A 55888-nucleotide genomic window follows, 5' to 3' on the forward strand; every position below is an offset into this window, starting at 1 on the left:
CCAGACGCCGGTCGGCACCTCGTCTCCCCCCATGTGCACCTGGGGCCCCGGGAAGAGCGCGCACACCTCGTCCATCACCGTCTCCAGGAACTCATAGGTGCCTGGCAGCGCCGGGTTGAGCACGTTGTCATCGAAATATTGCACCGAGAGGTAGCACGAGCGGTCGGCCTCTTCCCGCAGCAGTTCGGGCAGCGCCTTGATGGCGGCGTGGCAGTGCCCCGGGATGTCTATCTCCGGGATGATGGTGATGCCGAGCCCGGCGGCATAGGCTACCAGCTCGCGCACCTCGCTCTGGGTGTAGTAGCCGCCATAGGGGTCGGGGCCGCCGCTCAGCTGGGGATCGATCGCCAGCCCATGGCCGCGCCAGGCCGCCACCTCGGTGAGGCGGGGGAAGGCCTTGATCTCCAGGCGCCACCCCTCGTCATCGGTCAGGTGCCAGTGGAAGCGGTTGAACTTGTAGAGGCTCATCTGCTTGAGCAGGCGCTTGAGGGTGGCGATGGAGTGGAAGTGACGGGCGCAGTCGAGAAAGATGCCGCGAAAACCGAAGCGCGGCGCATCCCTGACCTCGAGGCAGGGCAGGCTCTCGCCGTGCTGCAGATACCACTGGGCCAGGGTCACCAGACCGTGGCGCCAGCCCGTCTCGCCGGCGGCCCGGATGCGGATCTCCTCCGTGGTGATGGAGAGTTCATACCCTTCCTGAGGGAGCGGCGCCTCGACGAGGTGGATCTCCGCATCGTGATCCTGGGTCAGGGCCAGGCCCGTCAGCTCGTTGAAATGGGCGAGCAGGGGGGCGAGGGGGACGGGGCCGTCGACGTGGGCGCGCTCCGCCAGCCGGAAGTTGCCATCGGTATAAATCAGATGGGCTGGCTGGGGCACTATGCCGTTGGCGGCCTCCACCTCGGGCAGATCGGGGGCGGCGGGCGGCGGGGAGGGCAGGCCGAGCGCTTCCCCCGCCAGCACTACGGGTTGCAGCCGTCCCTCGCCCTCCATCAGGCTCAGGAAGAAGCCCTTGGGCAGATCGGAGAGGCGCTTGACGGGGGTCTTGCGGCAGCAGAAACGCAGTTCGCTCACCCCTTCATGGGGCACCAGCACCTTGTAGCTGCCGCTCTGGCGCTCCAGTGTCCCGCCCTCAACCGAGCTCGCGTCTATGTGCCGGGCCAGGCAGAAGTGCAGTTTCCAGGGCACGCCCGGCAACTGGCTCAGGGTGAGGCGGAACCAGACGTCCTCACCGTCGCGGTGATCGACCTGGGTATGGATCAGGGGTGCAGACATGGGTATTCCTCTGATTGGGCAAACAGGATGGCGCCGTCAAGGGCATCGGCCTTGGGGGTCACCAGGTTGAAACGGGCGAGGCGAGGTGCGAGGCGCATGCCGATGCCGCCCAGCAGGGCGATCCGGTCCGCCCCGAGCTGGGTCATGCCCTCCAGCAGCATGCCGAGCTGGGCACAGGTCTCATCCAGCAGGGCGGTGGCGAGCTCGTCCCCGTCGCTCGCGGCATCGAACACCCAGGGGGCGAAGCGGCCGTAGTCCGCAGGCAGGGCGCGGGCGGCCCAGCGCACCACCTCCGCCTGATCCCGCCTGAAGTGATCCATCAGCCGCACCGCCAGGGTGCTGGGGGGCAGGATGCCGTCGTGGCAGAGCAGGGACTGCTGGATGGCGCGCAGCCCCAGCCAAGCGCCGCTGCCGAGATCCGAGACGGGGAAGCCGCGACCCGAGCAGGTGCGCAGCCGGCCATCGCGGTAGATGAGCCCGGCGGAGCCGGTGCCCGCGATCAGGATGGCCCCCTCCTGGCCGCCGAAGGCGCCGAGGCAGGCACCAAAGGCGTCGGAGGTGAGCTTCACCCTCGCAAACGGGAAAGGCATGGTCAGCATGGCGTGATAGCAGTCGGCGAGCTCGGCGGAGGCGAGCGCAAGTCCGACTCCCATCCGCTGCTGTGCATCTTCGCCCAAACCGGCCTCGATGCGAGCCAGTTCGATGGCGGTCAACACGTTGCCGTGGGCGAGCGCGATGCCCAGCTCCAGATTGGAGCCGGCCGCCCGGCCTTCCCCCAGCAGCCTGCCGGCCCGATCGCGGATGCGGGCCCGGGTATGGGTGCCGCCGCCGTCCACCCCGACCCAGAACTCAATCATGGTGACCTCCCTGCGCGCTTTGCCAGGTGATGGCCAGGGCAAACCTGGCTGGCGGTATGGAGGATCCAGGGCTCTCCCCGGTGCCAGTGATGTTTGAACCGCTCTCAATCATGGTGGCCTCCTTGTGCGCTCTGCCAGCTGATGGCCAAAGCGAACCAGGCGGCGTGGGGTATCCACTGTTCGCCCCAGCGCCAGTTCTGATCCAGCCGATCCTTGTAGGCCTCGGGAATAAAGGCCACGTCATTTTCGTCATCGAAGCCGGCGGTGATGCCGTTGCAGATCCCCCCCTGTGCATTGGGGTAGCCGGCGGTGTATTCCGGGTTGTTGATGCCCTGCCCCGCCAGCATGCAGGCGTTGAAGGGGTTTCTCCCCAGGATCCAGTCGAGCTGGTGTTGGCCGAAGGTGCGAAGCAACCGGCTCTGTTGCGGCAGTTGCTCTGCGGCGGCGAAGGCCATGGCGGCCAGCGACGCCAGCCGGGCGTTCTCCCCCTGCCACCAGTAACCGGATTCGTTGTGGTGGGGCATGAAAAAGCTGACGCGGGGCGCCTCATCGACCCCTTTCACATACTGGCGGGCCAGGGCGAAGGGGTTGCCTGCCCGGGCCGCGAGGGCCAGCTCGGCCGCCATTGCCTGCTCGGCGACGGTCCGGGCCGCCCACTGGCGCGCCGGATCCGGCTCAACGCTTAGATATTCCAGCAGCGCCAGCACCGGCAGTCCCGCCTCGGCGGCGTGGTAGTAGGGGCGAGATCCATCGTCGTTGGCGGCCCAATGGTGGCCGAACTCGGGGTGGGGGCGCTGGCGGGCGCACAGCCTGCCTGCCCTGTCCCGCGCCTCGGCGAGCCACTCGGGGCCTAGCGTTCTGGTGAGCTCGACCGCCGCCAGCAGGGTGCAGTAGTCGTCGATGATGTTCTCGACCCCGTCGTCCAGGTAGGCGAGGTTGTGCTCGCGCAGGTGCAGGTAGCCGCGTCTGGCCGCCTCGGCGTAGTGGCTGGTGTCGACGTCGCCGCCGCTCGGTTCCCGGGCGGCGCGGGCCAGGGCGGCGATGGCCATGCCACCCCCCTGGCGAAAGCCCGCCTGCCAGTGGGCGGACTTGATCCCCTGCTGGGTGGCGTAGGCGCACAGCTCCCGCTGCTCGGGATCCTTGCTCCACTTGTCGAACAGGGTCATGTAGAAGAAGCCTCTCTCGTCCTGCATCCGGCAGAGAAAATCCGCTCCGTGCAGCCCCTCGTCATTGAGGCGCTTGCAGAGGTTCACCCCGTCGATGTCGCGACGCGGGGCCAGGAGTTCCCGGCACTTGAGCAGGGCCCACACCACCATGGGGGTCTGCTGGGGGTTGAGGTAGTTGGCGTAGGAGAGGTGGCTCAGGTACTTGCTCATGTCGCCGCTGGCGTCGAACCAGCCGCCATGTACGTCACGGCGCTGATCGGTGCCAAAGAGGCGTGCCCTGCGGTCCGCCCGGTCGAAGGCGCCGCTGGCGCGCTGCCCCTTGAAGTAGTGGATGACGTCGGAGAGGCAGCGGCTCGCGAGCAGCCCCCGGCCGATGGCAAAGGGGGGGGAGCGCACCAGACGCTCCTGCGCTCCCGTGGTCACGACGGCCTCCAGCCGGTAGTGGCCGGGCTCGGTGAAGGCGGAGAAGTCGGCCCGCCAGTAGTGGCGCCCCTGCCAGCCGGGGACGCTCCCCGCCGCCACCAGCGGCGTCTCCAGCAGGAGGTGGTCGTCCTCCTGGCGCAGCAGCCTGACGTGGCCGCGGATATCGAGGGCGGCGCCACACTGCAGCAGGGCGCTCTTCTCCCCGTCACATTCGTAACCCACCTGGTTGATCAAGAGTTCCATCGCGCGCTTGTTCCTCTGTCTGGCCGAGAGGGCGGGCGGCAGGCCGCCCGCGGGTCGGGTTAGTCGTGCAGGTAGCAGCGCACGAAGTGGTTGTCGGCGAGCCGGGTCACCGGCGGCAGGCTCTCCTTGCAGCGGGGCATGGCCTGATGGCAGCGCCCGGCGAAGGGGCAGCCGCGGGATTCCGGGGTCCAGAGCGGGATCTCCCCCTTGCGGCCTCCCTCCAGCTCGGTGTGGATGCTCTTCTCGGGATCGGGCACCGCCGAGATGAGCAACTGGGTGTAGGGGTGCTGGGGGTGGTGCAGGATCTCGTCCACCTCTCCCCACTCCACCATGTGCCCCACGTACATGACCGCCAGATCTTCGGCCACGTAGCGGGCGGTGGCGATGTCGTGGGTGATGTAGAGCATGGAGACGCCGAGCTCGTTCTTCATCTGTTCCATCAGGTTGAGGATGCCGATGCGAATGGAGACGTCGAGCATGGAGGTGGGCTCGTCCGCCAGCACCACTTCCGCCTCCACCGCCAGGTTGCGGGCGATGTTGACCCGCTGGCGCTGGCCGCCGGAGAGCTGGTGCGGGTACTTGGCCGCGGTCGCCTTGGCCGGGGTCAGCCCCACCTTTTCGAGGAGGGCATAGACCATGTCGGGCAGATCCCGCTTGTCGCTCACCTTGCTGTGCAGCAGCAGGGGGCGGGCGATGTGGTGGTAGATGGTGTGGGTCGGATTCAACGAACCGAACGGATCCTGCCACACCATCTGCACGCTCTGGCGATAGTCCAGCAGGGCGGTGCCCTTGTTGAACTCCTCCAGATCCCGGCCTCGGTAGAGGATGCGGCCGTTGGAGAGCTTGTACATCTTGGCGATGATCTTGGCGATGGTGCTCTTGCCGGAGCCGGATTCCCCCACCACCGCCAGGGCGCGGCCCCGGTGCAGGTTGAAGGTGATGTCGGACAGCGCCCGCATCTTGCCGCTCTTGATGGCGTTGGAGTTGACGGCGAAGTCCTTGTAGAGGTGCTGGACCTCGATGATGGGCGCGTCGGTTTGGGCGATTTGCATGACAGACATCCTTAACAGCCAGCGGCCTTGTCCAGATGGATCGGAAGATCCGGTTGTTCCTCTGCTGCCTCATGAAGGTGGCAGGCAGCCTGTTGGCCGGGCCGGATCTCGGCCAGCCGGGTGTATTCCTGGCGGCAGCGCTCGTGCACCTTGCTGCAGCGTGCCTGGAAGCGGCAGCCCACCGGCACCTCCAGCAGGTTGAGGGGGCTGCCAGGGATCCCCTCCAGCACGGTCTTGGGCCCGTGCAGGGGGGGGAAGGAGTTGCCAAGGCCCCGGGTGTAGGGGTGCAGGGGCGAGGTCAGGATCGCCTTGGCCGGCGCCACCTCCACCAGTTCCCCCGCGTACATGATGCCGATGCGGTCACAGAACTCGACCATCAAGGAGAGGTCGTGGGTGATGAAGAGGATGGAGAAGTTGAACTTCTCCTTGAGGGCATAGACCTTCTGCAGGATCTCCCGCTGCACCACCACGTCCAGCGCCGTGGTGGGCTCGTCCATGATGAGCAGCTCGGGGTTGAGGGCCATGGCGATGGCGATCACCAGCCGCTGGCGCATGCCGCCGGAGAACTGGTGCGGGTAGTCCTTGAGCCGGCTCGGGTGGATGTCGACGATCTCCAGCAGCTCCTGGGCACGTTTGATCGCCTCATAGCGGGTCATGCCGGGGTTGTGGGCCAGCAGCACGTCGCAGAACTGCTCCTCCATGCGCAGCACCGGATTGAGGGCGTTCATGGCGGACTGGAACACCACGCTCGCCTGGCGCCAGCGGTAGCTGCGCAGCCGCTCGTCGTCGAAGGCGAGGATGTTCTCCCCCTTGAAGCGGATCTCGCCGCCGCTGATGTAGGCGGGCGGCTTGTGCAGGCGCGCCACCGAGAAGGCGACGGTGGACTTGCCGCAGCCGGACTCGCCAGCGAGGCCGAACACCTCACCCGGCATGATGTCAAAACTGACCGAGTTGACGGCGCGCACGTCGCCGTTCTCGGTGATGTAGTCGACGCAGAGCTGGCGCACCGACAGCAGGGGTTGTTGCGATTTCATGCGACCTTCTCCTCGGCGTTCAGCTGGGTCGGGGCGTTCAGTTTCTTCCAGCGATTGAGGCCCTTGTGGGAACGCAGCTGGGGGTTTGCAATCTCGTCGATGGCGAAGTTGAGCATGGCCAGACCCGCCCCCAGGGCGGCGATGGCGAAGCAGGGGGCCAGGACCTCCCACCAGGCACCCACCAGGATGGCGCTCGAGGTCTGGGCGTTGTAGAGCATGATGCCCCAGCTCACCACGGTCGGATCGCCGAGCCCCAGGAACTCCAGGGTCGCCTCGGTGACGATGGCGTAGATGATGGATCCGATGAAGCTCACCCCGATGATGGAGATGAGGTTCGGCAGTATCTCCACCAAAATGATGCGCCAGGCCGGCTCCCCCAATACCTCGGCGGCGATGACGAACTCCTTCTCCCGCAGGGCCAGGGTCTGGGCGCGGATGACGCGGGCACCATAGGCCCAGGAGGTAAAGCCGATGATGAGGGCTATCACCATGGGCGACGCCTCCCCGATAAAGCTCGCCAGCACCAGCAACAGGGGGAGGTTCGGGATCACCAGCACCACGTTCATCAGGAAGGTGAGGCACTCGTCCACCACGCCGCCGAAGTAGCCGGCGGTGATGCCGACCGTGATGGCCAGGGCGCAGACCAGCAGGCCTGCCCCGAAGCCAACCAGCAGGGAGATGCGGGCACCGTGGGTGAACTGGGCCCAGAGATCGTGGCCCATGCGGTTCGATCCCATCACCAGCTCCACGCTGGGGGGCTGGTGGGGGCGGGCGACCCGCTTGGTGGGCTCGTTGCTGGCGAGCAGCGGGGCGAACAGGGCCATCAGCACGAAGGTGACCACGATGGCGAGGCCGAAGGCGGCCTTCTTGTTGCCCAGCAGGATTTTCAAGATAGTCGGCATACGCATCTTATTTGCCTCCTGTACGCAGGCGGGGATCCAGGAAGACGTAGAGCACGTCCGCCAGGAAGTTGAAGCTGAGCATGGTGATGGTCATGATGAGCAGTTGCCCCTGGATGAGGGGGTAGTCACGGGCCAGGATGCCCTGATAGAGGGTCAGTCCCAGGCCGGGGTAGTTGAAGATCACCTCGGTGATGAGGGATCCGCCGATGACGAAGCCCAGCGCCATGGAGAGGGCGGTGACGCTGGGCAGCACGGCGTTGCGGGCGCCGTAGTTGAAGATCACCCGGTTGCTGGAGAGCCCCTTGGCCTTGGCCATGGTGATGTAGTCCTCGCCCAGCAGGTTGATCATGTTGTTGCGCATGGTGATAAGGAAACCACCCACCTGTACCAGCGCCAGGGTGCCCACCGGCATGATGGCGTGCAGCAGGATGCTCTTGATGTGTTCCCAGCCAAAGTCGGCGGGGATCTCGGGGCTGTAGGCGTAGCCGATGGGCAGCCAGCCGAGGCTGACTCCGAACAGGAAGAGGGCGAGCAGGGAGACCACCACGGGGGGGATGGCCTGCATCACGAGGGTGAGTGGGGAGAGGATGCTGTCCATGCGTCCGCCCCGGTACCAGGCGGCGAAGATGCCGACGATGGAGCCGATGGAGAAGCTCAGAATGGTGGAGGTGCCCACCAGGAACAGGGTCCAGCCGATGGCGCGGCCGAGGACGTCGGCAACCGGTTGGGGGTAGTAGCGCACCGAGGTGCCGAGATCCCAGGTGAAGACGCTCTTCACATAGGTGAGAAACTGGGTGCCGATGGGGCCGTCCACGAAACCGAAGGTGGCTTTGAGGGCTTCCAGCGCGGCGGGTTCCATCATGGCGCCGGCCCGGGCAAACATGACGGAGACGGGGTCCCCCGGCATGGCTCTGGGTAGCAGGAAGTTGATGGTGGCGGCCACCAGGAAGGCGACCAGATAGAAGGAGAAGCGTCTAAGTATAAATCCCATGGTGATACCTTTTACTGCAAGCCTGCCCCGCGCCGGGCAAAGCTCCCCCAACCCCGGCAGGTGCGGGGGATGGAAGACATGGCGGGGAAGAGGGCCCCCCGCAGGGGGCCGGGGTGATTAGCTGTTTGGCTTGAGTGACAGCACGTGCAGCAGACGCTCCGGAGTGTCCGGGTGAACCTGCGGCTTGGCGACCGGGTTGTCGGCACTGAACCAGCCATTGAAGCGCTTGGTGCTGTATTCGTACCAGGTCGGGTTGTTGAACACCGGGATGATTGTCTGGTTGGCCCCGACACGCTCCTGGATGGCGAACATGATCTCCTTCTGCTTGGCCGCATCGGCGGTCTGGGTGAAGTCGTCGATCAGCTTGTCGAGCTCGGGATCCTTGTAGCGGGGCGCCGCGAAGCGGTTGCCGCGCTCACCCATGTTGCGGGAGTGGAAAGCGGTCTCGAAGTACTTGTGCGGGTTGGCACCGGCAAAGTAACCCTGCAGGGCGACGTCGAAGTCACCGGTGATCAGGGACTCGGTCCAGACGGTGGCTTCCGGGGTGGCGGTCTTGGCGTTCAGGCCCAGGGCCTGCAGGCCTTCGACCCCGATCTGGACGGTGTTGACCCAGTCGGTCCAGCCGTTTGGCACCAGCACCTTGAACTCGATCTTCTTGCAGCTCGGGGTGTCGAGGAACTTGTCGCCGTCACAGTCCTTGTAGCCCGCCTGTTTCAGCAGGGCCTTGGCCCCTTCCAGGTCGAACTTGTTGTACTTGCCGTACTTCTTCTCGACGTCCGGGTTGTCCCAGGAAGCGAATGCCTTGCCAAGCCCTGACGGGTACTCGTTGACGGTGGGGTAGCCGTAGCCCGCGATGTCCACCATGGACTGGCGGTCCATGGCCATGGAGAAGGCGCGGCGGAAGTTGATGTCGTTGAAGGCTTCGTGGTTGCCGGGGTGCTTGCTCTGGAAGTTGACGTTGAACGCCACAGTGCCGGAGGCGGGGAACCAGTACTTGTTGTTCTTGGGATCGTTGCCGACGTAGAGGCGCTCGATGTCCGGCACGAAGGAGCCGAACCAGTCCACATCACCCTTCATCACGGCGGCCAGCACCTGGTCGTTGGTGGCCATCTGCGGCATGCGCAGGCAGTCGATGGCGAGGTTGGCGTTGTCCCAGTAGTGCGGGTTGCGGCACTGGGTGTAGAGCTGGGCGGAGAAGTTGTCCACCTCGGTGAAGGGGCCGCTGCCGACCGGCTTGTCGTTGGTGAAGGCGACCGGGTCCTTCACCGACTTCCACTGGTGCTCGGGGACGATGGGCACCAGCACGATGTCGTTCACCACGTTGGTGTTGACGGCCGCCAGATCGAACTTGACCTTGTACTGGCCCAGCTTCTCGACACTCTTCACCTGGGTCCAGATGGAGCGTTCGTCCAGGGCCTTGTTGGCCTTGACCAGGTTGAAGGAGAAGAGCACGTCGTCGGCGTCGAAGCCTTCGCCGTCTGACCACTTGACCCCTTCACGGAGATCGAAGGTGACGGACTTCAGGTCATCGCTGAAGGCGTAGTGGGTGGCCAGACGATAGACGGGTTTGCCACCCTGCATATCGTTGAAGATCACCAGGGGCTCATAGATGAAGTGGCGGGTGGTGTGCAGCAGACCGGCCTGCAGGAAGGGGTTGAAGTTCTTGACCCATGCGGTTTCCTGCTGGGCGACCAGGGTCAGCACCGTCTTGTTGTCGGCGGCCATGGCGGTGCCGGCGGCACCGAGCATCAGGGTTCCCAGCATGACTGAGGTAGCGATTTTGGATACTTTGGCAAGCATATTTTTTCCTTTCTTATTGGTCTTCCATGTTTGGAATGGAGCGCCGAGATCGCATGCTTGGATACCGGCCCTCTGTGTTGGTCAGGTTTTGCACCCTTGTAGTTGTGTCGTCCAACGCCATTAGAAAAGCAGAATTAACAGGAAGACAACAACTCTTCATTTCGTCGATATCGTAAAAACCCGAGAACTCTCGTCAATATCGTCAAAATGTATTTTTAATCCTTTTAAATTATACAGTTGCATTAATTCTCACAAAATACGAAGTCACCTGTTTTGACAGCGTGACGACGATAGTGTGAACTGGATCGTGCTCGTTTTTTCTCCGCCATGGTGGCTTTTTTTTGACCGGGAAAGAAGCAGGATGCGAGGTGAGGCGAAACTGTGCGCCGGTTCACGGCCAGAGAGGGGCCGAGGCGAAGGGCGCTCTGCCACACTCAGTCCCAAGGGAGGCATGGCCGGAGGTCGGGGAGTCGAGGGCAATAAAAAAGCCAGTCAGCGGTGGCTGACTGGCTTGAGGGATGTTCTGGGAGATTACTCGACCAGGCTGGCCCAGAGGTCGTACTCGTCCGCCTCGTCGATGCGAACCTTGACCATGTCGCCGGGCTTGAGGCCGGTCTCACCGTTCAGGTAGACCAGGCCGTCGATCTCGGGGGCATCGGCGGTGGAGCGGCCGGTGGCACCCTCTTCGTCCACCTCGTCGATCAGCACCAGCATCTCCTTGCCGACCTTGCGGGCGAGCTTGCGGATGGAGACCTGCTGCTGCAGCTCCATGAAGCGCTGGAAGCGCTCCTCCTGCACCTCGGCCGGCACCGGATCCGGCAGCTCGTTGGCCTTGGCGCCCTCGACCGGGCTGTACTTGAAGCAGCCGACCCGATCCAGCTCCGCCTTGTCGATGAAGTCCAACAGCATCTGGAACTCTTCCTCGGTCTCGCCGGGGAAGCCGACGATGAAGGTGGAGCGCAGGGTGATCTCGGGGCAGATCTCGCGCCACTTCTGGATGCGCTCCAGGGTGCGCTCGACGGAGCCGGGGCGCTTCATCAGCTTGAGGATGCGCGGGCTGGCGTGCTGCAGCGGTATGTCCAGGTAGGGGAGGATCTTGCCGTCGCGCATCAGGGGGATGACGTCATCCACGTGCGGGTAGGGGTAGACGTAGTGCAGGCGCACCCACATGCCGAGCTTGGAGAGCTCCTCGCACAGGGCCACCATGCTGGTCTTGACCGGCATGCCGTCGTAGAAACCGGTGCGGTGCTTGACGTCGACGCCGTAGGCGGAGGTGTCCTGGGAGATCACCAGGATCTCCTTCACGCCGGCCTCTTTCAGGCGCTTGGCCTCGGCCAGCACCTCGCCGATGGGGCGGCTCACCAGATCCCCGCGCATGGAGGGGATGATGCAGAAGGTGCAGCGGTGGTTGCAGCCTTCGGAAATCTTGAGATAGGCGTAGTGGCGCGGGGTCAGCTTGACGCCCTGGGCCGGCACCAGGCTGGTGAAGGGGTTGTGGGTCGGCTTTTCCACGTACTTGTGAACGTGGCCCAGCACCTCTTCATAGGCGTGGGGACCGGTGATCTCGAGCACCTTGGGGTGGATCTCGCGGATCTGGTTCTCTTTGGCACCCAGGCAGCCGGTGACGATCACCTTGCCGTTCTCGGCCAGGGCCTCGCCGATGGCTTCCAGGGACTCCTGCACCGCACTGTCGATGAAGCCGCAGGTGTTGACCACCACCAGCTCCGCATCGTCATAGCTGGGCACCACGTCGTACCCTTCGGTACGCAGCTGGGTCAGGATGCGCTCGGAATCGACCAGGTTTTTGGGGCAACCCAAGGAGACGAATCCTACTTTGGGGGCCTGTTTTGTGTTGGACATCGCTCAATCACTCTTAGGTGGCTCTTATTCAAGGGCGCGGATTTTACCGGAATGGCTAACCAAAAACTATACAACTGGCGTCGCTGGTCCGAACATTCTTTCGCGCCACGGCAAGGCCTGCCCCCGTGCGGCCGTGTGCCTGCCCGGAAAGGACGGGAACGGGCCCGTGGTGGTTTCATTGACGCAGGCTGAACGGGAGAGAATCAAGCCCTTCTTCGAGTAAGCTTGAGTCTGTTAGGCTGAGTCTTGGCACAACGAAAGAGGAGCTGATCATGAAGAGCCGATCCTGGCTGATTGCCGCCACCCTGGTGCTGGCGTCGACCCCCGGCCATGCCGACTGGGCGAAGTTGAAGGAGGCCGCCTCCGAACTCGGTACCGCGGTGAGCGATACCGGCAAGGAGGCGTGGAAGGGGATCACCGATTTTTCCAAGGAGACCTGGGAGTCTGTCTCCAACTGGGGGGCCGAGGCCTACAACAAGGCCGGTGCCTGGACGGCGGAGAGCGCGGCCACCGGCAAGGAGTGGCTGGCGGCCGCCGACAAGAAGCTCGACACCATGCTCGAGCCCAAGACCCCGGAGGAGGCCCGCACCGCCCTCGACACCATGGCCGATACCGCCCTGGTGCGGCTGTTCAACGAGCAGCCCTCTGCCAAGCTGTTGTTTGACAAGGCTTATGGCTATGCGGTGTTCGATTCGCGCAAGTTCTCCCTGATGGTGCACACCAACCAGGGATCCGGGGTGGCGGTCAACCGCGCCAGCGGCAAGCACACCTACATGAAGATGTTCGGCGCCGGCATGGCGGCTGGCTTCGGCGGCAAGTTCTACCAGCAGGTGATGTTGTTCGAGACCAAGCAGACCTTCGACAACTTCGTGAACAAGGGCTGGGAGGCGACCTCGGAGGCGGGGGTGGTGGCCGGCAAGGAGAGCGCCTCCCTCGACTCGGGTTACAACGGGGGCATGGCCATCTACCAGCTTGGGGAGAAGGGGCTGCTGTACGGCGTCAGCGTCACGGGATCCAAATACTGGATCGACGAGGATCTGACTCAATAACCTCAGGATCCGTCCTGATGATGGCCCGCACCCTGCGGGCCATTTTTATGTCTGCCGGTCGGGTCCATCCCTGGCGGTGAGGCTGACCATGGCGGCAGGGCCTGCCGTTGCCGTGAGGCTTTTACGGATCCTTCCTGATTGGCACTCTAATTGCTTAAGGCTTGCCAGTGTCAATGATTTGTCTGGGAAGGGAAGATGGAAATAAGCGCAAGCAGTCTGATGCAAGAGATGCAGGCTCTCAGGGTGGAAGCCGGTGCCACGCCGCTGACCCAGCCCGGTCGTCCGGTCAATTCGGACTTCGGCCAGATGCTCCAGCAGGCCCTCGACAACGTCAACGAGTTGCAGGGCAGCGCCAACGATCTGCGCACCCGGTTCGATCTGGGTGACAAGTCGGTGGATCTCTCCGAGGTGATGATCGCCGGGCAGAAATCCTCCATCGCCTTCGAGGCGACGGTGCAGGTGCGCAACAAGATGGTCGACGCCTACAAGACCATCATGAACATGCCGGTGTAACTCGGGCCTATGGCGACCGAGCATCATGAACATGTCAGCAATAAGGACATAAACCGTGGCTAACGATCCAAACGGCGATCTGCTGATGAACAACGAGGGGGCGGCGGCCCTCGACGAGAACGAGCAGAAGAGCTCGGCGCTGGGCTTCCTGTCCAACACCGATGTGCTGCGCCAGCTCACCCTGATCCTGGGGCTGACCATCTGTCTGGCCATCGCCGTCTTCATCCTGCTGTGGGGCAAGGAGCCGGAGATGCGTCCCCTCGGCACCTTCAACACCCAGGAGCTGGTCTCCACCCTCGACTATCTGGATCAGCAAAAGATCCCCTACCAGGTCGACGGCAAGAGCGTGCTGGTCAGTGCCGAAAACTACGCGGACATCCGTCTGCGCCTGACCCGGGCCGGCCTGGCCGGCAGCAGCGAGGTCAGCAACGACGGGGAAGCCATCCTGCTCAAGGACTCCAGCTTCGGCGTCAGCCAGCGCATGGAGAGCGAACGCCTGAAACTGAGCCGCGAGCGCCAGCTGGCGAGCGCCATCGAGCAGTTCCAGAACGTGGCCAAGGCCCAGGTGCTGCTGGCCATCCCGAAAGACAACGTGTTCGCCCGCAACGAGCGCAAGCCGAGCGCCACTGTGGTGCTGAGCCTCAAGGGCAGCGCCCTCGGCCAGGGGGAGGTGGACTCCATCGTCGACATGGTGGCCTCCGCCGTTCACGGTCTGGAGCCGACCCGCGTCACCGTGACCGATCAGAACGGTCGTCTGCTCAACTCCGGCTCCCAGGATCCCCTCTCTGCCCAGACTCGCAAGGAGTTTGCGATGCAGCAGAAGCAGGAGCTGGAATACAAACAAAAAATTGACGCCATCCTGATCCCGGTATTGGGGGCGGACAACTACACCGCCGAGGTGGATCTCTCCCTCGACTTCTCCCAGCAGGAGCAGACCCGCAAGACCTACAACCCAGACCTGCCCGCCGTGCGCTCCGAGATGACGGTGGAGGAGAACAGCGCCAACGGCAGCAACGGCGGCGTGCCCGGCGCCCTCTCCAATCAGCCGCCCGCCGCCTCCAGCATTCCCGAGCAGGCCGCCGGCGGGGAAGGGGGAACCGGCTCTTCCGGCCGTTCCCGCAAGGAGGCGACCCGCAACTTCGAACTGGACACCACCGTGAGCCACATCCGGCGCCAGCAGGGCGGCATTCGCCGCATGACGGTGTCGGTGGCGGTGGACTACAAGGCCGTCCCCGGTGCCGACGGGGCCGTGACCCGGGAGGCCCGCAGCCAGGCCGAACTCGATACCCTGCGCCGTCTGCTGAGCGGCGGCCTGGGTTTCGACGTGACCCGGGGCGATACCCTGGAAGTGGTCGCCATCCCGTTCAACCGTCCGGAGCTGGAAGCCGTCGCCGAGACGCCGCTCTACGAGCAGCCCTGGTTCTGGCGCGCGGTGCGCATCGCCGCCTCCGTGCTGGTCATCATAGTGCTCATCGTCACCGTGGTAAGGCCCATGCTCAAGCGCCTGCTCTACCCGGATGCCAAGCCGGAAGGGGAGCTGGACTTCGACAACCACACCGTGCTGGGTGGGGACGACGAACTGAGCCTGCTGGCGGCCCAGGCCGAGGCCGAACCCGTGTTCGGTCTGCGGGATGGCCAGCTGAAGCTGCCGGATCTGCACCGTGACGAGGACCTGCTCAAGGCCGTGCGCGCCCTGGTAGCAAACGAACCCGACCTGGCCGCTCAGGTCATCAAAGAATGGGTAACGAATCGAGATGCCTGAAGAGAAGAAAACCCAAGTCACCGGTAACGAGATTACCGATACCCAGCGTCAGATCCTGGATCAGATGAGCGGGATGGAGATGGCGGCGGTACTGATGCTGAGCCTGAGCGAGGAAGATGCCGCCCAGATCTTCCGCCACCTCGAGCCCAAGCAGGTGCAGCGGCTCGGCATGTCCATGGCCTCCATGTCGGATTTCAGTCACGACCGGGTGGCGGCGGTGCATCGTCAATTTATCGACGACATCCAGAAATACACCAACATCGGCATCGGCAGCGAAGACTTCGTGCGCAAGGCCCTGGTGGCGGCGCTCGGGGAGGACAAGGCCAGCAACCTGGTGGATCAGATCATCCTGGGCTCGGGTGCCCGCGGCCTCGACTCCCTCAAGTGGATGGATGCGCGCCAGGTGGCCAGCATCATTCAGAACGAGCACCCGCAGATCCAGACCATAGTCCTCTCCTACCTGGAGCCGGAGCAGTCCGCCGAGATCCTGAGCCAGTTCCCGGAGCAGGTGCGCCTGGATCTGGTGATGCGGATCGCCAACCTGGAAGAGGTGCAACCGGCGGCGCTGCAAGAATTGAACGACATCATGGAGAAGCAGTTCGCCGGTGCGGCGGGCGCCCAGGCGGCCAAGATGGGTGGCCTCAAGGCCGCCGCCAACATCATGAACTACCTGGACACCAACATCGAAGGCCAGCTGATGGACTCCATCCGCGAGTCGGACGAGGAGATGAGCCAGCAGATCCAGGATCTGATGTTCGTGTTCGAGAACCTCATCGACGTGGACGATCGCGGCATCCAGACCCTGCTGCGGGAAGTGCCGGGGGATCTGCTGCAACGGGCCCTCAAGGGGTCGGACGACCAGATGCGGGAGAAGGTCTTCAAGAACATGTCCAAGCGGGCCGCCGAGATGCTGGCGGACGACCTGGAGGCCATGGGGCCGATCCGGGTCTCCGAGGTGGAGGCCGCCCAGAAGGAGATCCTCTCCACCGCCCGCCGTCTGGCGGATGCGGGCGAGATCATGCTGGGGGCCGGCGGTGGCGAAGAGTTCCTCTAAGCCATCGGCCATCATATGTGCGATGATGTCGGGCCCTGCATCCGGCTCTCGATAGGAGTGTCTTCGGCACATGAACAACAAGAACAACAAGCTGCGCGGTTACCTCAGGCCCGAGGCTGACGAGGCGCAGATTGAAGCCTGGGGCTGGCCCGAGATGGAGACCGAGGCCGAAGTCGAGACCAACGCCCTGGGGCTGGCCCCGGACTGGTATCGCCAGGAGCAGGCTCCCGAGCTCCCGCCGGATGCCCCTGTGGAGGAGCCCGCCCCCAGCATCACCGCCGAGGAGGTGGAGGCGATTCGCCAGGCCGCCTGGGAGGAGGGCATGCGCGAAGGCCGGGAAGCCGGCTTCGCCAAGGGGCTGGAAGAGGGCAAGCTGGAGGGGCTGCAACAGGGCCACCAGGCGGGTCTGGAGCAGGGCAGGGAAGAGGGGCTCGCCCTGGGCCGGGATCAGGTGGAGCAGGAGGTGGCCCGCTGGCAGGCGCTCGCCACCCGCCTCGCCACGCCGCTCAGCGAACTGGATGGGGCGGTGGAGCAGCAGCTCATCACCCTAGTGCAGCAGCTCGCCCGCGCCCTTATCCGCCATGAGGCGCAAACCTCCCCGACATTGTTGCTGGAGGCCCTCAAGCAGGGGCTGGCCCTGCTGCCCGCCGCCGAGCAGGGGGTCACCCTGATGCTGCATCCTGACGATGTGACCCGGGTGGAGCAGGCCTTCGGCGCCGAGGAGTGCGTCAGGCGTCACTGGCGGCTGCAAAGCGATCCCACCCTCTCTCCCGGCGATCTGCAGCTCGCCACCGAGCTCTCCAGCATCGATCTCGCCCTCTCGGGACGCATCGATCAACTGCTGCGCAATTTCCTGCGCGACAATGCGGGCTGAGCCGTGGTCTGGCGCTTGAACACCCAGGGCATCCTATCTTCGGAGGCGACATGACTGCATCCCTGCTCAACCGGCTGCAAGGCTACCGGGTGCGCGATCAGGCCCCCATACCGCCGGTGGCGGGCAAGCTCACCCGGGTGGTGGGGCTGACCCTGGAGGCCATCGGCTGCCGCGCCGCCATCGGCTCCCTGTGCCGGATCGACACCCAGGATGGGGCCCTGGAGGCCGAGGTGGTGGGCTTCTCCGGCGATCGCCTGTTCCTGATGCCGAGCGAACAGCTCAAGGGGGTCATTCCCGGCGCCCGCGTGGTGCCCGTCACCGAGGATCACGGCATTCCGGTGGGCATGAACCTGCTCGGGCGCGTCATCGACGGCATCGGCCAGCCCCTGGACGGGATGGGCCCCATCATCTCCTCCCAGACGGTGCAGTTCGCCCAGCACCGCATCAACCCGCTGGCCCGCCGCCCCATCCATCAGCCGATGGACGTGGGGGTGCGCGCCATCAACGCCGTGCTCACAGTGGGCCAGGGCCAGCGCATGGGGCTGTTTGCCGGCTCCGGCGTCGGCAAGTCCGTGCTGCTCGGCATGATGACCCGGGGCTCGGTGGCGGACGTGGTGGTGGTGGGCCTCATCGGCGAGCGGGGCCGGGAGGTGAAGGAGTTCATCGAGGAGATCCTCGGCGCCGAGGGGCGCGAGCGCGCCGTGGTGGTGGCGGCCCCCGCCGATGCCTCCCCGCTGATGCGTCTCAAGGGGTGCGAGACGGCGCTCGCCATCGCAGAATACTTCCGGGATCAGGGGCTCAACGTGTTGCTGCTGATGGACTCCCTCACCCGTTACGCCCAGGCCCAGCGCGAAATTGCCCTGGCGGTGGGAGAGCCGCCGGCCACCAAGGGCTATCCACCCTCGGTATTTGCCAAATTGCCGGCGCTGGTGGAGCGGGCTGGCAACGGCAGCGACGGTCAGGGTTCCATCACGGCGTTTTTCACCGTGCTGACGGAGGGGGACGATCTGCAGGATCCCATCGCCGATGCGGCGCGGGCCATCCTCGACGGCCACATCGTGCTGGCGCGGGAGCTGGCGGATGCGGGGCACTACCCGGCCATCGACATCGAGAAGTCCATCAGCCGGGTCATGCCCATGGTCACCTCGCCGGAGCACATGGAGCTGGCGCGCACCTTCAAGCAGTTCTACTCCCTCTACCAGCAGAACCGGGATCTCATCACCATAGGCGCCTACAGCCAGGGATCGGATTCCAGGATCGACCGGGCCATCATCCAGAAACCCTATCTGGATCAGTTCTTGCAACAGAAGATGCGCGAGGTCATTCCCTACGACGAAGGCCTGCAATCCCTGCACATGGTCGCCATGCCATTGATGCGTTGAGCCGATAATGCCGCTGGAGTGCCGAGATGAGTAAAGGATTGGAGTTGCTGGCGACCCGATTGGTGGAGGCCGAGAACCAGGCCGCCATGGCGCTGGCCAAGGCGCAGCAGGACTTGAAGCTGTTTATGGAGCAGCAAGAGGCGCTGAATCAATACCGCCAGATCTACCACCAGCAGTGGACCGACCGCGGTCTGCAGGGGATCAGCCCCCAACAGAACAGCCAATATCACGCCTTCATCAACAAGCTCGAGAATGCAGCCACCCAGCAGTACCAGGGGGTGCTTCAGGTGCGCGAGGCGCTGGCCCAGTGCCGTACCCAGTGGCTCGAGGCCCAGCAGCGGCGCAAGGCGGTGGAGCTGCTGCTGGAGAAGAAGGCGGACAAGGTGCGCCAGAAGGCCCAGCGCCAGGAGCAGAAGATGCTGGACGATTACGCCATCCAGCGTCGGTACCACCAATCTGGCCTGTAACTTGCTTTCCATAGTCTGAACGGGCACGTGGCCTACCCCGCTGCTCGTGCTGTCATCACCGAATCGTCGCCAGGGATCCCAGCATGATACAGACCCAGTTGATTAAAACGCCCGCTCAGGTGCTTTCCAGCGACAGCAGTGCGTCCTCGGCGCTTCCCATCGGGGGAGTAGAGGGGGGTCAGCTGCCGGTCGATGGCAAGGTTGCCTTCTCCGACGCCATGGTCAGGGCCCAGCTGATGGGCAATGCCCCCGCCAGTCAGGCCGCGATGACGCCCCAGGTGAGTGACGATATCCCGCAGACGAACGGCGCTGATGCCAAATCTTTGGCGTCTGGCGAGCTGGCTGGTGAGGAGACCCAAGCCGCCAAGGCCTCAGGTGACGAGCCGGGTCTGCCCCCCGACGATTTCCTTCAGCAGTTGCAGGCCTCCCTGCGTCAGGACGTGAGCCTGGTGCACCCCGCCGTGCCTCCTTCACCTCAGGGAGAGAGTGCGCCCGTCGACGGCAATGACTTGCCGCCCGAGTCGCAGCCGCTGGTCGAGTCCCGTGCCCTGTCCGGGCCCGGTGCCGAAGGCAAGGGCGTTACCGCAAAGCCTGCACCGATGCCGCCGAGCGGCCCTGTGCCGGGCAGCGCAGGACTGACCGAGCTGGCACAGACCGATCCGGTCCAGACCGTGGCGACGGCGCGTGGTCCGATGCAGAACGCGTTGGCAGAAACTGGCTTGGCACAAACAGATCTGGCACAGACCGTGGCGACAGCCCGTGGCCCGATACAGAGTGGCCAGGCACAGGGCGACGTGACACAAAGCGACCTTGCCAGAGGCGCCCTGGCTCAGACCGGATTCGCAAAGGCTGAGCCTGCACTAGCAGCGGACGGCGAGACGACGCAAACCGCGGTGCGCGGTGATGTCCAGAGCGTGGATAAATCTGCTACGACCGAGGCTGGCGCAAGCAAGGGGGGACAAGGGACCCTGGCAGACGCCCTTGTGGCGAGCGACGTAGAGCTCGGATCCGCCGCTCCCGACCAGATTGCAGAGAAAGGCACGGAGAAGGGTACAGACAAGGCCGCCGACACTGGCGCCACACGGGCCAAGACCGAGGGGCCATCCCCCCTGTCCGGCGCGGAGCGGGCGGCTTTGCTATCAAAAGTGATCCCGAGCCCGGAGGCCGCTGCTGACAAGGGAACCGGCACTGCGGTACACCTCGAAGCCCCAACGGCGCAGGCCGGTGCGGCCAGGTCCTTCGGCGAGGGGCTGGTTAAGGTTGGTCTGGACAGCCAGGTGACAGCCCAGGGTGACGCGCCCAATGCCGCTGGGAACCTGCGCCGTGAGGCCAGCACCCGGGACGGGCTGACGGGCACGACCGGGGACGGCAAGCCCGGCTCGGCTCAGGACGCACCGGAGAACAAGCCGGTGCAGGCAGCCAGGCTCGAACAGAATACGACCAAGCCGGAACAGAATACGGCTCAGACCGGCAGCCCCAGCCCGGCAGCCGCCCCCGTGAGCACCCCGGAGCCGACGCTGGCGGCGCCGCAACAGATCCTGGCACGCCAGGAGTCCCAGGGGCCCCAGGCCTCTCTGACGGCCTTGTCGGCCGGCATCCAGCAGATGGAGTCGGCCCCCGCGATGGTCAAGGTTGCCGCCGAGTTCAAGAAGAGCGATATGAAGGGGTCCCTGGACGAAGTGGGCAAGCCTGGCGGGGTTGAGACCAAGGGGGCGGGACAGACCGACGCCACGGCCTCCCTGCCGCCTGCCCAGACGGCGGCTGGCGAGAGCAAGCCCGCGGCCGAGCTCGCCGCACGGCGGGAGCCCCAGAGCCTGCCCCACCTCAAGCTGGCGACCCCGGAGGCGCCGGCCCAGTTGCACCAGAAGGTGAACCTGATGCTGGCGGACAAGCTGCAACAGGCGGAGATCCAGCTCGACCCCCTGGGCCTTGGCAAGATGAAGATCCAGATCCAGATTGATGCCTCCAGCCAGGCCAACGTCCACTTCGTGGTGCAGCATGGCCAGACCCGGGAGATGCTGGAGCAGGCCATGCCGCGGCTGAGGGAGATGCTGGCGGGACAGGGGATCCAGCTCGGCCAGACCCAGGTGCAGCAGCAGTCGCAGCAGCAGGCCCAGCAGCAATCCCAGGGCCAGTCAGCCTTCGGTGGTCAGGGTCAGCAGGGGGGGGGCGGCTTCGGTGGCGGCGAGCAGACGGGGGGCGAGGGCGGGTCCCGCACCCTGAGCCTGCTGGTGGAATCGGCAAACGATGCCGGGATCGATTTCTATGCTTGATGCATTCATAAGTAAGTTTATGATACCGAACAAGTTTAAGACTAGGGTGGACAAGGGATGGCAGAGGATAACGAGCTGACGCTGAAAGACCCGGCGGCGGCCAAGAAAAAGAAGTTGATCATGATAGTCGCCCTGGTTGTCGTCCTGCTGGGCGGCGGCGGGGCCGGCGCCTGGTTCATGTTCGCCGGCTCGGATACACCGCCGGCCGAGCAGGCCGAGGCCAAGCCTGAGGCCAACACGCCCCAGCCCTCGCTCTATGTGGGCATGCCGCGCCCCTTCGTGTTCAACGTGGCGGGCAGCCAGCGGGATCGGCTGGTGCAGATCAAGATCCAGCTGATGGTGCGGGGGGCCCCCGACGAGACCCTGGCCAAACAGAATATTCCCCTGATCGAAGGCACCCTGCTGCGGGTCTTCAGCGCGGCGACCGCCGAACAGCTGATGACCTTCGAAGGTAAGGAGAAGCTGCGACAGGACTCGCTGGAAGAGTGTCGCCGGGTGCTGAACGACCTGGTCTCTTCCCCCGTAATCGAACAAGTGCTGTTTACCGGCTTTGTCATGCAATAAAAGGTGAAGCGTGAGCGATCTGTTAAGTCAGGACGAAATTGATGCCCTGCTGCACGGTGTCGATGATGTCGAAGAGGAAGAGTTAGGGCCTGCCGGGGATCCCGGCATCACCCAGTTCGACTTTTCTTCCCAGGACCGCATCGTCCGTGGCCGCATGCCGACCCTGGAGCTGGTGAACGAACGCTTCGCCCGCCACATGCGCATCAGCCTGTTCAACATGATGCGGCGCACCGCGGAGGTGTCGATCAACGGCGTGCAGATGCTGAAGTTCGGCGAGTACGTGCACACCCTGTTCGTGCCGACCAGCCTGAACATGGTGCGCTTCCGCCCCTTGAAGGGCACGGCGCTCATCACCATGGAGGCCCGCCTCGTCTTCATCCTGGTGGAGAACTTCTTCGGCGGTGATGGCCGCTACCACGCCAAGATCGAGGGGCGCGAGTTCACCCCCACCGAGCGGCGCATAATCCAGATGCTGCTCAAGCTGGTGTTCGAGGACTACAAGGATGCCTGGGCGCCGGTGATGGACGTGGGCTTCGAGTACCTCGATTCCGAGGTGAACCCGGCCATGGCGAACATCGTCAGCCCCACCGAGGTGATAGTGGTGAGCTCCTTCCACATCGAGCTGGACGGCGGTGGCGGCGATTTTCACGTGGCCATGCCCTACTCCATGTTGGAGCCCATCCGCGAGTTGCTCGATGCCGGGGTGCAGAGCGACAAGGGCGACACCGACGTGCGCTGGAGCAAGGCCCTGCGCGACGAGATCATGGACGTCAAGGTGGAGCTGAGGGCCAAGCTGCTGGAGACCGAGCTCTCCCTGCGGGAGCTGATGGAGCTGAGGCCCGGCGACATCATTCCGGTGGAGATGCCGGAGAACCTGCTGGTCTTCGTGGAGGACCTGCCCACCTTCCACGCCAAGATGGGGCGTACCAAGGAGAACGTGGCGCTCAAGATAGTCGACAAGATCAAGCGCCCTGACGGCGTCAAGACAGAGATGCATCTGGTGACCCGGGGGGGCGTGCGCATCGATGGCGAGGCCGAGCTGGAAGAGCTCGAACGCAGCATAGCGGACAAACACCCCTGAATTGATCCTCCCCGAGGGGAGCTTGCAACACTGAGGAATTGAAGATGAGCGGAACCGATGACGAGCAGGATTTGATGGCTGACGCCTGGGCGGCCGCGCTGGAGGAGCAGGTCACGGCCGAGGCCAAGCCCGCCCCCCTGGAAGAGCTCAAGGACGAAGCCCCCATCAGCGCCGAGGAGCGGCGCAAGCTGGACACCATACTGGACATCCCGGTGACCATCGCCATGGAGGTGGGACGCAGCCAGATCAGCATCCGCAACCTGCTGCAGCTGAACCAGGGGTCTGTCGTGGAGCTCGACCGGGTGGCGGGCGAGCCGCTGGACGTGCTGGTCAACGGCACCCTGATCGCCCACGGCGAGGTGGTGGTGGTGAACGACAAGTTCGGTATCAGGCTGACCGATGTCATCAGTCAGATTGAAAGGATCAAAAAACTCAAATGATCCGCGCTTTCCCGTTACTGCTGTTGTCCCTGCCCGCCCTGGCCAACCCGGGGACGGGCGCCAACCCTCCCAGCATCACCTCCTGGCTGCTCTCCAGCCTGATGGTGATCGGCCTCATCCTGGTGCTGGGCTTCCTGCTCAAGAAGAGCAAGCTCACCCAGGTGATGGGCGGGGGCCAGATGAAGGTCGTCGCCACCCTGCCGCTCGGCTACAAGGAGAAGCTGATGGTGGTCAAGGTGGGGGAGCAGCAGCTGCTCATCGGGGTGACGCCGCAGCAGGTCAATTTCCTCTATCGCCTGGAGGCGCCGCTGGACGAGAGCCAGCCCCAGGCCTTCTCCCAGCAGCTCGGCAAATTGATGGGCAAGCATGAAAAACGTTAACTGGACTGGATGGCTGGCCCTGATCTCCCTGCTGCTGTCGCCCCTGGCGATGGCCCAGGACGGCATGTCGGCCCTCACCGTCAAGACCATGGCGGATGGCAGTCAGGAGTACAGCCTGACCCTGCAGGTGCTGGCGCTCATGACCGCGCTCTCCTTCCTGCCGGCCATGGTCATCATGATGACCTCCTTCACCCGTATCATAGTGGTGCTCGGGATCCTCAGACAGGCCATAGGCTTGCAGCAGAGCCCCTCCAACCAGGTGCTGATCGGCATCGCCCTCTTCATGTCCTTCTTCATCATGTCGCCTGTGCTGGATCGCATCAACGACGAGGCGCTGCAGCCCTACCTGGCCGAGACCATAGGGGCCAAGGAGGCCCTGGAGAAGGCGGAGCTGCCCATCCACCAGTTCATGCTGGCCCAGACCCGGGTCAAGGATCTCAATACCTTCATGGAGATAGCGAACGTCCAGGTGGCGCAACCCGAGGAGGTGCCCCTGCGGGTGCTGATCCCGGCCTTCGTCACCAGCGAGCTCAAGACCGCCTTCCAGATAGGCTTCATGCTGTTCCTGCCCTTCCTGGTCATCGATCTGGTGGTAGCCAGTATCCTGATGGCCATGGGGATGATGATGCTGTCGCCGATGCTGGTATCGCTCCCCTTCAAGCTGATGCTGTTCGTCATGGTAGACGGTTGGAACCTGATCCTGGGCTCGCTCGCCAACAGCTTCGGGCTGGGCTCTGGTGGTTAGGGAAGGGCAGAAGCCCACCCTGACCCTCCTCTCACAAGGGGAGGGAACGAACAAGGGCCTTCCCGCTTCGAAGGGGGAGGCTGGGAGGGGGTTGCCTTGGGCAAACTCATCACAAGGAGCGAGCAATGAGCCCTGAAACCTTTGTCGACGTCTTTCGCGAGGCGCTCTGGCTGGTGACCATCATGGTCTGCGCCGTGATCCTGCCGAGCCTGATGGTGGGCCTCATCGTCGCCATCTTCCAGGCCGCGACCTCCATCAACGAACAGACTTTAAGCTTCCTTCCCCGCCTGGTGGTGACCCTGCTGGCCCTGGGGGCCGGTGCCCACTGGGGCCTGCAGAGCCTGATGGACTTCTTCTTGCTGATGGTGAGCCAGATCCCCGAGGTGGTGGGGTGAGTCAGGGGGAGGCCGTGGTGGTGCCGGCATCACGCAGCCACGAGGTAGGGGCATGAGCTACACCACGGCGGTGATCATGGAGTGGCTGACCAGCATCCTCTGGCCGCTCGCCCGGGTGAGCAGCCTGCTGATGGTGATGGCGGTGTTTGGCAGCCGGCTGGCCCCTGCCCATATCCGCATCGGCCTGGCGCTCGCCATCACCCTCATCATCGCGCCCCTGCTGCCCCCCATGCCCAAGATTGAGCTCTTCTCCGTCGGCAGCTTCCTGGTGCTCGGCCAGCAGCTGCTCATCGGCATCGCGCTGGGCCTGATGACCCAGTTCCTGCTGGAAACCTTCGTGATGGCGGGCCAGGTCATCGCCATGCAGACCAGCCTGGGCTTCGCCACCCTGGTGGACCCCATGAACGGTCAGTCGGCCCCCGTGGTGGGCCAGTTCTACCTGATGCTGGCGACCCTGGTGTTCCTGGCGGTGGATGGTCACCTGCTGATGCTGCGCATGGTGGTGCTGAGCTTCGAGACCCTGCCGGTGTCGGACAGCGGGCTGACCCTGCCCGCCATCCGCAGCCTGGTGAGCTTCCTCGGGATCATGTACCAGGCCTCATTGGTGATGGCGCTGTCGGCCATCATCGCCCTGCTGCTCATCAACTTCGCGTTCGGGGTCATGACCCGGGCGGCGCCCCAGCTCAACATCTTCAGCATCGGCTTCGCGGTGAGCATGATGTCGGGTCTCTTCATCCTCTGGTTCACCATAGGCGGCTTCATGGGGCACTTCGATGCCCTCTGGGAGCGGGTGCAGGAGACCAGCTGCGAGCTGATCAACGTCCAGTGCCTGGGGGGTCAGCATGGCTGATCTCGTTCGGGGCGATGGCATCGAACAACCGAGTGGGCTGCCATTGTGGCAGGCTGCTGGCGGGATGATCCCCATCGGAGGTCAGCATGGCTGATACCGATCAGGAACGCACAGAACAACCCACGGGCAAACGACTGCAACAGGCCCGGGAAAAAGGGCAGATTGCACGCTCCAAGGAACTGGGTACCGCCAGCGTCCTGCTGGCGACCGTGTTCGGGCTTCTGATGATCAAGGAGAGCCTGGCCGATGCCATGGTCAAGGTGCTCACCATGGGCTTCACCCTGGACCGGGATCAGGCGTTCGATCCCAACGCCATGGGGGTCATGGTGCCGGCCCTGCTGGGAGAGCTGCTCCAACCCCTGGGGCTGCTGTTTCTGCTGGTGATCATCGCCGCCTTCGTCGGCAATACCCTGCTCGGCGGGATGAACTTCTCCTCCGAGGCCATGCTGCCCAAGTGGAGCAAACTGAGCCCCTTGAGTGGTTTGAAGAGGATGTTCGGGGTGCAGTCCCTGGTGGAACTGGTCAAGTCCATCGCCAAGGTGTTGTTCATCTCCCTGTTCGCCTGGTGGATGCTCTCCAGCCAGTTCAACCACCTGCTCAACCTCTCCCTGGAGGGCTTCCCTGGTGGCATCATAGACGCCCTGGACCTGCTGCTCTGGATGCTCATTATCCTCTGCTGCGCCCTCATTCCCATCGTCGCCATCGACGTGCCGTTCCAGACCTGGAACCACAATCGCCAGCTCAAGATGACCAAGCAGGAGGTCAAGGACGAGTTCAAGGACAGCGAGGGCAAGCCCGAGGTCAAGGGGCGGATCCGCCAGCTGCAGATGCAGATGGCGATGCGCCGCATGATGGGGGACGTGCCCAAGGCGGACGTCATCATCACCAACCCGACCCACTACTCGGTGGCCTTGAAATACGATGCGGGCAAGCCGGGGGCGGCGCCCAAGGTGCTGGCCAAGGGGGTCGACGAGGTGGCCATGAAGATCCGGGAGATAGCGCGCGAGTACGACATCCCCGTGATGTCCTCGCCGCCGCTGACCCGGGCCATCTACCACGCCACCGAGATTGGCCAGGAGATCCCCGAGGGGCTCTTCGCCGCCGTGGCCCAGGTATTGGCCTATGTCTACCAGCTCAAGAAGTTCCGCCGCGGCCGTGGCCGGCGGCCGACCCCCCTCGCCAAGGATCTGCCCATCCCGCCCGAGTTTCGCAAGTAAGGCGCTAGCTGGAGCCTGACCTGTTCGCCTGGGACCCGTCGCCAATGTTCTCCCGGCAGGGAGACGCCAGCCTCCTTGCCGCCCCGGCCCGGAAAGCCTGCGACGGACTTCTGACAGCATCAAAATAAAACCCATGCAGATCAATTAATTGAATCATTGGCTTGATATTTGCTTTAATCCGGCATCGGTAGTTGAACATTGAGAAGCACGATGGGATTGAAGGCAGGGCTGGGCCGTTTCAAAGAGTACAGGTGGTTGCTGACCAAGGGGGTCGGGACCCCGCTGCTGGTGCTCGCCTCCCTCGGCATGGTGGTACTCCCCATTCCGCCCCTGATGCTGGATATCCTCTTCTCCTTCAACATCGCCCTCTCCATCGTGGTGCTGCTGGTGGCCGTCTATACCCGCCGGCCCCTGGAATTCGCCGCCTTCCCCACCGTCTTGCTGATAGCGACCCTGCTGCGACTCGCCCTCAACGTGGCCTCCACCCGGGTGGTGCTGCTGGAGGGCCACAACGGCAGCGCGGCGGCCGGCCACGTGATCGAGGCGTTCGGCAACGTGGTGATCGGCGGCAACTATGCGGTGGGCATCATCGTCTTCATGATCCTGATGATCATCAACTTCGTGGTGGTCACCAAGGGTGCGGGGCGGATTTCCGAGGTGAGCGCCCGCTTCACCCTGGACGCCATGCCCGGCAAGCAGATGGCCATCGACGCGGACCTGAACGCCGGCCTCATCAACCAGGAAGAGGCCAAGAAACGCCGTCAGGACGTGACCCAGGAAGCGGACTTTTACGGCTCCATGGACGGTGCCTCCAAGTTCGTGAAGGGGGATGCCATTGCGGGCATCATGATCCTCTTCATCAACATCATCGGCGGCTTCATCATCGGCATGCTGCAACACCAGCTCACCTTCGCCGAGGCGGCCCAGATCTACACCCTGCTCGCCATCGGTGACGGCCTGGTGGCCCAGATCCCCTCGCTGCTGCTCTCCATCGCCGCCGCCATCATAGTGACCCGCCAGAACACGGATCAGGACATGGGCACGGCCGTGCTCGGCCAGCTGTTCGAGAACCCCAAGGCCCTGGTCATCTCCGCCGGCATCCTCTTGATGATGGGCAGCGTGCCCGGCATGCCGCATCTGGCCTTCCTGAGCCTGGGGGCCGTGGCGGCCGCCGGTGCCTGGTGGCTGCTGCGCCGGGAGAAGCAGAACAAGGCGAGGGCGGCGAGCGGCGAACTCCTGCCGGCCCAGGGGGATGCCCCGGTGGAGCAGAAGGATCTGAGCTGGGACGACGTCATGCCGGTGGACATCATCGGCCTGGAGGTGGGCTATCAGCTCATCCCGCTGGTGGACAAGAACCAGGGCGGCGAGCTGCTCAACCGGATCAAGGGGGTGCGCAAGAAGCTCTCCCAGGAGCTCGGTTTCCTGGTGCCTGCGGTGCACATTCGCGACAACCTGGATCTCGCCCCCAACCAGTACCGCATCACCCTCATGGGGGTGAGCACCGGCGAGGCCACCGTCTATCACGACAAGGAGATGGCCATCAACCCGGGCCAGGTGTTCGGCCAGATCCACGGCATCGCCACCCAGGACCCGGCGTTCGGGCTGGAGGCGGTCTGGGTCGCCAAGGAGCAGGTCTCCCAGGCGCAGACGCTGGGCTATACCGTGGTCGATGCGGCCACCGTGGTGGCCACCCACCTGAGCCAGATCCTCTCCAACCACGCCGCCCTGCTGCTTGGCCACGACGAAGTGCAGCAACTGCTGGACATGATAGGGAAACACCAGAGCAAGCTGGTGGAAGGGCTGGTTCCCGAGGTGATCAGCATGGGCAACCTGGTGAAGGTACTGCAAAATCTCCTCAATGAAGGCGTGCCAATTCGCGATATGCGCACTATCCTGCAGACCCTCGTGGAATATGCGCCCCGCAGCCCGGACCCGGAAGTGCTGACCGCGGCCTGCCGCATCGCCCTGCGCAGACTCATCGTGCAGGAGATCGCCGGCCCAGAGCCCGAGCTGCCGGTGATCACCCTGTCACCGGAGTTGGAACGCATATTGCATCAATCCCTGCAGGCAGGTGGGGGAGATGGCGCCGGCATCGAGCCGGGACTGGCGGAGCGGATGCAGCGCTCCCTGGTGGAAGCCACTCAACGACAAGAACTGGAAGGCCAGCCGGCCGTGCTTCTGACATCGGGGATATTGCGCAATACCCTGGCGAAATTTGTCAAGAATGCCATTCCTGGATTACGCGTGCTGTCCTATCAGGAAGTGCCTGACGACAAGCAGATCCGCATCGTCAGTGCGGTGGGACAGGGCTAGTTAGCGGAGATGACGGGTGAAGATTAAGCGGTTTTTTGCCAAAGACATGCGCACGGCGCTGGCCGAGGTCAAGGAGACTCTCGGGCCCGATGCCGTCATCATGTCCAACAAGAAGGTCACCGGTGGGGTAGAGATAGTCGCGGCCGTCGATTACCAGTCCCAGGTGCCGGGGCCCAAAGACGCGCCGGTTCGCCGTCAGTTGAACGAAGAGAGCGTCAATATCTCGTCTGCGGGCAAGCAGATGACGCGTTCGGCGCCGCCCAAGGAACAGAACGAATACTATGCCGATACCCTGGCCGCCCTGCTGGCACGCCAGCAGAAGCTCAACCCGGCCAACCCCGCGGGCGGCAATGCAGCCCAGGGCCCCTGGTCCGGGAATGGGGCGGGCAACGGCAATGCTGCGCCGGCCTCCTGGCAGACCAATGGCGGTGCCGGCACCCAGTCCGCCGGGCTGGCCGCGGCCGGCAGCGCCCCCAGAACCCTGGCCGAACAGGGCCAGTGGGGCGCCGCTCCCGAGCCCGCCAAGCCCAAGGCCCGTCCTGCCGCCGCCCCGCGCCAGGCCCAGTCCCCCCAGCGGGATCAGGAGATGGAGGGGATGCGCAAGGAGATGGCCAGCATCCGCAAGCTGCTGGAGCACCAGATCTCCGGCCTGATGTGGCAGGAGGTGGAGCGCCGCGAGCCCATGCGCGCCCTGCTCATCAAGGAGCTCAAGAAGATGGGCTTCGACGACGCCTTCGCCGATCAGCTGGCGGGGCTCATCCCCGAGGACATGCCCATCCATCAGGCCATGGCCCAGCTGGCCGAGGTGCTGACGGCCCAGCTCAAGATCAGCGAGGACGAGATCCTCCGTCAGGGCGGCGCCGTGGCCCTGCTCGGCCCGACCGGGGTGGGCAAGACCACCACCATCGCCAAGCTGGCGGCCCGCTTCGCCATGAAATATGGCGCCGAGCAGGTGGCGCTCATCACCACGGACAACTACCGGATCGGCGCCCACGAACAGCTGCAGACCTATGGTCGCATCATGGGCTGCCCGGTGCGCCAGGTGCGGGACGCCGAAGAGCTGGCCAATGCGCTCTACCAGTTCCGCCATCGCCGGCTGGTGCTCATCGACACCGCCGGGGTGGGTCAGCGGGACATCCGCCTGACCGAGCAGCTCGATACCCTGGTGAAGAACGCCAAGGTGCGCATTCGCAGCTATCTGGTCATGTCGGCCACCTCCCAGCGGCGGGTGATGCAGGAGGCGGTGGATCATTTCAGGCGCATTCCGCTCTCCGGCTGCATCCTGACCAAGCTGGACGAGAGCCTGAATCTGGGGGAAGTGATCAACGTCTGCATTCAGAACGCCCTGCCCATCAGCTACATCACCGACGGGCAGCGGGTGCCGGAAGATATTCAAGTTGCCAATGCGGCGCTGCTGGTCGGTGCCGCCATGGGGTCGCTGGAGCGGGAAGCAGAGGATCCCTATTTCTGGGGATCGGGTTTCGGCGAGACCGAAGATTCGGAGTTTTATGAGTAACATGTATATGGATCAGGCGAGTGGTCTGCGCAAAATGCGTCAAAACAATCGAGTGAAAGTGATCGCCGTGTCCGGAGGCAAGGGGGGCGTCGGCAAGACCAACGTGACCCTGAACGTGGCGGGAGCCATGGCCGCCCAGGGCAAACGGGTGTTGGTGCTGGATGCCGACCTGGGTCTGGCCAACGTCGACGTCATGCTGGGGCTGCGGGTGCACCGCAACCTCTCCCACGTGCTGGCGGGGGAGTGCACCATAGACGACATCATCGTCGAGGGCCCCTACGGCATGATGATAGTGCCGGCCACCTCGGGCACCCAGTCCATGGTCGAGCTGTCGCCGGTGCAGCACGCCGAGCTCATCCGCGCCTTCGGCGAGATGAAGACCCAGGTGGACGTGCTGCTGGTGGACACGGCGGCGGGGATCTCCGACATGGTGCTGAGCTTCACCCGCGCCGCCCAGGACATCATGGTGGTGGTGTGCGACGAGCCCACCTCCATCACCGACGCCTACGCCCTCATCAAGATCCTCTCCAAGGATCACGGCGTGTTCCGCTTCAAGGTGGTGGCCAACATGGTCCGCTCCCTGCGCGAGGGGCAGGAGCTGTTCGCCAAGCTGACCCGGGTCACCGACCGCTTCCTCGACACCTCCCTGGAACTGGTGGCCTGCGTCCCTTACGACACCAACCTGCGGGCCGCCGTGCGCAAGCAGAAGCTGATCGTCGAGGCGTTTCCGAAATCCCCCGCCTCCCTGGCATTCCGTGCCCTGGCCAACAAGGCGGCGAGCTGGCCCATCCCGAACCAGCCGGGGGGGCACCTCGAATTTTTCCTGGAAAACTTGTTGCAAAAGCCGGTCATAACACAGGAAGACTCCCGTGAATAAAGCCCAAGCATACTTGCGTCATCAGGATTCCTACGTGCTGGTCGAGCGTCACGCTCCGCTGGTCAAGCGGATTGCCCAGCATTTATTGGCTCGCCTGCCAAGCAGTGTCTTGCTGGATGACCTGATCCAGGCAGGTATGATTGGGCTGCTCGAAGCCTCCCGCAATTTTGACGGCAGCAAGGGCGCCAGCTTTGAAACCTATGCCGGCATCCGCATCCGCGGCGCCATGCTCGACGAGATCCGCCGCGGGGACTGGGTGCCCCGCTCGGTGCACCGCAACAGCCGCGCCATCGCCGAGGCGATCGAGAACGTGGAGCAGGCCCATGGCCGCGACGCCAGGGACACCGAGGTGGCCGCCAACATGGGGGTCTCCCTCGGGGAGTATCACGCCATGCTGCAGGATGTCTCCTGCGGCAAGATCATCGGCATCGAGGATCTGGGGGTCAGCGAGGATGTGATAGGGCATCCCGATGATGCCAGCCACGGCGGTTACGACGATCTGGCGGCCGAGCGCTTTCAGGGCGCCCTGGCCGAGCACATCGCCCGACTGCCGGAGCGGGAGGCCCTGGTGCTCTCCCTCTATTACGACGAAGAATTGAACCTGCGCGAGATCGGCGAGGTATTGAGCGTGAGCGAGTCTCGCGTGAGCCAGATCCACAGCCAGGCCATGCACAGACTGCGCGCCCGTCTGCGAGATTGGAATGTATAAGTGACTGTACTGGCTACACTGGAGCGCAACTCTAAGGCATAATCCGCACCATAAAACCTGCGATCTGCATCATGTAAGCGAGCCGTCTTGACGGCTATTTAGGAGGAACTTTGGACAAGAACATGAAAATCCTCATCGTCGATGATTTTTCAACGATGCGCCGGATTATCAAGAACTTGCTGCGTGACCTGGGATACAACAACACCCATGAAGCAGACGATGGCAACACGGCGCTGCCGATGCTCAAGAACGGCGACTTCCAGTTTGTGGTCACCGACTGGAACATGCCGGGCATGCAGGGCATCGACCTGCTCAAGGCCATTCGCCTCGATGACAAACTCAAGCACCTGCCGGTCCTGATGGTGACTGCCGAAGCGAAGCGCGAGCAGATCATCGAAGCCGCCCAGGCAGGGGTCAATGGCTACATCGTCAAGCCGTTCACCGCCGCCACCCTCAAAGAGAAGCTCGACAAAATCTTTGAACGCATCGGCTAAGGAGCGGCAGGGATGAAGGCCAAAACGAGTGCCATGATCTCGCTTGAACAGGCAAGGATGCTGGTTGCCCACCTGGAGCGAGAGGAGTTTGAACAGGCCGACAACATCCTCGCCGATGTGTGTGCCCCCAACGCGGCAGCCCTGTTTGACAAGGTGGGGCAGTTGACCCGCCAGTTGCACAACTCATTGCAAGATTTTCGCCTGGATCCCAGGATCCCTGACCTGGCCACCCATGAGATCCCGGATGCCCGGGAGCGCCTCAGCTATGTCATCGACATGACGGACAAGGCGGCCAACCGCACCATGGATGCGGTGGAGGCCAGTCTCCCCATCGCCGATCGACTCAATGACAACATTCAGCTGGTCATGCCCAATTGGAATGCCCTGATGAGCCGGGATCTGGAGCTGGGTCAATTCAAGGCGCTCTGTCATCAACTGAATGATTTTATTAAGGCTTCGGAAAGCGATGCCGATAAGTTACGACAACTGCTGACGGAGATCCTGATGGCTCAGGATTTCCAGGACTTGACCGGTCAGATGATCCGCAAGGTGATCAAGCTGGTGCAGGAAGTTGAAACAAAGTTGATAGAGATGCTGACCATGTTTGGTGAGGGCGTTATCGATCATTCGGCGCGCAGCCTGCCGGCGAGCGGCATCGAGGCGGAAGGTCCCATCATGAACCCGCAGACGAGGTCCGACGTGGTCAATGGTCAAGATGATGTGGACGATCTGCTGTCTAGCCTGGGATTCTAATGGAGTGACGCATGGCCTTCGAAGTTGATGAAGACATACTGCAAGACTTTTTGGTCGAAGCATCAGAAATATTGGAACAGTTGTCTGAACAACTGGTCGACCTGGAAAAGCGACCCGATGACAAGAATCTGTTGAATGCCATCTTCCGCGGCTTCCATACCGTCAAGGGGGGGGCTGGCTTCCTCTCCCTGACCGAGCTGGTGGACGTCTGCCACGGCGCCGAGAACCTGTTCGACATGCTGCGCAACGGCAAGCGGACCCTCAGCGCCGAGCTGATGGACGTCATCTTGCAGGCGCTGGACGCCATCAACGTCATGTTTGCCCAGGTGCAGAACCGCGAGGAGATAAGCCCGGCCTCTCCTGACCTGCTGCACGATCTGCACGAGCTGTGCAAGCCCGAGGGGCAGGAGCAGCTGCGCACCGCCAGCGTCGCCGCCCAGTCACAGCCAGAACCCGAGCCTGAGCCCGAGCCGGAGCCCGTCATCGTCGCCCCGAGCGAGCCGGTGGCCGTCAATGGCGGCGGCTCCATCGACGAGATCTCCGCCGACGAATTCGAGCGCCTGCTCGACGAGCTGCACGGTGTCGGCAAGGCCCCGACCGTCTCTGCCGCCCCCGTGCTGAGCGGTTCAGGCGACATCACAGACGACGAGTTCGAGGCGCTGCTCGACCAGCTCCACGGCCAGGGCCAGCACGGTGGTGCCCCCGATCTGACGCCGCTGCAGTCGGTCCAGAAAGAGGTGGACGAGCTCATCGACGACGACGAGTTCGAGCGCCTGCTGGACGAGCTGCACGGCCGTGGTCAGGGGCCCCAGCACAGCATGGCTGCTGCTGCCCCGGCCCCCGAACCCAAGGCGCCTGCCGCCGCCCCCGTGACGCCCCCCAAGGCGCCGGTGGCGGCCAAGCCCGCCTCGGAACCCGTTGCCGCGCCGGCCAAGGCCGCCCCTGCCAAGCCGGCCGCCCCCGCCGAGAGCGGCGCGGTACAGAGCGACACCACGGTGCGGGTGGACACCAAGACCCTGGACGTCATCATGAACATGGTGGGGGAGCTGGTGCTGGTGCGTAACCGCCTGGTGAGCCTCGGCATCGCCAGCAACGACGAAGAGATGTCCAAGGCGGTGGCCAACCTGGACGTGGTGACCGCCGATCTGCAGGGCGCGGTCATGAAGACCCGCATGCAACCCATCAAGAAGGTGTTCGGCCGCTTCCCGCGGGTCGTGCGCGATCTGGCCCGCACCCTCAAGAAAGAGATCGAGCTGGTGATGGTGGGGGAGGAGACGGATCTGGACAAGAACCTGGTGGAGGCCCTGGCCGACCCCCTGGTTCACCTGGTGCGCAACTCCTGCGACCACGGCATCGAGATGCCGGACGTGCGCGAGAAGGCGGGCAAGCCCCGTCAGGGCACCATCACCCTGAGCGCCTCCCAGCAGGGGGATCACATCCTGCTCTGCATCGAGGATGACGGTGCCGGCATGGATCCGGAGAAGCTGAAATCCATCGCCATCAGCCGCGGCGTGCTGGATGCCGACAGCGCGGCGCGCATGAGCGACAACGACGCCTACAACCTGATCTTCGCCCCCGGTTTCTCCACCAAGTCCGAGATCTCCGACATCTCCGGCCGCGGCGTCGGCATGGACGTGGTGAAGACCAGCATCGTCAGCCTCAATGGCTCGGTGCACATCGATTCCACCTGGGGCAAGGGCACCCGGCTTGAAATCAAGGTGCCCCTGACCCTGGCCATACTGCCGACCCTGATGGTGGAAGTGGGCCAGCAGACCTTCGCCCTGCCGCTCGGCTGCGTGAACGAGATTTTCCACCTGGACCTGAAGAAGGCCAACGTGGTGGACGGCCAGCTCACCATCATAGTCCGCGACAAGGCGATCCCGCTGTTCTATCTGCACAAGTGGCTGGTACGCGGTGCCGGCAAGACGGCCCGTCAGGACCAGGGCCACGTGGTCATCGTCCAGATCGGCACCCAGCAGGTCGGCTTTGTGGTGGACAACCTCATCGGTCAGGAAGAGGTGGTGATCAAGCCCCTGGACAACCTGCTGCAGGGGACTCCCGGCATGGCCGGCGCCACCATCACCAGCGATGGCGGCATCGCCCTCATCCTGGATGTGCCCAGCCTGCTCAAGGCCTATGCCCGTCGCCACTGAGCGTCTGGCTCAAGGAGTTAAAAGAATAACAATGGCAGTCAAGGTATTAGTGGTCGACGATTCGAGTTTCTTCCGTCGTCGGGTCAGCGAGATCATCAATCAGGACCCCCTGATGACGGTGATCGACACGGCCCAGAACGGACGGGAGGCGGTAGACAAGGCGCTGCAGTTGCGGCCGGACGTCATCACCATGGACATCGAAATGCCGGTGCTCGACGGCATCAGCGCCGTGCGCGAGATCATGGCCAAGTGTCCGACCCCCATCCTGATGTTCTCCTCCCTCACCCACGAGGGGGCCAAGGCGACCCTGGATGCGCTGGATGCCGGTGCCCTCGATTTTCTGCCCAAGAAATTCGAAGACATCGCCCGGGACAAGGACGAGGCGGTCAGCCTGCTGCAGCAGCGGGTCAAGGAGATCGCCCGCAAGCGTTTCCTGATGACGACCCGGCCCCGGGCGCCCGAGCCCCTGGTGCGGCCCGCCCTCGGCGGTGCCCTGACCCGCCCCACCGAGCGTCAGCCAGAGCCCGTGCGTGCACCGAGCGTCCCCGCCAGCTTCAAGCGCAGCGGCAAGAGCTACCAGCTGGTGGCCATCGGCACCTCCACCGGTGGCCCGGTGGCGCTGCAAAACGTGCTGACCAAGCTGCCGGGAGATTTTCCCCATCCGATCCTGTTAATCCAGCATATGCCGGCCACCTTCACCGCGGCCTTCGCCGCCCGTCTCAACGGCCTGTGCCAGATCGGGGTCAAGGAGGCGGAGGACGGCGACGTGCTGAGGCCTGGTCACGCCTACCTCGCCCCGGGCGGCAAGCAGATGCTGCTGGAAGGGCGCGGGCCCGGTGCCCGCCTTCGCATCATCGAGGGCAACGACAAGGTCAACTACAAGCCCTGCGTCGACATCACCTTCGCCTCGGCCGCCAAGACCTATGGCGACAAGGTGCTGGCCATCGTCTTGACCGGCATGGGGGCGGATGGCCGGGATGGTGCCCGCCTGCTCAAGGAGCAGGGCGCCACCATCTGGGCCCAGGATGAAGCCTCCTGCGTGGTCTATGGCATGCCCCAGGCCGTCGCCAAGGCCGGCATCGCGAGCGAATCCCTGCCGCTGGACAGGGTGGCCCAGCGCATCCTGGTCGAGTTGGGTCGCTGACCATGGGCATGGTCGGCCTGGTGCTGGCGCTGGGGGCGCTCGCCGTCGCCCAGTGGTGGCACGGTGGCAGCCTGCTGACCCTGCTCGACGGCCCGGCCTTCGTCATCGTGGTCGGCGGTACCTGGGGGGCGGTGATCCTGCAAACGCCCCGCAAGTACATGCTGTCCGCCCTCAGGCAGGCGGCCTGGATGCTGTTTCCGCCGCAGCGGGATCTGGTGCATCAGGCCGAGCGTCTGCAGGCCTGGGCCCAGTTTGCGCGCCAGCAGGGCTTGCTCGCGCTGGAGAACCAGGCCGAAGAGGAGCCCGATCCCTTCACCCGCCAGGGGCTCACCATGATAGTGGACGGGGTCCCCATCGAGGATCTGCGCCGCCTGCTGGAGGCGGACATCGACATCGAGCAGGAGCGCAACGAGCATGCGGCCAGGGTGTTCGAGGCCATGGGGGGCTACAGCCCGACCATCGGCATCATAGGGGCCGTGATAGGCCTCATCCAGGCCATGTTCCACCTGGAGGAGCCGGGCACCCTGGGAGCCGGTATCGCCGTCGCCTTCGTCGCCACCATCTACGGGGTCGGCTTTGCCAACCTCCTCTATCTGCCCATCGCGAACCGCCTGCGGGCCTTCCACTACCATTACGGTCTCTATCAGGAGATGACCCTGGAGGGACTGCTGGCCATCGCCCACGGGGAGAACGGCCAGCAGGTTGAACGGCGGCTACGGGCTTATCTGAAAGGGGAATAGCCATGCGCAAGCGCTATCGTTTGCACCTGCAAGGACGAGAACATCTCGATCGCTGGCTGGTCTCCTACGCCGATTACATGACCCTCATCTTCGCCCTCTTCGTGGTGCTCTACTCCGTGGCCATCGTCAACAAGGAGGAGTACCGCGCCGTCATCGAGGGCATGACCAGGGCATTCAACCAGGTGCCGCGCAGCGATGGCCTGCTGGAGGGGCAGGGCAAGTCCCTGCTCAACAACCCGGTGTCGGCCGCCCCCTCCTTGCTGGAGAGCGAGGTGTCGCCATCTCCCTCGCAGGCCCCCATTACGGGTACGCCAGTTCAGCAAGATGGCACGGCCCTTGCCACGATAGATCTGCAGCTTCAGCAGGCCATGGGCGCCCTGGTCGACGCCGGCGTGGTCAAGCTGGCGAAGGACGACGACTGGCTGACGGTGGAGCTGAGCTCGGGCCTCTTGTTCAACAGCGGCAGTGCCTTCCTCGGCAGCAATGCCGGCCCCGTGCTCGATACGCTTTCAGGTATTCTGAAACCGGTCGATAACTATGTCAGGGTGCGGGGTTACACGGATAACCAGCCGATAAACAACGAGATTTTCCGCTCCAACTGGACGCTGTCCGCCGCCCGAGCCGAGGCGGTGCTCACCGCCCTGGTGGGCAAGGGAATCGCCCCAGAGCGGCTCGCCTACGAGGCCTACGGGGAGTTCTCCCCCTTTGCCGACAACGGCAGCGAGCAGGGACGATTACAGAATCGCAAGGTGGTGGTCGCCATCTCCAGATTCGCCTGGGTGCCGCCAGCCACCGTCAAACCGCTGACGGGGACGCCGGTGCAGGACGAGTTGCAGAGTGTCGACAGTGAAAACGTCAGGGTGGTCACGCTGCCCGGTGGTGGCATACGCATAACAACAAGGCAGGATTGATACAGTGATTGTTTGGACGGTTGCCAATCAGAAGGGTGGAGTCGGTAAAACCACCACGGTCGTCTCCCTGGCGGGCATTCTGGCCCAGCGTGGCCAGCGGGTACTGCTGATCGACACCGATCCCCATGCCTCCCTGACCTCCTATCTCGACTTCGACTCGGACCGGCTGGAGGGCACCCTGTACGAGCTGTTCCAGGCGGCCAAACCCAGTGCGGAGCTGGTCAACCGGATGACCCTCAAGACAAGGTTCGAGAACATCAGCCTGCTGCCCGCGTCCATCACGCTGGCCACCCTGGACCGGGTGATGGGCAACCGGGAGGGGATGGGGCTGGTGCTCAAGCGTGCCCTGCTGCGGGTGCAGGATCAGTTTGACTACGTGCTCATCGACTGCCCGCCCGTGCTGGGGGTGATGATGGTGAACGCGCTGGCTGCCTGCGATCGCATCCTGGTGCCGGTGCAGACCGAGTTCCTGGCCCTGAAGGGGCTGGAGCGGATGATGAAGACCTTCGAGATCATGCAGCGTTCCAAGCGGGAGAAGTTCCGCTACACCGTGATCCCGACCATGTTTGACAAGCGCACCCGGGCCTCCCTGATGACACTGCAGTCCATCAAGGAGCAGTATGGCGAGGCGGTGTGGAATGCGGTCATTCCCATCGATACCAAGTTCCGGGATGCGAGCCTGGTGCACATTCCCCCGTCCATCTATGCGCCGGGCAGCCGCGGCACCTATGCCTATGAGACCCTGCTCAACCATCTCGACGCCCTGGAGCGTCAACGGACCCAGGAGGTGAAGCCATGAGAGAGACCACCCAGGTTCGGGCCATGGACGACTATTTCCACTCCCTGTTGCTGGACGATGCCCTGCTGCGGGAGGATCCGGAGGACGAGGCGCCGGCCCCGGCGCTGCAGCGTCAGCCCGCTGCCTTGCCGGAGGTGACCGCCGCCCCCTATCTGGAGGCGGATGCCAGGCTGGCGCAACTGAGCGAGCTGCTCGCCCAGGTGGGCCAGGTGCAGTTCGAGATGGATGCCCTGAGCCACGAAGAGGTCCATGTCGAGCCATTTCAGCTCGAGGCCGAGGCGGTCGACACCGAGCCCGAGGTGGCCCTGGCGCCGCCCGAGGTCGTGGTGGCGGAGCCCGAACCCGTGGCCCTGGCGGTGGCCGAGCCCGAGCGTGCGCTCGAGACGGCGCCCGCTCCCTCGACCTGGGAGAACCTGGACACCGGCAACGAGTTTCAGGCGCTCTTCTTCGACGTGGCCGGGGTGACCTTCGCGGTGCCCCTGACCGAGCTTGGCGGCATCCATCAGCTGGGGGAGGTGACCTCCCTGTTCGGCCAGCCGGGCTGGTACAAGGGGATCATGACCTCCAGGGAGCAGAAGATGAACGTGGTGGACACGGCCCAGTGGGTCATGCCGGGCCAGCATCTGGCGATGGACGATTACAAATATCTGATTATGCTGGGGGAATCACCCTGGGGACTGGCCTGTCATCAGTTGAAGGGCACCGAACTGCTGCACCGGGATCAGGTGAAGTGGCGCCATCAGGAGGGCAAGCGCCCCTGGCTGGCGGGCATGGTCAAGGAGAAGATGTGCGCCCTGTTGCACGTCAGGGAGCTGCTGGTGCTGCTCGGTCGCGGCGTGAACATCGAAGGGCGCTGACAAGATCGGCACTGCCATGGTTTTATTGCTAATTTTACCCGTTGACGGGTTCATACAAGGATCAAGAAGATGACAGAGAAGCGCAATATCGCACAGAATCTGGCCGAAGACGAAGTGCTGCAGTGGGTGACCTTCCAGTTGGAAAACGAGACCTATGGCATCAACGTGATGCAGGTCCAGGAGGTGTTGCGCTACACCGAGATCGCCCCGGTCCCGGGTGCACCGGACTACGTGCTGGGCATCATCAACCTGCGTGGCAACGTGGTGACCGTCATCGATACCCGCTCCCGTTTCGGCCTGCCGGCCGGTGACGTGAGCGAGAACTCCCGCATCGTCATCATAGAGGCGGAGAAGCAGGTGATCGGCATCATGGTGGACAGCGTGGCCGAGGTGGTCTATCTGCGCTCCTCCGAGATCGATGCCGCCCCGGCGGTGGGCACCGAGGAGAGCGCCAAGTTCATCCAGGGCGTCAGCAACCGCGATGGCCAGCTGCTGATCCTGGTGGATCTCAACAAGCTGCTCTCCGACGAAGAGTGGGACGATATCGGTTCCCTGTAACGGGAGCAAAGGCACCAGGCCGGGCGCCTGCGCTCCTTGCCCGTTTACCCTAATAGGAAGGTGATGGTTTGATGATTGAATTTGCAGCCTTGGGGTTGTCCTTGCTCGCACTGGTGCTGGCCCTTTACGGGATCCTGGGTCACCGTCGTCGCCAGCGAGAGTCCGAGGCCAGGGTGGAGGCGCTGCAGGGCCAGCTCGAGAGTCTGCGCAAGCAGATGATGGAGCTGCATACCGGTGCCATCGGCATGGGTCAGCGGCTGCAGGCCGCAGAGGGCGCCATGCAGAAGATCCACGACAGCCAGCAGGAGCTGACCCTGCAGGATCCTGAGCGCCGCCTCTACAGCCGGGCCGCCAAGATGGTGGAGCTCGGCGCCGATCTCGACGAGGTGATGAGCGAGTGCGAGTTGCCCCAGGCCGAGGCGGAGCTGCTGATCTCCCTGCGCAAGGGACGGAGCTGACGGATGTGTTGCGGGAGGCCGAGGCCTCCCCGTTTTCCCTTCCATCCCCGTGCGGTGCCAAGACAGGGGTGGCCGATATTCCTTTGGTATCAAGCCTCTTTGATGGGGCGCGATCTCCCCCACAAATCCTGTTGATTATCGGCATCTTTGAAAAGACGCCTCCGGATCCTGTGTTAATATGCAGGCCGCCTCATTTTCAACGATTAGATCCCCATGCTGCTTCAAGCGAACAATCTGAGCTGCGTACGTGAAGATCGCACCCTGTTTGAACATCTCTCCTTCGCGGTGCGCTCGGGGGATCTGATGCAGATTGAAGGGCCCAACGGGGTGGGCAAGACCAGCCTGCTGCGCCTGCTGACCGGCCTCTCCCAGCCCTTCGCGGGGGAGGTGTGCTGGAACGGGGAGGACATCCGCCGCTGCCGGGACGAGTACCATGCCAGCCTGCTCTACCTGGGCCATCAGCCCGGGGTCAAGGCGACCCTGACCCCCCTCGAGAACCTCTCCTTCTACCAGAAGCTGCACGGCCCAGCCGGGGGCGAGGTGGATCTGTGGCGGGTGCTGGCCCAGGTCGGCCTGGCCGGTTTCGAGGACTATCCCGCGGGCCAGCTCTCGGCGGGGCAGCAGCGACGGGTGGCCCTGGCCAGGCTCTGGCTGAGCGACCGGCCGGCGCTCTGGATCCTGGACGAGCCCTTCACCGCCATCGACAAGCAGGGGGTCCGGGTGCTGGAGCAGTTGTTCCTGACCCACGCGGACCGGGGGGGCATGGTGGTGCTCACCACCCACCAGGATCTGACCCTGATGCAGGGGCGTCTCAAGACCCTCTCCCTGTCCTCGCTGTTGCAGGAGTAGCCCATGCTGCGCGCCGTCTTCCACCTTATTCACCGCGAACTGCTGATGGCCCTGCGCCAGCGGGCCGACATCTTCAATCCGCTCTGGTTCTTCCTCATCGTCATCACCCTGTTCCCGCTCGGTATCGGGCCCGAGCCCCAACTGCTGGCCCGCATCGCCCCCGGCATCATCTGGGTGGCGGCCCTGCTGGCGGCCATGCTCTCCCTGGAGCGGCTGTTTCGCGATGACTTCAGCGACGGCGCCCTGGAGCAGATGATGCTGATGCCCCATCCGCTCGGGCTGCTGGCCCTGGCCAAAGTGATCGCTCACTGGTTGCTGACCGGCCTGCCGCTGCTGCTCATCTCCCCGCTGCTGGCCATCCTGCTCTCCCTGGATATGAAGACCTATCTGGCCGTGGTGGCCACCCTGGCCCTCGGCACCCCTGTGCTGAGCTTGCTCGGGGCGGTCGGGGTGGCGCTGACGGCGGGGCTGCGCAAGGGGGGCGTGCTGCTCAGCCTGCTGCTGCTGCCGCTCTATATTCCGGTGCTGATCTTCGCCACCTCCGCCATCGACGCGGCGAGCATGGGGTTGCCCTATGCCGGACAGCTCGCCATCCTGGGGGCCATGCTGGTGGGGGCCGTCACCTTGACCCCCCTGGCCATCTCGGCGGCGCTGCGGGTCAGCGTCAACTGATTAATTTGGTGGAACGTCCTTTTTTGAGGCCGTTTTTTTGGCGATATTGTTGAGATAGATCAAGGGGATGGCGGCTTACTGCTTTCGGGGGATATGATGTTTCCCCCCCGTGGGTATGGTAGGCCTCGCCACTTAAGAATTAATAACTGAAAGGTTCTGTGAGCTATGTGGAAATGGTTGCACCCTTATGCCAAACCCGAGCGTGCCTATGGGCTGGCCGGCACCCTGTTGCCCTGGTTTGCCGTGACAAGCCTGCTCGCCTTCATCATAGGCACCGTCTGGGGGCTGGCCTTTGCCCCCGCTGACTACCAGCAGGGGGACTCTTTCAGGATCATCTATATTCACGTGCCCTCCGCCATCCTCTCCATGGGGGCCTACTCCACCATGGCGGTGGCGGCCTTCATCGGCCTGGTGTGGCAGCTGCGCATGGCGGACATGACGGTGGCGGCCATCGCCCCGGTGGGCGCTGTCTTCACCTTCATCGCCCTCTTTACCGGCGCCGCCTGGGGCAAGCCCATGTGGGGCACCTGGTGGGTGTGGGACGCACGCCTCACCTCGGAGCTCATCCTGCTGTTCCTCTACCTCGGCGTCATCGCCCTCTACAACGCCTTCAGCGACAAGGTGGTGGCGGGCCGCGCCGCCGGCATCCTGGCGCTGGTGGGGGTGATCAACCTGCCCATCATCCACTACTCGGTGGAGTGGTGGAACACCCTGCACCAGGGGGCCACCATCACCAAGTTTGACAAGCCCTCCATCTCGGCCGAGATGCTGTGGCCGCTGCTCATCATGATACTGGCGTTCTCGGCCTTCCTGGGGGCCCTGACCCTGATGCGTTTCAGGAACGAGCTCCTGATGCGGGAGTGGCACCGCCCCTGGGTCGCCGACATCGCCAGCCAGGAGAAGTAAGCATGCACTTTGCCTCGTTCAGTGATTTCATGGCCATGGGGGGCTACGCCTTCTACGTCTGGCTCTCCTTCGGTCTGACCGGGCTCTGCCTGGTCGGCCTCGTCATTTCCACACGGTTGAAGACCCGCAGCCTGCTCGGCGAACTGCGCAACAAGCAGGCGCGGGAGGCCCGCCGCAAGGCGGCCCAGCAGATGGAGAACACCCTATGAACCCGCGCCGCAAGAAACGCCTCACCATCATACTGGCGATCAGCCTGGGCCTCGCCAGCGTGATCGGCCTGGTGCTCTATGCCCTGGGCCAGAACATCGACCTCTTCTACACCCCGAGCGAGCTGGTGGAGGGCAAGGGGCCGGACAAGATCAAGCCCGAGGAGGGGCAGCGCCTGCGCATCGGCGGCCTGGTGGTGCCGGGTTCGGTCGAGCGGGACCCCCAGAGCCTCAAGGTCGCTTTCAAACTGGTGGACAACGGCGGCCACATGGTGAAGGTGGAGTTTGACGGCATCCTGCCGGACTTGTTCCGGGAAGGGCAGGGGATAGTCGCCCAGGGCAATCTCAAGGATGCCACCACGGTGGCGGCCTTCGAGGTGCTGGCCAAGCACGACGAGAACTACATGCCGCCGGAAGTGGCAGACGCCACCAGCGGCATGCACTTCAAGCCCGAATACACAGAGGCGCAGTTGCAGGGAGCCAAGCAATGATCCCGGAGCTACCCGCGCCCTTCTCCCCGTCTCTCTCCCGTGCACCGGTTCATGCCGCGGCTCGATTGAAAGGAAGCCAGTCATGATCCCTGAACTCGGTCAATTCGCCCTGATCCTGGCCTTTGCCACCGCCCTGCTGCTGGGGAGCTACCCCTTGATCGGGGCCCATCTCGGCCGACTCGGCATGATGTCGGCGGCCCGACCGCTCGCCTACAGCCAGTTCCTGCTGCTGCTGCTGTCGTTCCTCTGCCTCACCTGGGCCTTTATCGACAACGACTTTACCGTGCAGTACGTGGCCACCAACTCCAACAGCCTGCTGCCGCTGGCCTATCGCATCTCGGCGGTGTGGGGGGCCCACGAGGGGTCCCTGCTGCTCTGGGTACTGACCCTGGGGGGCTGGACCGCGGCCGTCGCCCTCTTCAGCCGCCGGCTGCCGCTGGATGCGGTGGCACGGGTGCTGGGGGTGCTCGGCCTCATCTCGGTGGGCTTCACCGCCTTCGTGCTGTTCACCTCGGATCCCTTCACCCGCACCCTGCCGTACTTCCCGGTGGACGGGCGTGACCTCAACCCCCTGCTGCAGGATCCCGGCCTCATCTTCCACCCCCCCATGCTCTACATGGGCTATGTGGGCTTCTCGGTGGCCTTCGCCTTCGCCATCGCCTCCCTGATGACGGGGCGCCTCGACGCCACCTGGGCGCGCTGGTCCCGCCCCTGGACCATGGCGGCCTGGGTCTTCCTGACGCTCGGCATAGTGCTCGGCTCCTGGTGGGCCTATTACGAGCTCGGCTGGGGCGGCTGGTGGTTCTGGGATCCGGTGGAAAACGCCTCCTTCATGCCCTGGCTGGCGGGTACGGCCCTGCTCCATTCCCTCGCGGTGAGCGAGAAGCGCGCCACCTTCAAGGCCTGGACAGTGCTGCTGGCACTCTCCGCCTTCTCCCTGAGCCTGCTGGGGACCTTCCTGGTGCGCTCCGGCGTGCTGGTGTCCGTCCATGCGTTCGCCTCCGACCCGACCCGGGGCCTCTTCATTTTGGGCTTCCTGCTGGCGGTGATAGGCTCATCCTTGCTGCTGTTCGCCTTCAAGGGCTCCCAGGTGAAGAGCCACGGCAAGCACGAGCTGTGGAGTCGCGAGACCCTGCTCCTTGGCAACAACATCCTGCTGGTGGCGGGCCTGCTCACCGTGCTGCTCGGCACCCTGCTGCCCCTGGTGCACAAGGAGCTGGGACTGGGCAGCATCTCCATCGGCACCCCCTTCTTCAACCACATCTACAGCTGGCTCATCATCCCGTTCGCCCTGCTGCTGGGGCTAGGCCCGCTGTTCCGCTGGCGCCGCCAGGAGTTGGGGGAGCTCAGGCTCAAGGTGGTGGTCGCCCTGGTGCTGAGCCTGGCCGCTGCCTTCCTGCTGCCCCTCGCCTTCGCGGAAGACTTCAAGCCCTGGGCTGCACTCGGCATCGGTCTGGGCGTCTGGATCATCGTCACCAGCGTGCAGGAGACCTGGGTGCGCGCCACCCACAAGCACGGCTTCGCCACCGGCGTGCGCAGGCTGGGCAACAGCCACTGGGCCATGATCCTGGGCCACGTGGGGCTCGCGGTCAGCATCATCGGCATCGCCTGCACCCAGAACTACAGCATCGAGAAGGACCTGCGCATGCAGGCAGGCGATCGCGTCCAGTTCGCCGATTACGAGTTCGTCTTCACCGGCATCAAGGAGAAGAACGGTCCCAACTACGACGGCTTCAAGGGCGTGCTGGAGGTGCACCGGGACGGCAAGCAGGTGGCCCTGCTCAAGCCCGAGAAGCGGATGTACACCGTGAGCCGCATGCCGATGACCGAGGCGGCCATCGATGCGGGCTTTACCCGGGATCTCTATGCGGCGCTCGGCGAGCAGCTCGACAACGGCGCCTGGGCAGTGCGGATCTACTACAAACCCTTCGTGCGCTGGATCTGGTTCGGCGGCGTCTTCATGGCCATCGGCGGCGTGCTGGCCATGCTGGACAAGCGCTACCGGTTCGGCCGTCGTGACGAGGAGGCCAAGGCATGAACAAGAAGACCTGGCTCTATCTGCTGCCCTTCATCATCTTCCTGCTGGGGGCCCAGTTCCTGTTCAAGGGGCTCTACTCCGATCCCACCAAGCTCGAGTCCGTGATGGTGGATAAGGAGGTGCCCGTGTTCACCTTGCAGGACATCTACGATCTCGACAAGCAGCACGACAGGAGCATCCTCAAGGGACGCCCCATGCTGCTCAACGTCTGGGCCACCTGGTGCCCGACCTGCTACGGGGAGCACACCTACCTCAAGGAGCTGGCGGGGCAGGGGATCTACATCGTCGGCATGAACTACAAGGACGAGCGGGACAAGGCCATCAAGTGGCTGGCGGAGCTCGGCAACCCCTACCAGATCAACCTCTATGATCCGGACGGCATGCTGGGGCTGGATCTCGGTGTTTATGGTGCGCCCGAGACCTTCTTCATCGACAGCCAGGGCATCATCCGCTATCGCCACGTGGGGGACGTGAACCCGGAAGTCTGGGCCAGTACCCTCAAACCCATCTTCGATGCCATGAAGTGAGGCCTCCCCGATGAAAACACTGATTGCATCCCTGTTGCTGCTGGCCGGTCTCGTCTGCGCCGGCCAGGCCAGCGCCGCCATCGATGTCTACACCTTCGACAGCGACGCCCAGGAGCAGACCTTTCGCGAGCTGACCAAGGAGCTGCGCTGCCCCAAGTGTCAGAACCAGGACATCGCGGACTCCAACGCCGGGCTCGCCAAGGACTTGCGGGACAAGACCTACCAGATGGTGCGGGAGGGCAAGGAGAAGCAGGAGGTGGTGGACTACATGGTGGCCCGCTACGGCAACTTCATCCTCTATGATCCCCCCCTGATGGCCTCGACCCTGATCCTCTGGCTCGGCCCCCTGCTGGTCATCGTCATCGGCGTCGTCACCCTGGTGGTGCGAAGCCGCCGCCACGTCCCCGCTACCCTGCAACAGCCTGAAGGCGCCCTGAGCGCAGAAGAGCAGGCAAGGCTCTCCGCCCTGCTCAAAGAGGAAGAGAAACCATGACCCCATTCTGGATACTGGGCGCCGCCCTGCTGGTGCTGGCGAGCCTGGCGCTGATCGTGCCGCTCTGGCGCGGCGAGGGACGCCAGAGCATCAGCCGCTCGGCCCTCAACAAGCAGCTCTATCGCCAGCGCCTGCTGGAGATAGGGGAAGAGCGTGAACAGGGGGTGCTGGCCGAGGAGTCGGAGTCCCTGGTGGAGCTGCAGCGCAGCCTGCTGGACGACATCCCCGACGTGGAGCAGACCGCCCGCGGCGGCAAGAGCCTGATCTGGATCCCCGGTGTGCTGGTGCTGGCGGCGGTGAGCGTCGGCCTCTACGCCAAGCTTGGCGCCTGGCAGGAGGTGAGCCGCTGGCAGGATGCCAGCAGCAGGCTGGGAGAGCTCAGCAACCGCATCCTGGTGGAGCGGGACGCCCAGGTGACCGAGCAGGATCTGCTGGACTTCACCCTGGGGCTGCGCACCCGGCTGAAAGAGGAACCGAATGACTATCGCGGCTGGCTGTTGCTGGGGCGTCTGACCCTGGATGGCAATGACCCAGAGATGGCCCGCGAGGCGCTGGAGCGGGCCTATGCCCTGGCGCCGCAGAAGGCCGTGGTGGCGGTGCCCTATGCCCAGGCGCTGATGATGACGGGGGAGGAGGCCAGGGCGGACCAGTTGCTGCAGGCCGTCATCGCCGAGGATCCCGCCAATATCGAGGCGCGCTCCGTTCACGCCTTCATGGCGCTGCAAAAAGAGGATTTCCAGACCGCCCTCGATCGCTGGCAGGCCATGCTGCCGCTGCTGGAGAAAGGGTCGACCCGCCAGGTCATGGTGGAGCGCTCCATCGAGTATGCCCAGCAGCAACTGCGCCAGCGCGGGGCGGCCGTGAGCGCGGCCCCCGCCACGCAAACGAACCAGGCTGCAGCCCAGGCCCAGGCGCAGGAGCTGGCAGTGAAGGAGGGGGAGTTCCCCCTGCATATCACCCTGGCCCCCGGCATCCAGCTGCCGGAGGATGCCCATCTGTTCGTGTTTGCGGTGATCCCCAACGGGCCGCCCATGCCCATCGCGGTCAAGCGCATCCCGGCGCCGCAGTTGCCCCTCACCCTGTCCCTGGGTGACGGGGACGCCATGATGGAGGGCAGCAAGCTGGCGGCCCACGCCGAGCTGCAGTTCAAGGCGCGCCTCTCCCGGGGCGGCAACGTCATGAACAAGGAGGGGGCCTTCGAAGGGGTCTCCGTCACCGTGCCGACCAGTACCATTCCCACAGCGCCGATTGACATCCGCATCGATCACGCCCTCTAATACATCTTTGGCCCGCCCCTGGAGGGGCGGGCCACCTGTATAATCCATACCAATACCCAATAAAAAAGCTTAGGACTTTCATATGTATCTGCGTTCAGGAGCATTGGCAGTGGCATTGCTGCTTGGGGGCTGTGCGGGTGGCCCTCCCAAGCCGGGCCCAGAGAGCCTGGATCTCAACGAGACCCCCAGCCGCCCCGAGGCGACCAGCACGGCCAGCGACCCCCGTGACCCCTTCCAGGGGGCGAACCGGGCCATGTGGGCCGTCAACTACGACGTGCTGGAGCCCTATGTGGCCCGCCCCGTGGTACACGGTTATGCCCGCTATGTCCCGCAGGGGGTGCAGGACGGCATCGCGAACTTCGTGGATAACTTCGACGAGCCGAGCAGCATGGTCAACCACCTGCTGGTGGGGGACTTGAAGGGGGCGGGGACCAACCTGGGCCGCTTCACCCTCAACACCACAGTGGGCCTGCTGGGCATCTTCGACGTGGCCAGGCATGCGGGTCTCGAGCGCAACATGCTGGAGATGGATACGGTGCTCGGCAAGGCAGACATCGGGGATGGCGCCTACATCATGGTGCCCGTCTACGGCCCGACCACCACCCGGGAGCTGGTGGGGGATACCATCGATACTGTCTACTTCCCCTATGCCCTGCTGACTTTCCCGCTGCGGGTGGTGCACTGGGCGCTGGACGGCCTGGGCACCCGGGCCAAGCTCATCGATCAGGAGCGGATCATCGACAACGCCCTGGATCCCTATGCGCTGACCAAGGACTTCTACCTGCAGTACAACGATGGCAAGGTGACGGGGCGCAAGCCCGAGCTTCAGCAGCAGAAGCCAGAGGCGGCGGATGATGGCAACCTCGACGATTACATGGACGAGATTGACCAGTAAGCGTGGTCAAGTTTGACAAGGCGCCCGCGGGCGCTTTTTTCATGGGCGAGAAACGCCGTCCATAAAAAAACGCCCCGCAAGTGCGGGGCGTTTTGGCAAGAAAGGCTTATCAGGCAGCCAGGTTCTTGGCCACGAATTCCCAGTTGACCAGGGCCCAGAAGGTTTCCATGTACTTCGGACGCAGGTTGCGGAAATCGATGTAGTAGGCGTGCTCCCACAGGTCGACGGTCAGCAGCGGGGTGGTCCCGGCTTCGGTCAGGGGGCAGCCGGCGTTGGAGGTGTTGACGATGGCTAGGGAGCCGTCAGCCTTCTTCACCAGCCAGGTCCAGCTGGAGCCGAAGTTGCCGATGGCAGACTTGGTGAACGCATCCTTGAACTCGGCGAAGGAGCCGAAGGCCTTGGTGATGGCATCGGCCAGGGCGCCAGTGGGTTCGCCACCGCCGTTCGGGGAGAGGCAGTGCCAGTAGAAGGTGTGGTTCCAGATCTGGGCGGCGTTGTTGAAGATGCCACCAGTGGAGGTCTTGATGATCTCTTCCAGAGACTTGCCTTCAAACTCGGTACCCGGCACCAGGTTGTTCAGGTTGACCACGTAGGTGTTGTGGTGCTTGCCATGGTGGTATTCCAGGGTCTCCTGGGAGATGTGCGGTTCCAGAGCGTTGATTGCATAGGGCAGAGCGGGAAGTTCGAATGCCATTTTCTACTCTCCATTGGCTGGACCGTGCGAAGGCGACGGTTGCAAGACATTGCGTACTCTTTTCTGTCTCGAAAAGAATTGTTCTTGAAGTGATGGGGCCTGGCGGCCCAAAGCCCGTCGATTGTAGCAGCATCAAAGATGGGCGAACAACTCTTGATTCTCGCCATGATCCGGATCAAGCTGCGGCGTATTGACGCATGACTTCTTTCGTTCTGAACGGTTTGCCAGTTTGTGGTCTGCCCGGATTGCAGTAGAATGGCCGCCGAAATCGCTCCAGTGAGGCATTTATGGAAACTATCGAAAAGATCAAACAGCAGCTGGCTGAGAATCCCATCATCCTGTACATGAAGGGATCCCCCAAGCTTCCCAGCTGCGGTTTCTCTGCCCAGGCCTCCCAGGCCCTGATGTCCTGCGGCGAGCCCTTCGCCTACGTCGACATTCTGCAAAACCCGGACATCCGCGCCGAGCTGCCGAAATTCGCCAACTGGCCCACCTTCCCGCAGCTGTGGGTCGAGGGCGAGCTGGTCGGCGGCTGCGACATCATGATCGAGATGTTCCAGGCCGGCGAGCTGCAGACCCTGATCAAGGAAGTGGCCGCCAAGCACAAGCAGGACGACGCTGCCGCCGAATAAGGCCCCATCCGTACCATGCAAAAAGGGGAGCCACTGGCTCCCCTTTTCTTTGTGCCCTGGGCGGTATCAGGCGATGCGCTCGAGGCGCGCCATGTAGAAGCCGTCGAAGCCGGTGGCGGCCGGGCTCACGGTGTGATCCTCCAGCAGACGGAAGTGCGCGTTGGCGGCGAGGAACTTGTCCACCTGCTGGCGGTTCTCCTCGGGCAGGATGGAACAGGTCGCGTAGACCAGCAGGCCGCCCACCTTCACCATCTGGCTGTAACGTTGCAGAATTTCTTCTTGCAGGGCGACCAGCACCGGCAGACGCTCGGCGGTGTCGCGCCACTTGGCATCCGGGTTGCGCTTGAGCACGCCCAGGCCAGAGCAGGGCACGTCCAGCAGCACGCGATCCGCGCTCTCCTTGAGGCGCTTGACGGTCTTGCTGCTGGTGATGACCCGTGTCTCCACGTTGTGGGCACCGGCACGGCGGGCGCGCTGCTTGAGGTTCTCCAGCTTCCACTCTTCCACGTCCATGGCCAGCAGGCGGCCCTTGCCCTGCATCATGGCGGCCAGGTGCAGGGTCTTGCCGCCGGCACCGGCGCAGGCATCGATGACGCGCATGCCGGGCGCCACGTCCAGGGCCGCGGCCACCAGCTGGGAGCCGGCGTCCTGCTGCTCGAAGCAGCCGTCGGCGAAGGCCTGGGTGCGGAACAGGGCGGCATCCGAAGTGACCTGCAGGGCTGTTTCCACCCCCTCGACGGGCACTGTGGTGACATGCTCCTTGGCCAGCATGGCTTGCAGCTCGTCCCGGGTGCACTTGAGGGTGTTGACCCGCAGGTAGCGCTTGGGCATCCAGGCCAGGGCGGCGCGTTCGGCAGGCCAGGCCTCACCCAGCTGCTCGCTGCCGAGTTTTTCCAGCCAGGCGGGGCAGCCATCCATCAGCACCGGGTTCTTCTTGGCCTCGGTCAGGCGGCGACGGAACGCCTCTTCGTTGAAGCGATCCAGGGTCGGATGGTTGGGCTGGTCTATCTTGTGGAAGGCGTGCCAGCTGTGCAGCAGAGGCCAGATGTTCTTCTCGGCCTGACGGACCTGAATGCCGGTGAGGAAGCAGTAGAGGCTGAGGCGACGCAGCAGGTCGCCGGTGACCAGGGCAATCCTTGCCTGTTCTTGCGGCTTGAGTTCGATGCCGGAGAAGTGACGGGCATAAGCGCGGTCGAGGGTGAGACCCTGACCCAGCACATCGTCAACGATGGCAACGACCAGATCCCCGAAACGGGGCAACAGTGGGGACTTGAGCATGAGATTAACCTTGGCCAAAGAAAGGGTGAACCGGCCCCGTCGGAGAGGGGTTCTGAAACGGACAAATCCGCGCCATGATAGGGGCTAGTCTGCATTGGCGCAACCTTCCCCATTCGGGGAATGTACAGAGGATGGTGCTGGACTAATCGGACCAGCAGGCAAATGATGCCGTGGCAGTTCAGGCGAACGCATTTAAAAAGGAATAAAATGATGCAGTTGATGAAATATTCTCCGCTGGCGTTGCTGGTGGCCGGTCTGATGACCTCCAGCGGCCTGGCCGCCAAGGAGTGGAATACGGTGGCGGCACGGGCCACCGCCGCCGATGGCTATGAGGTGCGGGCCAACCAGTACCGCATCGTGACCGTGTCCACCGACTATCTGGCCGAGCTGAAGGCAGGCAAGCGCCAGCTGACCCTGCCTCTGCCGGACGGCCAGGAGGTGACCTTCAGCCTGCAACCCTATGATCTGCTGCCGGCGGACCTCGCCGCCAAGTATCCCGGGATCCGGACCTTCAAGGGACACGACGAAGCGAACCCGGTCGAGACCGGGCGCGTCGATCTCGGCCCCCAGGGCTTCCACGCCATGTTCAGCCACCAGGGCAAGATGGTGTTCGTCGACCCTCTTCGCAATGGCGAGGGCTACGCGGTCTATTACCAGCAGGACGCCCACAGCCGGCTGGAAGAGGAAGCTGACAAGGTTATCGGTGGCGAGGCCAAAAAGCTGGCCCGCCAGGTGCTGGTGGATGGCAACGAGCGCAAGCGCTATGTCATCGCCATCTCGGCGGCGGGGGAGTACACCCAGTATCACGGCGGTACCGTCGAGGCCGGTCTTGGCGCCATCACCACACTGCTCAACCGGGTCAACGAAGTGTACCAGCGCGACGTGGCGGCCGAGTTCCAGCTGGCCAGCGGCAACGACACCATCATCTTCACCGACGCGGCCACGGATCCCTTCTTCAACGGGGATGATCCCTCCGGCTCTGGCCTGAACGACGTCGACGTCAACATGCAGGTGCAGGCCGTGGCGCAGACCCTGGGGCTGGGCGCCTTCGACATCGGCCACGTGGTCAACACCGGGGGCGGCGGCCTGGCGGGCCTGGGCGTGCTCTGTACCGGCGAGAAATCGGCGGGAATGACGGGCTCCCCCAACCCGGTGGGAGATGCCTTCTTCATCGACTACGTGGCCCACGAGATCGGTCACCAGTTCGGCGCCGAGCACACCTTCAACGGCACCACAGGCAGTTGCGGCGGTGGCAACCGGGAGCCCAGCCAGGCCTGGGAGCCCGGCAGCGGCAGCTCCATCATGGCCTATGCGGGGATCTGCGGGGAGGAGAACCTGCAGGCCAACAGCCTGCCCTATTTCCACAGCAAGTCCATCGAGCAGATGCGTGCCCACATGGCCACTGTGCCCAGTTGTGGTACCAGCCAGACGCTCGTCAACAACGCGCCCCAGGTGGCGGCGGGCAGCGACCATGTGATCCCGGCCAACACCCCCTTCGTGCTCAAGGGGGCAGGCACCGATCTGGACAATGACGCCCTGAGTTACACCTGGGAGCAGATCGATCTCGGCACCGAGTCCTTCAGCGTCGCCAGCATGGTGGACGACGGCAGTCGCCCGCTGTTCCCCTTCGTGGCGCCGACCAGCGTGCCGGAACGTACCCTGCCAAGCTTGCCTTCCCTGCTCACCAACACCCTGGCGAAGGGAGAGGCCTGGCCCACCACCAACCGGGATCTCAACTTCCGCCTCACGGCACGGGATGGCAAGGGGGGGGTCAGCAGCGACGACATGAAGGTGCAGGTGGTCGACACCGGCAAGGCCTTTGCCCTGACCAGCCCGCTGGTGACCCCGCTGGCGGCCGGCCAGACGCAGACCATCGGCTGGGAAGTGGCCGGCACCAATGTGGCGCCCATCAACTGCAGCAAGGTGGATCTCTACATGACCCGGGACGAGGGGGTGAACTGGACCCTGCTCGCCGGCGGCCAGCCCAACTCGGGATCGGCGAGCGTCGCTATTCCGGCGGGCAAGGACGGTACCGCCAGATTGAAGGTGGCCTGCAGCAACAACCTCTTCTTCGCCATCAGCCCCCTCAAGCTGTCGGTGACCCAGCGCGTGGAAGGCGGCGGTGGTGGCGGCGGTGCCCTCGGCATCTGGACCCTGGCGCTGGCCCTGCTGGGCTGGCGGCGGAGGCGGGCATGAGGCTGCTCGGCACGCTGCTGCTCGCCCTGCTCGGCGGTTGTCAGGCCGATGCCGATACCCTGGCACAGGCCATCGACGACAGCCTCGCCAGGCAGGACTACCGGTTGATCGTGCGGGCCGGGCGCGGCGAGGTGGCGCCCGGCATCGCGGCGGAGCAGCAGGTCTCGGCCAAGGCGCGCTGCGGTGTGCGCTACCTCGACGGCTTCGGCGATGTCATCAAGCCGGAGCAGAAGGAGGCCCACGCCAGGCTGAGCGCCTATGCGGCGCAATACAACCAGCGCATGCTGGCCCATTGCCCGCCGGTTGACGGCAAGCCATAGGCAGGTGGCAGCCAGTTGGCAGAAACAGGGAGGCATGAGCCTCCCTTTCTTTTTTTGCACGGCCATTTGGCCGCCCCGAGGCTTGTACCCATGGCGTGCTCGTCGCACAATGCCTGCACCCATAGCCGCACGGGCGGCAAAGAAAGAGAGAAGGAAAATCAAGATGATGGATGTGGCTGATCTGCGTCGTGAATACACCCGGGGCGGACTGCACCGGGCCGATCTGCCGGCCGAGCCCCTCGCCCTGTTCGAGAAGTGGCTGGCCCAGGCGTGCGAGGCCAAGCTGACCGACCCCACCGCCATGGTGGTGGGCACAGTGGACGCAGACGGCCAGCCCTGGCAGCGCACGGTGCTGCTCAAGTACTACGATGCCGAGGGCATGGTGTTCTACACCAACATGGGCAGCCGCAAGGCGCACCAACTGGAGGACAATCCCCGCATCAGCCTGCTCTTCCCCTGGCACACCCTGGACCGCCAGGTGCACGTCACCGGCCGGGTGGAGAAGCTCGGCACCCTGGAGGTGATGAAGTATTTCCACAGCCGCCCCAAGGACAGCCAGATCGCGGCCTGGGTCTCCCAGCAGTCGACCCGCATCTCGGCCCGTGGCGTGCTGGAGGCCAAGTTCCTCGAACTCAAGCAGAAGTTTGCCAAGGGCGAGGTGCCGCTGCCGAGCTTCTGGGGCGGTTTCCGGGTGAGCATCGACACCGTCGAGTTCTGGCAGGGTGGCGAGCATCGCCTGCACGATCGCTTCTACTACACCCGCGAGGGGGACGGCTGGCACATCGAGCGCCTGGCCCCCTGATGAACCTTGCCAGGCTCTCCCTGCAAGGGCGGTTGTGTATTGGTGAGCGCGGTTGAGCGCCGGATCCGTGGGCGTCGCTCGGTAATGGTCACGGTTTCTTCCCGTGTCAGCATCCTGTTGTCGCAGGAGGGGGCATGGATCTGTTGATAGAGGGGAGGCTCTGGCGCCCCTCCTGGCAAGCGGCGTTGCAGGCCTGGCAGCGGCAGGGGAACCGCTGGTGGCTGCTGCTCGGCAAGGGGGAGGCGAGGGAGATGGCACCCTGGGCGGCCTGCCCACCGGACGGCAGCCTCTCGGCCAGCGGCCTGCTTGCCGCCTGGCTCGAGGCGGATGCCGCCCCCCTCATGACTGGGGAGCCGAGCCGGCAGATCCTGATCGCCGGCTCCGGCGCCCTGCTGACCCTGGCGAAGGAGTGCGGCCTGATCACCCTGGGGCCCAGGGGGGCTGACCAGACCCTCGGCGCCGATGAGGATCTGGCCAGCGCGCTGCAAGCGCTGCTCGCCCGGCGCCTGACCACGCCGGTGCTGCGCGAAACCGGCGGGCAGGACGCATTGGTGCTGCGCCCCCTCGCGCCTGCCGATGAGAGCGCCATCCAGCACTATTGCTCGGACGCGGCGCTCGCCCGCTACACCCTCAACATCCCCCATCCCTATCCCGACGGGGCGGCCAGGGACTGGCTCGCCATGA

Annotated in this window: 56 protein-coding genes (2 of these 56 only partly in view); 45 read left to right on the forward strand and 11 right to left on the reverse strand. The window is 64.2% G+C overall.

The genetic code is table 11. The features are described from left to right. From I6L39_RS12475 to rimO, 9 genes are all read right to left on the reverse strand, one after another. A protein-coding gene (locus I6L39_RS12475) for a beta-N-acetylhexosaminidase (protein ID WP_216989816.1) crosses the window boundary here: on the reverse strand, positions 1-1272 show its 5' portion. The gene continues 588 nt to the left of window position 1, outside the view; only the first 1272 of its 1860 coding nucleotides appear in the window; it begins with the start codon at positions 1270-1272; its stop codon lies off the left edge, out of view. Beyond that, positions 1257-2129: a BadF/BadG/BcrA/BcrD ATPase family protein gene (locus I6L39_RS12480; protein WP_216989817.1), complete on the reverse strand. Its 873-nt coding sequence runs from the start codon at positions 2127-2129 to the stop codon at positions 1257-1259. Before I6L39_RS12480 ends, I6L39_RS12475 begins: the two co-directional genes overlap by 16 nt. Positions 2130-2233: 104 nt before the next feature. Further along, positions 2234-3961, reverse strand: a complete 1728-nt coding sequence (locus tag I6L39_RS12485; protein WP_216989818.1) for a glycoside hydrolase family 9 protein — start codon at positions 3959-3961, stop codon at positions 2234-2236. A 59-nt stretch (positions 3962-4020) separates the two neighbouring features. Continuing rightward, entirely contained in the window at positions 4021-5013 is a 993-nt protein-coding gene (locus tag I6L39_RS12490; protein WP_216989819.1) for an ABC transporter ATP-binding protein, read from the reverse strand. A gap of 11 nt (positions 5014-5024) precedes the next feature. Then, positions 5025-6047 (reverse strand): ABC transporter ATP-binding protein, encoded by a 1023-nt coding sequence (locus tag I6L39_RS12495; protein ID WP_216989820.1) that lies wholly within the window; start codon positions 6045-6047, stop codon positions 5025-5027. Next, positions 6044-6955: an ABC transporter permease gene (locus I6L39_RS12500; protein ID WP_216989821.1), complete on the reverse strand. Its 912-nt coding sequence runs from the start codon at positions 6953-6955 to the stop codon at positions 6044-6046. The genes I6L39_RS12495 and I6L39_RS12500 overlap by 4 nt, the downstream gene beginning before the upstream one ends. A 1-nt stretch (position 6956) precedes the next feature. Continuing rightward, the gene (locus I6L39_RS12505; RefSeq protein WP_216989822.1) at positions 6957-7940 is read right to left on the reverse strand and encodes an ABC transporter permease; all 984 of its coding nucleotides are present in this window, start codon (positions 7938-7940) and stop codon (positions 6957-6959) included. Between the two features lie 117 nt (positions 7941-8057). Next, complete coding sequence (locus I6L39_RS12510) at positions 8058-9740, reverse strand: ABC transporter substrate-binding protein (protein WP_216989823.1); 1683 nt, start codon at positions 9738-9740, stop codon at positions 8058-8060. A gap of 531 nt (positions 9741-10271) precedes the next feature. Further along, positions 10272-11600: a 30S ribosomal protein S12 methylthiotransferase RimO gene (rimO, locus tag I6L39_RS12515; RefSeq protein WP_216989824.1), complete on the reverse strand. Its 1329-nt coding sequence runs from the start codon at positions 11598-11600 to the stop codon at positions 10272-10274. 272 nt (positions 11601-11872) lie between these two features. Between rimO and I6L39_RS12520 the strand changes: the two genes are divergently transcribed. The 40 genes from I6L39_RS12520 to I6L39_RS12715 all read left to right on the forward strand — a co-directional run bounded on the left by I6L39_RS12520 (position 11873) and on the right by I6L39_RS12715 (position 49282). Then, positions 11873-12649 carry a lipoprotein gene (locus I6L39_RS12520; RefSeq protein WP_042076989.1) on the forward strand — a complete coding sequence of 259 codons (777 nt, stop codon included), beginning with the start codon at positions 11873-11875 and terminating at the stop codon, positions 12647-12649. 195 nt (positions 12650-12844) lie between these two features. Next, positions 12845-13162, forward strand: coding sequence for a flagellar hook-basal body complex protein FliE (gene fliE, locus I6L39_RS12525; protein WP_042076988.1), 318 nt, complete (start codon positions 12845-12847; stop codon positions 13160-13162). A 55-nt stretch (positions 13163-13217) separates the two neighbouring features. Beyond that, complete coding sequence (fliF, locus tag I6L39_RS12530) at positions 13218-14924, forward strand: flagellar basal-body MS-ring/collar protein FliF (RefSeq protein WP_216989825.1); 1707 nt, start codon at positions 13218-13220, stop codon at positions 14922-14924. After that, entirely contained in the window at positions 14917-15978 is a 1062-nt protein-coding gene (gene fliG / locus I6L39_RS12535) for a flagellar motor switch protein FliG (protein ID WP_042076986.1), read from the forward strand. Before fliF ends, fliG begins: the two co-directional genes overlap by 8 nt. 70 nt (positions 15979-16048) lie before the next feature. After that, positions 16049-16852 carry a flagellar assembly protein FliH gene (gene fliH / locus I6L39_RS12540; RefSeq protein ID WP_216989826.1) on the forward strand — a complete coding sequence of 268 codons (804 nt, stop codon included), beginning with the start codon at positions 16049-16051 and terminating at the stop codon, positions 16850-16852. A 50-nt stretch (positions 16853-16902) separates the two neighbouring features. After that, complete coding sequence (gene fliI / locus I6L39_RS12545) at positions 16903-18234, forward strand: flagellar protein export ATPase FliI (RefSeq protein WP_216989827.1); 1332 nt, start codon at positions 16903-16905, stop codon at positions 18232-18234. 26 nt (positions 18235-18260) lie between these two features. Next, positions 18261-18701: a flagellar export protein FliJ gene (gene fliJ / locus I6L39_RS12550; RefSeq protein ID WP_104455532.1), complete on the forward strand. Its 441-nt coding sequence runs from the start codon at positions 18261-18263 to the stop codon at positions 18699-18701. Positions 18702-18784: 83 nt separating this feature from the next. Beyond that, entirely contained in the window at positions 18785-20974 is a 2190-nt protein-coding gene (locus I6L39_RS12555) for a flagellar hook-length control protein FliK (RefSeq protein WP_216989828.1), read from the forward strand. A 57-nt stretch (positions 20975-21031) separates the two neighbouring features. Beyond that, positions 21032-21538, forward strand: coding sequence for a flagellar basal body-associated protein FliL (fliL, locus tag I6L39_RS12560; protein ID WP_209793468.1), 507 nt, complete (start codon positions 21032-21034; stop codon positions 21536-21538). Positions 21539-21548: 10 nt separating this feature from the next. Then, positions 21549-22619: a flagellar motor switch protein FliM gene (gene fliM, locus I6L39_RS12565; protein WP_042076826.1), complete on the forward strand. Its 1071-nt coding sequence runs from the start codon at positions 21549-21551 to the stop codon at positions 22617-22619. Positions 22620-22663: 44 nt separating this feature from the next. Continuing rightward, on the forward strand, positions 22664-23059 hold the full coding sequence (gene fliN, locus I6L39_RS12570; RefSeq protein WP_010673924.1) for a flagellar motor switch protein FliN: 396 nt from the start codon (positions 22664-22666) through the stop codon (positions 23057-23059). Beyond that, on the forward strand, positions 23056-23439 hold the full coding sequence (gene fliO, locus I6L39_RS12575; protein WP_216989829.1) for a flagellar biosynthetic protein FliO: 384 nt from the start codon (positions 23056-23058) through the stop codon (positions 23437-23439). Before fliN ends, fliO begins: the two co-directional genes overlap by 4 nt. Then, positions 23426-24184, forward strand: a complete 759-nt coding sequence (gene fliP, locus I6L39_RS12580) for a flagellar type III secretion system pore protein FliP (RefSeq protein ID WP_216989830.1) — start codon at positions 23426-23428, stop codon at positions 24182-24184. The genes fliO and fliP overlap by 14 nt, the downstream gene beginning before the upstream one ends. 125 nt (positions 24185-24309) lie before the next feature. Beyond that, positions 24310-24579: a flagellar biosynthesis protein FliQ gene (fliQ, locus tag I6L39_RS12585; protein ID WP_042076832.1), complete on the forward strand. Its 270-nt coding sequence runs from the start codon at positions 24310-24312 to the stop codon at positions 24577-24579. A 52-nt stretch (positions 24580-24631) separates the two neighbouring features. Beyond that, on the forward strand, positions 24632-25429 hold the full coding sequence (gene fliR, locus I6L39_RS12590) for a flagellar biosynthetic protein FliR (RefSeq protein WP_042076833.1): 798 nt from the start codon (positions 24632-24634) through the stop codon (positions 25427-25429). Between the two features lie 86 nt (positions 25430-25515). After that, positions 25516-26646, forward strand: coding sequence for a flagellar biosynthesis protein FlhB (gene flhB / locus I6L39_RS12595; RefSeq protein WP_042076835.1), 1131 nt, complete (start codon positions 25516-25518; stop codon positions 26644-26646). Between the two features lie 210 nt (positions 26647-26856). Continuing rightward, positions 26857-28959, forward strand: coding sequence for a flagellar biosynthesis protein FlhA (gene flhA, locus I6L39_RS12600; RefSeq protein ID WP_042076837.1), 2103 nt, complete (start codon positions 26857-26859; stop codon positions 28957-28959). 16 nt (positions 28960-28975) lie between these two features. Then, positions 28976-30475 (forward strand): flagellar biosynthesis protein FlhF, encoded by a 1500-nt coding sequence (gene flhF, locus I6L39_RS12605; RefSeq protein ID WP_216989831.1) that lies wholly within the window; start codon positions 28976-28978, stop codon positions 30473-30475. Position 30476: 1 nt separating this feature from the next. Continuing rightward, a complete protein-coding gene (locus I6L39_RS12610) occupies positions 30477-31352 on the forward strand; it encodes a MinD/ParA family protein (protein ID WP_209428960.1) in 876 nt (291 codons plus the stop codon). Further along, positions 31345-32061, forward strand: a complete 717-nt coding sequence (locus I6L39_RS12615) for an RNA polymerase sigma factor FliA (protein ID WP_042076843.1) — start codon at positions 31345-31347, stop codon at positions 32059-32061. The genes I6L39_RS12610 and I6L39_RS12615 overlap by 8 nt, the downstream gene beginning before the upstream one ends. Before the next feature lie 110 nt (positions 32062-32171). Then, positions 32172-32555, forward strand: a complete 384-nt coding sequence (cheY, locus tag I6L39_RS12620) for a chemotaxis response regulator CheY (protein WP_010673934.1) — start codon at positions 32172-32174, stop codon at positions 32553-32555. A gap of 12 nt (positions 32556-32567) precedes the next feature. Next, complete coding sequence (locus I6L39_RS12625; protein WP_042076845.1) at positions 32568-33308, forward strand: protein phosphatase CheZ; 741 nt, start codon at positions 32568-32570, stop codon at positions 33306-33308. Between the two features lie 11 nt (positions 33309-33319). Next, positions 33320-35461, forward strand: a complete 2142-nt coding sequence (locus tag I6L39_RS12630; protein ID WP_216989832.1) for a chemotaxis protein CheA — start codon at positions 33320-33322, stop codon at positions 35459-35461. Positions 35462-35492: 31 nt separating this feature from the next. Beyond that, positions 35493-36605, forward strand: a complete 1113-nt coding sequence (locus I6L39_RS12635) for a chemotaxis response regulator protein-glutamate methylesterase (protein WP_216989833.1) — start codon at positions 35493-35495, stop codon at positions 36603-36605. A gap of 2 nt (positions 36606-36607) precedes the next feature. Next, entirely contained in the window at positions 36608-37345 is a 738-nt protein-coding gene (locus I6L39_RS12640) for a flagellar motor protein (protein ID WP_216989834.1), read from the forward strand. Between the two features lie 2 nt (positions 37346-37347). Continuing rightward, positions 37348-38256, forward strand: a complete 909-nt coding sequence (locus I6L39_RS12645) for a flagellar motor protein MotB (protein WP_216989835.1) — start codon at positions 37348-37350, stop codon at positions 38254-38256. A gap of 4 nt (positions 38257-38260) precedes the next feature. Next, entirely contained in the window at positions 38261-39055 is a 795-nt protein-coding gene (locus I6L39_RS12650) for a ParA family protein (RefSeq protein ID WP_209793473.1), read from the forward strand. Further along, a complete protein-coding gene (locus I6L39_RS12655; protein WP_209793474.1) occupies positions 39052-39912 on the forward strand; it encodes a chemotaxis protein CheW in 861 nt (286 codons plus the stop codon). The genes I6L39_RS12650 and I6L39_RS12655 overlap by 4 nt, the downstream gene beginning before the upstream one ends. A gap of 69 nt (positions 39913-39981) precedes the next feature. Next, the gene (locus I6L39_RS12660; protein WP_005333026.1) at positions 39982-40470 is read left to right on the forward strand and encodes a chemotaxis protein CheW; all 489 of its coding nucleotides are present in this window, start codon (positions 39982-39984) and stop codon (positions 40468-40470) included. 71 nt (positions 40471-40541) lie between these two features. Further along, a complete protein-coding gene (locus tag I6L39_RS12665; RefSeq protein WP_010673943.1) occupies positions 40542-40928 on the forward strand; it encodes a DUF2802 domain-containing protein in 387 nt (128 codons plus the stop codon). 213 nt (positions 40929-41141) lie between these two features. Beyond that, a complete protein-coding gene (gene ccmA / locus I6L39_RS12670; protein ID WP_209793475.1) occupies positions 41142-41777 on the forward strand; it encodes a cytochrome c biogenesis heme-transporting ATPase CcmA in 636 nt (211 codons plus the stop codon). Between the two features lie 3 nt (positions 41778-41780). Further along, the gene (gene ccmB, locus I6L39_RS12675) at positions 41781-42449 is read left to right on the forward strand and encodes a heme exporter protein CcmB (RefSeq protein WP_042076860.1); all 669 of its coding nucleotides are present in this window, start codon (positions 41781-41783) and stop codon (positions 42447-42449) included. Positions 42450-42614: 165 nt separating this feature from the next. Beyond that, positions 42615-43355 carry a heme ABC transporter permease gene (locus I6L39_RS12680; protein ID WP_216989836.1) on the forward strand — a complete coding sequence of 247 codons (741 nt, stop codon included), beginning with the start codon at positions 42615-42617 and terminating at the stop codon, positions 43353-43355. A gap of 2 nt (positions 43356-43357) precedes the next feature. Beyond that, the gene (ccmD, locus tag I6L39_RS12685; RefSeq protein WP_209793477.1) at positions 43358-43564 is read left to right on the forward strand and encodes a heme exporter protein CcmD; all 207 of its coding nucleotides are present in this window, start codon (positions 43358-43360) and stop codon (positions 43562-43564) included. Next, entirely contained in the window at positions 43561-44052 is a 492-nt protein-coding gene (ccmE, locus tag I6L39_RS12690; RefSeq protein ID WP_042076865.1) for a cytochrome c maturation protein CcmE, read from the forward strand. Before ccmD ends, ccmE begins: the two co-directional genes overlap by 4 nt. A gap of 82 nt (positions 44053-44134) precedes the next feature. Then, positions 44135-46090 carry a heme lyase CcmF/NrfE family subunit gene (locus I6L39_RS12695; RefSeq protein WP_216989837.1) on the forward strand — a complete coding sequence of 652 codons (1956 nt, stop codon included), beginning with the start codon at positions 44135-44137 and terminating at the stop codon, positions 46088-46090. Beyond that, entirely contained in the window at positions 46087-46617 is a 531-nt protein-coding gene (locus tag I6L39_RS12700; RefSeq protein ID WP_216989838.1) for a DsbE family thiol:disulfide interchange protein, read from the forward strand. The genes I6L39_RS12695 and I6L39_RS12700 overlap by 4 nt, the downstream gene beginning before the upstream one ends. Before the next feature lie 10 nt (positions 46618-46627). Next, positions 46628-47110 (forward strand): cytochrome c-type biogenesis protein, encoded by a 483-nt coding sequence (locus tag I6L39_RS12705; protein ID WP_216989839.1) that lies wholly within the window; start codon positions 46628-46630, stop codon positions 47108-47110. Then, positions 47107-48387, forward strand: a complete 1281-nt coding sequence (ccmI, locus tag I6L39_RS12710; protein WP_216989840.1) for a c-type cytochrome biogenesis protein CcmI — start codon at positions 47107-47109, stop codon at positions 48385-48387. Before I6L39_RS12705 ends, ccmI begins: the two co-directional genes overlap by 4 nt. 82 nt (positions 48388-48469) lie before the next feature. Further along, on the forward strand, positions 48470-49282 hold the full coding sequence (locus tag I6L39_RS12715; protein ID WP_209793482.1) for a VacJ family lipoprotein: 813 nt from the start codon (positions 48470-48472) through the stop codon (positions 49280-49282). Between the two features lie 109 nt (positions 49283-49391). Here the strand turns inward: I6L39_RS12715 and sodB are convergent, their stop codons facing one another. Next, positions 49392-49976 carry a superoxide dismutase [Fe] gene (sodB, locus tag I6L39_RS12720; RefSeq protein ID WP_005298860.1) on the reverse strand — a complete coding sequence of 195 codons (585 nt, stop codon included), beginning with the start codon at positions 49974-49976 and terminating at the stop codon, positions 49392-49394. A 287-nt stretch (positions 49977-50263) separates the two neighbouring features. Here sodB and I6L39_RS12725 point away from each other — a divergent pair, with 287 nt between their 5' ends. Next, a complete protein-coding gene (locus I6L39_RS12725; RefSeq protein ID WP_139435261.1) occupies positions 50264-50608 on the forward strand; it encodes a Grx4 family monothiol glutaredoxin in 345 nt (114 codons plus the stop codon). Positions 50609-50674: 66 nt separating this feature from the next. On the opposite strand, the gene I6L39_RS12730 is transcribed toward I6L39_RS12725, so the two are convergent. After that, positions 50675-51886, reverse strand: coding sequence for an RsmB/NOP family class I SAM-dependent RNA methyltransferase (locus tag I6L39_RS12730; RefSeq protein ID WP_216989841.1), 1212 nt, complete (start codon positions 51884-51886; stop codon positions 50675-50677). Positions 51887-52096: 210 nt separating this feature from the next. Here I6L39_RS12730 and I6L39_RS12735 point away from each other — a divergent pair, with 210 nt between their 5' ends. The 4 genes from I6L39_RS12735 to I6L39_RS12750 all read left to right on the forward strand — a co-directional run. Continuing rightward, positions 52097-54082, forward strand: coding sequence for a reprolysin-like metallopeptidase (locus I6L39_RS12735; RefSeq protein ID WP_216989842.1), 1986 nt, complete (start codon positions 52097-52099; stop codon positions 54080-54082). Further along, complete coding sequence (locus I6L39_RS12740) at positions 54079-54402, forward strand: hypothetical protein (RefSeq protein WP_042076881.1); 324 nt, start codon at positions 54079-54081, stop codon at positions 54400-54402. Before I6L39_RS12735 ends, I6L39_RS12740 begins: the two co-directional genes overlap by 4 nt. Positions 54403-54565: 163 nt before the next feature. Continuing rightward, positions 54566-55204 (forward strand): pyridoxamine 5'-phosphate oxidase, encoded by a 639-nt coding sequence (pdxH, locus tag I6L39_RS12745; protein ID WP_216989843.1) that lies wholly within the window; start codon positions 54566-54568, stop codon positions 55202-55204. A 134-nt stretch (positions 55205-55338) separates the two neighbouring features. Then, positions 55339-55888: the 5' portion of a GNAT family N-acetyltransferase gene (locus I6L39_RS12750; RefSeq protein WP_216989844.1), read on the forward strand. The gene runs 398 nt beyond the window's last position; 550 of the gene's 948 nt are visible here — the first part of the coding sequence; it begins with the start codon at positions 55339-55341; the stop codon falls past the right edge of the window.

It is taken from the genome of Aeromonas sp. FDAARGOS 1409, assembly GCF_019048705.1.
Classification (GTDB): Bacteria; Pseudomonadota; Gammaproteobacteria; order Enterobacterales; family Aeromonadaceae; genus Aeromonas; species Aeromonas sanarellii.

Coding starts and splice junctions, on each gene's coding strand:
- flhA (WP_042076837.1), top strand. CDS start 26,857: ATGGGATTGAAGGCAGGGCTGGGCCGTTTCAAAGAGTACAGGTGGTTG.
- fliQ (WP_042076832.1), top strand. CDS start 24,310: ATGAGCCCTGAAACCTTTGTCGACGTCTTTCGCGAGGCGCTCTGGCTG.
- fliL (WP_209793468.1), top strand. CDS start 21,032: ATGGCAGAGGATAACGAGCTGACGCTGAAAGACCCGGCGGCGGCCAAG.
- sodB (WP_005298860.1), bottom strand. CDS start 49,976: ATGGCATTCGAACTTCCCGCTCTGCCCTATGCAATCAACGCTCTGGAA.
- flhB (WP_042076835.1), top strand. CDS start 25,516: ATGGCTGATACCGATCAGGAACGCACAGAACAACCCACGGGCAAACGA.
- I6L39_RS12485 (WP_216989818.1), bottom strand. CDS start 3,961: ATGGAACTCTTGATCAACCAGGTGGGTTACGAATGTGACGGGGAGAAG.
- ccmA (WP_209793475.1), top strand. CDS start 41,142: ATGCTGCTTCAAGCGAACAATCTGAGCTGCGTACGTGAAGATCGCACC.
- ccmB (WP_042076860.1), top strand. CDS start 41,781: ATGCTGCGCGCCGTCTTCCACCTTATTCACCGCGAACTGCTGATGGCC.
- I6L39_RS12700 (WP_216989838.1), top strand. CDS start 46,087: ATGAACAAGAAGACCTGGCTCTATCTGCTGCCCTTCATCATCTTCCTG.
- fliH (WP_216989826.1), top strand. CDS start 16,049: ATGAACAACAAGAACAACAAGCTGCGCGGTTACCTCAGGCCCGAGGCT.
- fliJ (WP_104455532.1), top strand. CDS start 18,261: ATGAGTAAAGGATTGGAGTTGCTGGCGACCCGATTGGTGGAGGCCGAG.
- ccmI (WP_216989840.1), top strand. CDS start 47,107: ATGACCCCATTCTGGATACTGGGCGCCGCCCTGCTGGTGCTGGCGAGC.
- I6L39_RS12555 (WP_216989828.1), top strand. CDS start 18,785: ATGATACAGACCCAGTTGATTAAAACGCCCGCTCAGGTGCTTTCCAGC.
- fliG (WP_042076986.1), top strand. CDS start 14,917: ATGCCTGAAGAGAAGAAAACCCAAGTCACCGGTAACGAGATTACCGAT.
- I6L39_RS12660 (WP_005333026.1), top strand. CDS start 39,982: ATGACAGAGAAGCGCAATATCGCACAGAATCTGGCCGAAGACGAAGTG.
- I6L39_RS12655 (WP_209793474.1), top strand. CDS start 39,052: ATGAGAGAGACCACCCAGGTTCGGGCCATGGACGACTATTTCCACTCC.
- pdxH (WP_216989843.1), top strand. CDS start 54,566: ATGATGGATGTGGCTGATCTGCGTCGTGAATACACCCGGGGCGGACTG.
- fliN (WP_010673924.1), top strand. CDS start 22,664: ATGAGCGGAACCGATGACGAGCAGGATTTGATGGCTGACGCCTGGGCG.
- I6L39_RS12725 (WP_139435261.1), top strand. CDS start 50,264: ATGGAAACTATCGAAAAGATCAAACAGCAGCTGGCTGAGAATCCCATC.
- I6L39_RS12635 (WP_216989833.1), top strand. CDS start 35,493: ATGGCAGTCAAGGTATTAGTGGTCGACGATTCGAGTTTCTTCCGTCGT.
- I6L39_RS12715 (WP_209793482.1), top strand. CDS start 48,470: ATGTATCTGCGTTCAGGAGCATTGGCAGTGGCATTGCTGCTTGGGGGC.
- I6L39_RS12705 (WP_216989839.1), top strand. CDS start 46,628: ATGAAAACACTGATTGCATCCCTGTTGCTGCTGGCCGGTCTCGTCTGC.
- I6L39_RS12505 (WP_216989822.1), bottom strand. CDS start 7,940: ATGGGATTTATACTTAGACGCTTCTCCTTCTATCTGGTCGCCTTCCTG.
- I6L39_RS12680 (WP_216989836.1), top strand. CDS start 42,615: ATGTGGAAATGGTTGCACCCTTATGCCAAACCCGAGCGTGCCTATGGG.
- fliE (WP_042076988.1), top strand. CDS start 12,845: ATGGAAATAAGCGCAAGCAGTCTGATGCAAGAGATGCAGGCTCTCAGG.
- I6L39_RS12495 (WP_216989820.1), bottom strand. CDS start 6,047: ATGAAATCGCAACAACCCCTGCTGTCGGTGCGCCAGCTCTGCGTCGAC.
- I6L39_RS12610 (WP_209428960.1), top strand. CDS start 30,477: ATGTATATGGATCAGGCGAGTGGTCTGCGCAAAATGCGTCAAAACAAT.
- fliI (WP_216989827.1), top strand. CDS start 16,903: ATGACTGCATCCCTGCTCAACCGGCTGCAAGGCTACCGGGTGCGCGAT.
- I6L39_RS12480 (WP_216989817.1), bottom strand. CDS start 2,129: ATGATTGAGTTCTGGGTCGGGGTGGACGGCGGCGGCACCCATACCCGG.
- fliR (WP_042076833.1), top strand. CDS start 24,632: ATGAGCTACACCACGGCGGTGATCATGGAGTGGCTGACCAGCATCCTC.
- I6L39_RS12645 (WP_216989835.1), top strand. CDS start 37,348: ATGCGCAAGCGCTATCGTTTGCACCTGCAAGGACGAGAACATCTCGAT.
- I6L39_RS12625 (WP_042076845.1), top strand. CDS start 32,568: ATGAAGGCCAAAACGAGTGCCATGATCTCGCTTGAACAGGCAAGGATG.
- ccmD (WP_209793477.1), top strand. CDS start 43,358: ATGCACTTTGCCTCGTTCAGTGATTTCATGGCCATGGGGGGCTACGCC.
- I6L39_RS12740 (WP_042076881.1), top strand. CDS start 54,079: ATGAGGCTGCTCGGCACGCTGCTGCTCGCCCTGCTCGGCGGTTGTCAG.
- I6L39_RS12490 (WP_216989819.1), bottom strand. CDS start 5,013: ATGCAAATCGCCCAAACCGACGCGCCCATCATCGAGGTCCAGCACCTC.
- I6L39_RS12730 (WP_216989841.1), bottom strand. CDS start 51,886: ATGCTCAAGTCCCCACTGTTGCCCCGTTTCGGGGATCTGGTCGTTGCC.
- rimO (WP_216989824.1), bottom strand. CDS start 11,600: ATGTCCAACACAAAACAGGCCCCCAAAGTAGGATTCGTCTCCTTGGGT.
- fliO (WP_216989829.1), top strand. CDS start 23,056: ATGATCCGCGCTTTCCCGTTACTGCTGTTGTCCCTGCCCGCCCTGGCC.
- ccmE (WP_042076865.1), top strand. CDS start 43,561: ATGAACCCGCGCCGCAAGAAACGCCTCACCATCATACTGGCGATCAGC.
- I6L39_RS12695 (WP_216989837.1), top strand. CDS start 44,135: ATGATCCCTGAACTCGGTCAATTCGCCCTGATCCTGGCCTTTGCCACC.
- fliP (WP_216989830.1), top strand. CDS start 23,426: ATGAAAAACGTTAACTGGACTGGATGGCTGGCCCTGATCTCCCTGCTG.
- I6L39_RS12665 (WP_010673943.1), top strand. CDS start 40,542: ATGATTGAATTTGCAGCCTTGGGGTTGTCCTTGCTCGCACTGGTGCTG.
- I6L39_RS12510 (WP_216989823.1), bottom strand. CDS start 9,740: ATGCTTGCCAAAGTATCCAAAATCGCTACCTCAGTCATGCTGGGAACC.
- I6L39_RS12520 (WP_042076989.1), top strand. CDS start 11,873: ATGAAGAGCCGATCCTGGCTGATTGCCGCCACCCTGGTGCTGGCGTCG.
- I6L39_RS12640 (WP_216989834.1), top strand. CDS start 36,608: ATGGGCATGGTCGGCCTGGTGCTGGCGCTGGGGGCGCTCGCCGTCGCC.
- I6L39_RS12735 (WP_216989842.1), top strand. CDS start 52,097: ATGCAGTTGATGAAATATTCTCCGCTGGCGTTGCTGGTGGCCGGTCTG.
- I6L39_RS12630 (WP_216989832.1), top strand. CDS start 33,320: ATGGCCTTCGAAGTTGATGAAGACATACTGCAAGACTTTTTGGTCGAA.
- I6L39_RS12500 (WP_216989821.1), bottom strand. CDS start 6,955: ATGCGTATGCCGACTATCTTGAAAATCCTGCTGGGCAACAAGAAGGCC.